This window comes from Sphingomonas natans, assembly GCF_030546695.1.
GTDB lineage: Bacteria > Pseudomonadota > Alphaproteobacteria > Sphingomonadales > Sphingomonadaceae > Sphingomonas_I > Sphingomonas_I natans.
This window is the reverse complement of record NZ_JAUOTP010000012.1, coordinates 1-56237: the sequence shown is the minus strand read 5'-3', so window position 1 is coordinate 56237 and position 56237 is coordinate 1. Positions and strand designations below refer to the sequence as shown.

General features: G+C 67.5%; 55 protein-coding genes and 1 tRNA gene (1 of these 56 running past the window's edge). 30 read left to right on the top strand and 26 right to left on the bottom strand.

Going from position 1 to position 56237, the window contains the following annotated elements; all coding sequences use genetic code 11:
* Positions 1-992, bottom strand: partial view of a DEAD/DEAH box helicase gene (locus tag Q4F19_RS20445; protein ID WP_303546566.1) — the 5' portion only. It extends 334 nt beyond the left edge of the window; only the first 992 of its 1326 coding nucleotides appear in the window; it begins with the start codon at positions 990-992; its stop codon lies off the left edge, out of view.
* 327 nt (positions 993-1319) lie between these two features.
* Between Q4F19_RS20445 and Q4F19_RS20440 the strand changes: the two genes are divergently transcribed.
* The 7 genes from Q4F19_RS20440 to Q4F19_RS20410 all read left to right on the top strand — a co-directional run bounded on the left by Q4F19_RS20440 (position 1320) and on the right by Q4F19_RS20410 (position 5660).
* Positions 1320-2048, top strand: a complete 729-nt coding sequence (locus Q4F19_RS20440) for an aspartyl/asparaginyl beta-hydroxylase domain-containing protein (RefSeq protein ID WP_303546565.1) — start codon at positions 1320-1322, stop codon at positions 2046-2048.
* 109 nt (positions 2049-2157) lie between these two features.
* Complete coding sequence (locus Q4F19_RS20435; RefSeq protein WP_303546563.1) at positions 2158-2727, top strand: NifU family protein; 570 nt, start codon at positions 2158-2160, stop codon at positions 2725-2727.
* A 39-nt stretch (positions 2728-2766) separates the two neighbouring features.
* On the top strand, positions 2767-3357 hold the full coding sequence (locus tag Q4F19_RS20430) for a malonic semialdehyde reductase (RefSeq protein WP_303546562.1): 591 nt from the start codon (positions 2767-2769) through the stop codon (positions 3355-3357).
* A gap of 3 nt (positions 3358-3360) precedes the next feature.
* The gene (tsaB, locus tag Q4F19_RS20425; protein WP_303546561.1) at positions 3361-3969 is read left to right on the top strand and encodes a tRNA (adenosine(37)-N6)-threonylcarbamoyltransferase complex dimerization subunit type 1 TsaB; all 609 of its coding nucleotides are present in this window, start codon (positions 3361-3363) and stop codon (positions 3967-3969) included.
* Complete coding sequence (locus Q4F19_RS20420) at positions 3966-4457, top strand: GNAT family N-acetyltransferase (RefSeq protein ID WP_303546559.1); 492 nt, start codon at positions 3966-3968, stop codon at positions 4455-4457. The genes tsaB and Q4F19_RS20420 overlap by 4 nt, the downstream gene beginning before the upstream one ends.
* Positions 4458-4520: 63 nt before the next feature.
* The gene (locus Q4F19_RS20415; protein WP_303546557.1) at positions 4521-4943 is read left to right on the top strand and encodes a Fur family transcriptional regulator; all 423 of its coding nucleotides are present in this window, start codon (positions 4521-4523) and stop codon (positions 4941-4943) included.
* A 9-nt stretch (positions 4944-4952) separates the two neighbouring features.
* Positions 4953-5660: a lysophospholipid acyltransferase family protein gene (locus Q4F19_RS20410; RefSeq protein ID WP_303546555.1), complete on the top strand. Its 708-nt coding sequence runs from the start codon at positions 4953-4955 to the stop codon at positions 5658-5660.
* Between the two features lie 4 nt (positions 5661-5664).
* On the opposite strand, the gene Q4F19_RS20405 is transcribed toward Q4F19_RS20410, so the two are convergent.
* Together Q4F19_RS20405 and Q4F19_RS20400 are read right to left on the bottom strand one after the other, a co-directional pair.
* Positions 5665-6417 (bottom strand): molybdopterin-dependent oxidoreductase, encoded by a 753-nt coding sequence (locus Q4F19_RS20405; RefSeq protein ID WP_303546552.1) that lies wholly within the window; start codon positions 6415-6417, stop codon positions 5665-5667.
* A complete protein-coding gene (locus Q4F19_RS20400; RefSeq protein WP_303546782.1) occupies positions 6414-7226 on the bottom strand; it encodes a cytochrome b/b6 domain-containing protein in 813 nt (270 codons plus the stop codon). The genes Q4F19_RS20405 and Q4F19_RS20400 overlap by 4 nt, the downstream gene beginning before the upstream one ends.
* A 270-nt stretch (positions 7227-7496) precedes the next feature.
* Here Q4F19_RS20400 and Q4F19_RS20395 point away from each other — a divergent pair, with 270 nt between their 5' ends.
* Positions 7497-7871 (top strand): MerC domain-containing protein, encoded by a 375-nt coding sequence (locus Q4F19_RS20395; protein WP_303546550.1) that lies wholly within the window; start codon positions 7497-7499, stop codon positions 7869-7871.
* Between the two features lie 70 nt (positions 7872-7941).
* On the opposite strand, the gene Q4F19_RS20390 is transcribed toward Q4F19_RS20395, so the two are convergent.
* From Q4F19_RS20390 to Q4F19_RS20335, 12 genes are all read right to left on the bottom strand, one after another.
* Positions 7942-8229, bottom strand: a complete 288-nt coding sequence (locus tag Q4F19_RS20390; RefSeq protein WP_303546548.1) for a hypothetical protein — start codon at positions 8227-8229, stop codon at positions 7942-7944.
* Between the two features lie 492 nt (positions 8230-8721).
* Positions 8722-9003, bottom strand: a complete 282-nt coding sequence (locus Q4F19_RS20385) for a DUF427 domain-containing protein (RefSeq protein ID WP_303546546.1) — start codon at positions 9001-9003, stop codon at positions 8722-8724.
* A 47-nt stretch (positions 9004-9050) separates the two neighbouring features.
* Positions 9051-9710, bottom strand: a complete 660-nt coding sequence (locus Q4F19_RS20380) for a glutathione S-transferase family protein (RefSeq protein ID WP_303546544.1) — start codon at positions 9708-9710, stop codon at positions 9051-9053.
* A gap of 28 nt (positions 9711-9738) precedes the next feature.
* The gene (purH, locus tag Q4F19_RS20375; RefSeq protein WP_303546542.1) at positions 9739-11310 is read right to left on the bottom strand and encodes a bifunctional phosphoribosylaminoimidazolecarboxamide formyltransferase/IMP cyclohydrolase; all 1572 of its coding nucleotides are present in this window, start codon (positions 11308-11310) and stop codon (positions 9739-9741) included.
* A 170-nt stretch (positions 11311-11480) separates the two neighbouring features.
* Positions 11481-12164, bottom strand: coding sequence for a Fe2+-dependent dioxygenase (locus tag Q4F19_RS20370; protein ID WP_303546540.1), 684 nt, complete (start codon positions 12162-12164; stop codon positions 11481-11483).
* Positions 12165-12174: 10 nt separating this feature from the next.
* Positions 12175-12924: an energy transducer TonB gene (locus Q4F19_RS20365; protein WP_303546538.1), complete on the bottom strand. Its 750-nt coding sequence runs from the start codon at positions 12922-12924 to the stop codon at positions 12175-12177.
* A gap of 119 nt (positions 12925-13043) precedes the next feature.
* Positions 13044-15374 (bottom strand): TonB-dependent receptor, encoded by a 2331-nt coding sequence (locus Q4F19_RS20360; RefSeq protein ID WP_303546536.1) that lies wholly within the window; start codon positions 15372-15374, stop codon positions 13044-13046.
* Positions 15375-15539: 165 nt separating this feature from the next.
* Positions 15540-15800, bottom strand: coding sequence for a ribbon-helix-helix domain-containing protein (locus Q4F19_RS20355; protein ID WP_303546535.1), 261 nt, complete (start codon positions 15798-15800; stop codon positions 15540-15542).
* Positions 15800-16522 (bottom strand): acetoacetyl-CoA reductase, encoded by a 723-nt coding sequence (phbB, locus tag Q4F19_RS20350; protein ID WP_303546533.1) that lies wholly within the window; start codon positions 16520-16522, stop codon positions 15800-15802. The genes Q4F19_RS20355 and phbB overlap by 1 nt, the downstream gene beginning before the upstream one ends.
* Before the next feature lie 38 nt (positions 16523-16560).
* Positions 16561-17565 (bottom strand): ferrochelatase, encoded by a 1005-nt coding sequence (gene hemH, locus Q4F19_RS20345; RefSeq protein ID WP_303546531.1) that lies wholly within the window; start codon positions 17563-17565, stop codon positions 16561-16563.
* Complete coding sequence (locus Q4F19_RS20340) at positions 17562-19781, bottom strand: xanthine dehydrogenase family protein molybdopterin-binding subunit (RefSeq protein ID WP_303546529.1); 2220 nt, start codon at positions 19779-19781, stop codon at positions 17562-17564. The genes hemH and Q4F19_RS20340 overlap by 4 nt, the downstream gene beginning before the upstream one ends.
* A gap of 49 nt (positions 19782-19830) precedes the next feature.
* Positions 19831-20850 (bottom strand): SDR family oxidoreductase, encoded by a 1020-nt coding sequence (locus tag Q4F19_RS20335; protein ID WP_303546527.1) that lies wholly within the window; start codon positions 20848-20850, stop codon positions 19831-19833.
* A 112-nt stretch (positions 20851-20962) separates the two neighbouring features.
* Here Q4F19_RS20335 and lgt point away from each other — a divergent pair, with 112 nt between their 5' ends.
* Together lgt and Q4F19_RS20325 are read left to right on the top strand one after the other, a co-directional pair.
* Positions 20963-21844: a prolipoprotein diacylglyceryl transferase gene (gene lgt, locus Q4F19_RS20330; protein WP_303546526.1), complete on the top strand. Its 882-nt coding sequence runs from the start codon at positions 20963-20965 to the stop codon at positions 21842-21844.
* Positions 21828-22895: a class I SAM-dependent methyltransferase gene (locus Q4F19_RS20325; protein WP_303546524.1), complete on the top strand. Its 1068-nt coding sequence runs from the start codon at positions 21828-21830 to the stop codon at positions 22893-22895. The genes lgt and Q4F19_RS20325 overlap by 17 nt, the downstream gene beginning before the upstream one ends.
* A gap of 90 nt (positions 22896-22985) precedes the next feature.
* On the opposite strand, the gene Q4F19_RS20320 is transcribed toward Q4F19_RS20325, so the two are convergent.
* Both Q4F19_RS20320 and Q4F19_RS20315 read right to left on the bottom strand, forming a co-directional pair.
* Positions 22986-23324 (bottom strand): BRCT domain-containing protein, encoded by a 339-nt coding sequence (locus Q4F19_RS20320; protein WP_303546523.1) that lies wholly within the window; start codon positions 23322-23324, stop codon positions 22986-22988.
* A gap of 147 nt (positions 23325-23471) precedes the next feature.
* Positions 23472-24131 (bottom strand): cysteine hydrolase family protein, encoded by a 660-nt coding sequence (locus Q4F19_RS20315; protein WP_303546522.1) that lies wholly within the window; start codon positions 24129-24131, stop codon positions 23472-23474.
* Between the two features lie 317 nt (positions 24132-24448).
* On the opposite strand from Q4F19_RS20315, the gene pgeF reads away from it, so the two are divergent.
* Positions 24449-25219 (top strand): peptidoglycan editing factor PgeF, encoded by a 771-nt coding sequence (pgeF, locus tag Q4F19_RS20310; protein ID WP_303546521.1) that lies wholly within the window; start codon positions 24449-24451, stop codon positions 25217-25219.
* A gap of 37 nt (positions 25220-25256) precedes the next feature.
* Here the strand turns inward: pgeF and Q4F19_RS20305 are convergent, their stop codons facing one another.
* Positions 25257-25961 (bottom strand): DUF1134 domain-containing protein, encoded by a 705-nt coding sequence (locus Q4F19_RS20305; RefSeq protein ID WP_303546520.1) that lies wholly within the window; start codon positions 25959-25961, stop codon positions 25257-25259.
* 133 nt (positions 25962-26094) lie between these two features.
* On the opposite strand from Q4F19_RS20305, the gene Q4F19_RS20300 reads away from it, so the two are divergent.
* A tRNA-Ser gene (locus Q4F19_RS20300) sits at positions 26095-26184 on the top strand.
* 58 nt (positions 26185-26242) lie between these two features.
* Here Q4F19_RS20300 and Q4F19_RS20295 read toward each other — a convergent pair.
* The 5 genes from Q4F19_RS20295 to Q4F19_RS20275 all read right to left on the bottom strand — a co-directional run bounded on the left by Q4F19_RS20295 (position 26243) and on the right by Q4F19_RS20275 (position 32083).
* Positions 26243-27460, bottom strand: a complete 1218-nt coding sequence (locus tag Q4F19_RS20295; RefSeq protein ID WP_303546519.1) for a molybdopterin molybdotransferase MoeA — start codon at positions 27458-27460, stop codon at positions 26243-26245.
* A complete protein-coding gene (mobA, locus tag Q4F19_RS20290) occupies positions 27450-27974 on the bottom strand; it encodes a molybdenum cofactor guanylyltransferase (RefSeq protein WP_303546518.1) in 525 nt (174 codons plus the stop codon). Before mobA ends, Q4F19_RS20295 begins: the two co-directional genes overlap by 11 nt.
* Positions 27971-28747 (bottom strand): formate dehydrogenase accessory sulfurtransferase FdhD, encoded by a 777-nt coding sequence (gene fdhD / locus Q4F19_RS20285; protein WP_303546515.1) that lies wholly within the window; start codon positions 28745-28747, stop codon positions 27971-27973. The genes mobA and fdhD overlap by 4 nt, the downstream gene beginning before the upstream one ends.
* Before the next feature lie 10 nt (positions 28748-28757).
* Positions 28758-31046: an FdhF/YdeP family oxidoreductase gene (locus Q4F19_RS20280; protein ID WP_303546513.1), complete on the bottom strand. Its 2289-nt coding sequence runs from the start codon at positions 31044-31046 to the stop codon at positions 28758-28760.
* 119 nt (positions 31047-31165) lie between these two features.
* The gene (locus tag Q4F19_RS20275; protein ID WP_303546511.1) at positions 31166-32083 is read right to left on the bottom strand and encodes a M14 family metallopeptidase; all 918 of its coding nucleotides are present in this window, start codon (positions 32081-32083) and stop codon (positions 31166-31168) included.
* Positions 32084-32374: 291 nt separating this feature from the next.
* Between Q4F19_RS20275 and Q4F19_RS20270 the strand changes: the two genes are divergently transcribed.
* The 9 genes from Q4F19_RS20270 (at position 32375) to Q4F19_RS20230 (ending at position 42781) form a co-directional block, all read left to right on the top strand.
* A complete protein-coding gene (locus tag Q4F19_RS20270) occupies positions 32375-34225 on the top strand; it encodes a methyl-accepting chemotaxis protein (protein ID WP_341850209.1) in 1851 nt (616 codons plus the stop codon).
* A 32-nt stretch (positions 34226-34257) separates the two neighbouring features.
* Positions 34258-35607, top strand: coding sequence for a chemotaxis protein CheW (locus Q4F19_RS20265; RefSeq protein ID WP_303546508.1), 1350 nt, complete (start codon positions 34258-34260; stop codon positions 35605-35607).
* Positions 35604-36689 (top strand): chemotaxis-specific protein-glutamate methyltransferase CheB, encoded by a 1086-nt coding sequence (gene cheB / locus Q4F19_RS20260; RefSeq protein WP_303546506.1) that lies wholly within the window; start codon positions 35604-35606, stop codon positions 36687-36689. The genes Q4F19_RS20265 and cheB overlap by 4 nt, the downstream gene beginning before the upstream one ends.
* Entirely contained in the window at positions 36686-37540 is an 855-nt protein-coding gene (locus Q4F19_RS20255) for a CheR family methyltransferase (RefSeq protein ID WP_303546505.1), read from the top strand. The genes cheB and Q4F19_RS20255 overlap by 4 nt, the downstream gene beginning before the upstream one ends.
* On the top strand, positions 37540-39471 hold the full coding sequence (locus Q4F19_RS20250; RefSeq protein ID WP_303546504.1) for a chemotaxis protein CheA: 1932 nt from the start codon (positions 37540-37542) through the stop codon (positions 39469-39471). The genes Q4F19_RS20255 and Q4F19_RS20250 overlap by 1 nt, the downstream gene beginning before the upstream one ends.
* Positions 39468-39719, top strand: coding sequence for a hypothetical protein (locus Q4F19_RS20245; RefSeq protein WP_303546502.1), 252 nt, complete (start codon positions 39468-39470; stop codon positions 39717-39719). Before Q4F19_RS20250 ends, Q4F19_RS20245 begins: the two co-directional genes overlap by 4 nt.
* Positions 39720-39784: 65 nt before the next feature.
* The gene (locus Q4F19_RS20240) at positions 39785-40168 is read left to right on the top strand and encodes a response regulator transcription factor (protein WP_303546500.1); all 384 of its coding nucleotides are present in this window, start codon (positions 39785-39787) and stop codon (positions 40166-40168) included.
* Complete coding sequence (locus tag Q4F19_RS20235) at positions 40165-40803, top strand: chemotaxis protein CheX (protein ID WP_303546499.1); 639 nt, start codon at positions 40165-40167, stop codon at positions 40801-40803. The genes Q4F19_RS20240 and Q4F19_RS20235 overlap by 4 nt, the downstream gene beginning before the upstream one ends.
* The gene (locus Q4F19_RS20230) at positions 40796-42781 is read left to right on the top strand and encodes a hybrid sensor histidine kinase/response regulator (RefSeq protein ID WP_303546497.1); all 1986 of its coding nucleotides are present in this window, start codon (positions 40796-40798) and stop codon (positions 42779-42781) included. Before Q4F19_RS20235 ends, Q4F19_RS20230 begins: the two co-directional genes overlap by 8 nt.
* A gap of 39 nt (positions 42782-42820) precedes the next feature.
* On the opposite strand, the gene Q4F19_RS20225 is transcribed toward Q4F19_RS20230, so the two are convergent.
* Both Q4F19_RS20225 and Q4F19_RS20220 read right to left on the bottom strand, forming a co-directional pair.
* Positions 42821-44128 (bottom strand): MFS transporter, encoded by a 1308-nt coding sequence (locus tag Q4F19_RS20225; protein WP_303546495.1) that lies wholly within the window; start codon positions 44126-44128, stop codon positions 42821-42823.
* Between the two features lie 102 nt (positions 44129-44230).
* Positions 44231-46771: a TonB-dependent receptor gene (locus Q4F19_RS20220; protein ID WP_303546493.1), complete on the bottom strand. Its 2541-nt coding sequence runs from the start codon at positions 46769-46771 to the stop codon at positions 44231-44233.
* 190 nt (positions 46772-46961) lie between these two features.
* On the opposite strand from Q4F19_RS20220, the gene Q4F19_RS20215 reads away from it, so the two are divergent.
* From Q4F19_RS20215 to Q4F19_RS20180, 8 genes are all read left to right on the top strand, one after another.
* On the top strand, positions 46962-47912 hold the full coding sequence (locus Q4F19_RS20215) for an aldo/keto reductase (RefSeq protein WP_303546491.1): 951 nt from the start codon (positions 46962-46964) through the stop codon (positions 47910-47912).
* A 1-nt stretch (position 47913) separates the two neighbouring features.
* Complete coding sequence (locus Q4F19_RS20210; RefSeq protein WP_303546489.1) at positions 47914-49011, top strand: ABC transporter substrate-binding protein; 1098 nt, start codon at positions 47914-47916, stop codon at positions 49009-49011.
* Positions 49008-49847, top strand: a complete 840-nt coding sequence (locus Q4F19_RS20205; protein ID WP_303546487.1) for an ABC transporter permease — start codon at positions 49008-49010, stop codon at positions 49845-49847. Before Q4F19_RS20210 ends, Q4F19_RS20205 begins: the two co-directional genes overlap by 4 nt.
* Entirely contained in the window at positions 49844-50611 is a 768-nt protein-coding gene (locus Q4F19_RS20200) for an ABC transporter ATP-binding protein (RefSeq protein ID WP_303546485.1), read from the top strand. Before Q4F19_RS20205 ends, Q4F19_RS20200 begins: the two co-directional genes overlap by 4 nt.
* On the top strand, positions 50608-51471 hold the full coding sequence (locus Q4F19_RS20195; protein WP_303546484.1) for an NADPH-dependent oxidoreductase: 864 nt from the start codon (positions 50608-50610) through the stop codon (positions 51469-51471). Before Q4F19_RS20200 ends, Q4F19_RS20195 begins: the two co-directional genes overlap by 4 nt.
* A gap of 95 nt (positions 51472-51566) precedes the next feature.
* Positions 51567-52673: an LLM class flavin-dependent oxidoreductase gene (locus tag Q4F19_RS20190; protein ID WP_303546483.1), complete on the top strand. Its 1107-nt coding sequence runs from the start codon at positions 51567-51569 to the stop codon at positions 52671-52673.
* Between the two features lie 138 nt (positions 52674-52811).
* Positions 52812-53204, top strand: coding sequence for a hypothetical protein (locus tag Q4F19_RS20185; RefSeq protein ID WP_303546481.1), 393 nt, complete (start codon positions 52812-52814; stop codon positions 53202-53204).
* 53 nt (positions 53205-53257) lie between these two features.
* A complete protein-coding gene (locus Q4F19_RS20180; RefSeq protein WP_303546480.1) occupies positions 53258-54085 on the top strand; it encodes a hemerythrin domain-containing protein in 828 nt (275 codons plus the stop codon).
* Positions 54086-54122: 37 nt separating this feature from the next.
* Here Q4F19_RS20180 and Q4F19_RS20175 read toward each other — a convergent pair whose 3' ends face one another.
* Positions 54123-54953: an alpha/beta fold hydrolase gene (locus Q4F19_RS20175; RefSeq protein WP_303546477.1), complete on the bottom strand. Its 831-nt coding sequence runs from the start codon at positions 54951-54953 to the stop codon at positions 54123-54125.
* Between the two features lie 179 nt (positions 54954-55132).
* Between Q4F19_RS20175 and Q4F19_RS20170 the strand changes: the two genes are divergently transcribed.
* The coding region (locus Q4F19_RS20170; protein WP_303546475.1) for a BaiN/RdsA family NAD(P)/FAD-dependent oxidoreductase at positions 55133-56237 on the top strand (1105 nt) is incomplete at its 3' end.

Below are 56237 nucleotides of genomic sequence, written 5' to 3'. Positions count from 1 at the left end.
TGGACATATTGCTCGGGGACGTTGGGCAGCTCGAAATTATAGACGTGGCTGACGCCGCCGACGTCGATGCCGCGCGCGGCGATGTCAGTTGCCACCAGGATCGGCGACTGGCCCGAGCGGAACTCGGCCAAAGCCCGCTCGCGCTGTGGCTGGCTCTTGTTGCCGTGGATCGCATTGGCCGAAATTCCGGCGGCGGCGAGATGCTTCACGACACGGTCCGCGCCATGCTTGGTGCGGGTGAAGACGAGCGCACGATCGATCGGATCGCTCTTCAGGCGCATCGTCAGCAGCGCCTGCTTCTCGGACTGGTTGACGAAGATCGCGCGCTGCTCGACGCGCTCGGCGGTCGTCGATGGCGGCGCGACCGAGACCTTGACGGCGTTGTTCAGGAAGCTGTCGCCGAGATCGGCGATCGTCTTCGGCATGGTCGCCGAGAAGAACAGGGTCTGGCGCTTCTGCGGCAGCAGGCGGTGGATCCGCTTGAGCGCATGGATGAAGCCGAGATCGAGCATCTGATCGGCCTCGTCGAGCACGAGGATCTCGACGTCGCGCAGGCTCAGCGCATGCTGATCGATCAGGTCGAGCAGGCGGCCCGGCGTCGCGACCACGATGTCGACGCCCGTCGCCAGCATCTTGATCTGGCGCGGGATCGGCACGCCACCGAAAATCACCTCGGCGGAAAGATTGAGGTTCTTGCCATAGACGTTGAAGCTCTCGGCGATCTGGCTGGCCAGTTCGCGCGTCGGCGACAATACGAGCATCCGGCAGCTCTTCGGGCGACGCGCCTTTGGGGCTGCCGACAGGCGATGCAGTGCCGGCAGGGCGAACGCTGCGGTCTTGCCGGTGCCGGTCTGGGCGATGCCGCACAGGTCGCGACCGTCGAGCACGACGGGGATCGCCTTCTCCTGGATCGGGGTCGGCTTGGTATAGCCCTTGGACGCCAGCGCATCGAGAATCGGCGCGGCAAGGCCGAGGGAGGTAAAATCGGTCATGGAAAACTTTCGCGTATTCGCGTGGGGCCGCGTCTCGGACGCGGTCCACCAAGCGGGTTCGTAAGAGACGACCCGCGTGAAAGGGGGAGCCTGTGGCTTGCGCCCGGTGGCCGGACACGCCCGCGGCTGTTTGCCTTTGCGGAGTTCACGCTGTCCGGACGAACGTCCTCCCCAACATCAGCGGGGGGACATCGGCGCTGAAGCCGCATATCGTTCATCTGTGCCAAACTATCAAGCGATGATATCGGGCGATTGAATATGATCGCCTCACCCGATTCCCCGAACGCGCCGAAAACCCTGAATCCGGCCGCGCGCCGACCGCTTTCCGTGCGCCTCGGACGCCGGCTCCGCATCGCGCTGGACGCGCTGATCGCGCGATCCTCGCTGATCCCGAACGATCCGTTACTGGATCCGGACCTGTTCGACTGGACGGCGATGCTGCGCGCGAACTGGCAGGCGATCCGCGACGAGGCGCTGGCGGTGGTCCGGCAGCCCGATCTCGTGCCGCTGCTCGACGAGATCTCGCCCGATCATCAGGATATCGCCCCGCCCGGCAAGTGGCGGTCCTTCTTCCTGCACGGCTATGGCTTTTCGGTTCCCGAGAACCTCGCCCGCTGCCCGCGCACGGCCGATCTGGTCGCGCGCATCCCGGGCCTCAACAGCGCCTTCTTCTCGATCCTCGCCCCCGGCGCGCACATCCCCGCGCATCGCGGGGTCACCAAGGCGCTGCTCACCTGCCACCTCGGGCTGATCGTACCCGAAGGCCGGCTGGAAATGGCGGTCGGACCGGAAACGGTGCGCTGGGCACCCGGCGAGACGATCCTGTTCGACGACAGCTGGACGCATGAGGTCTGGAACGAGACGGCGGAGACGCGCGTCATCCTGCTCCTCCAGGTCAAGCGTCCGCTGCGCGCGCCGGGCAAGTGGCTGGCCGATGCATTCCTGTGGCTGATCCGCAAATCGCCCTTCGTCCGCGAGGCGAAGGCCAATGTCGAACTCTGGAACGCCAGCCTCGCCAAGATCGAGCGCAGCCACGGACTCGACGCCACGGCCTGACCCCGCTCCGGCTGCCGGCAGCCTCCATGAGCCCCCCGCAAAGCAGCGCTTTGCTGCCTGAAACAGGCGCGGCCTTGATCGGCGCTCCGCTTCGGCCCACATCGCACGCATGTTGATCGAGACCGAACCCACGCCGAACCCGGCCACCGTCAAGTTCATCCCCGGCCGCACGGTGATGGAAACCGGCACGCGCGAATTCGCCGATCCCGAGGAAGGCGAGGAATCGCCCTTGGCCGAGGCCTTGTTCGATCTCGGCGACGTCTCCAGCGTCTTCTTCGGACGCGATTTCGTCTCGGTTACCGCGGGCGAAGGCGTCGAGTGGGGCGGGCTCAAGCCGCGCGTGCTCGGCGTTCTGCTCGATCATTTCTCGGGCCAGCACCCGCTCTTCCGCCCCGGCAGCGCCGGCGAGAATGCGATCGACGCCGATATCCTGACCGACGATCCGGCCGATGCCGACATCATCGTCCAGATCAAGGATCTGATCGAAACGCGCGTGCGTCCGGCGGTGGCGCGCGACGGCGGCGACATCGTCTATCGTGGCTTCGATCGCGGCACCGTTTATCTGGCGATGCACGGCGCCTGCTCGGGCTGCCCCTCCTCGACGGCGACGCTGAAGCAGGGCATCGAGCAGTTGCTGAAGCATTATGTGCCGGAAGTGACCGAGGTCCGCGCGGCCTGATCGCTTCGGCCCGAGGCCATTTCCGGGGGAGAACATTGCATGATCGATCCGCTCGACGACGCCGCGCTGGACCGCGTCTTCCGCACCGCGCGCACCTATAACGGCTATACCGACGAGCCGGTCACCGAAGCCGAGCTGCGCCAGATCTACGATCTGATGAAATGGGGTCCGACCTCGGCCAACCAGTCGCCGCTGCGGATCGTCTGGTGCACGAGCGACGAAGCAAAGCAGAAGCTCGCTGCCGCCTGCTCGGCCCAGAATGCGCCCAAGGTGCTGAAGGCGCCGGTCACCGCGATCCTCGGCATGGACATGGAATTTTACGAGAAGCTCCCCAGGCTCTTCCCGCATGCCGACGCGCGCGCCTGGTTCGTTGGCAATGACGGGCTGATCAAGGAATCGGCTTTCCGCAACTCGACGCTGCAGGGCGCCTATTTGATCATCGCCGCGCGCCTGCTGGGCTTGGACACCGGCGCGATGTCCGGCTTCGACGCGGCCAAGGTGGACGAGAGTTTCTTCGCGGGCACGACCGTGAAGACCAATTTCATCGCCACTTTAGGCCATGGCGATCCGGCGTCGATCTTCGATCGCCTGCCGCGCCTCGATTTCGAGGAAGCGACGAGCGTCGCCTGAGATGTGAGAACGCTCGTCATCGAAACCGCCACCGCCGCCTGTTCCGCCGCTCTCGTGGCGGACAGCGTCGTCCTGGCCGCCGCGCATGAGGTGGTCGGGCGCGGCCATGCCGAGCGGCTCGTGCCGATGATCCAGGAACTGATCGGCGCAGGCGGGTTGCCCGATGCGGTGCTGGTTGATTGCGGGCCGGGCAGCTTCACCGGTATCCGCGTCGGGCTCGCCGCGGCGCGCGCCTTCGGGCTCGGCTGGTCGGTGCCCGTCACCGGCTATTCGTCGCTTGCCTTGCTCGCGGCGATGGCCGGAGCATCCGAGTCGATCGCCGTCGCGATCCCCGGCGGGCATGGCGAACTGTTCGTGCAATCCTTCGCATCGTCGCCGCTGCGCGCCGTGTCTGCGCTGCGCTCGCTGAAGCCCGAGGACGCCGCTGCCGCAATTCCAGAGGCCGTCGTCGTCGGCCCCGGCGCGCGCGCGCTCGTCGAGGCGCGCGGCTGGGGCGAGGTGCGGGACATCCTGCCGGACGCGCGCGCCGCCGTGGCGCTGCCTGCCGAACTGGTCGGCTTGCCGCCGGTGCCGATCTACGGGCGCGCACCCGATGCGAAGCTGCCGGCGTGACTCGGGTGATCGTCAGCACCGGCACCGCCGCCAATATCGAAGCGGTGATGCGGATCATGGATTCGGCGTTCGATCCGAATTTCGGCGAGGCGTGGAATCGCGGGCAGGTTCTGGGGATGATGTCGCTGAGCGATGTCTGGCTGATCCTCGCGACGCCCGACGACGACGAGATGCCCGAAGGCTTCGCGCTCGCCCGGCTGACGATCGACGAGGCCGAACTGCTGTTGCTCGCGGTGCGGCCGGAGGCGCGGGGCCGCGGGATCGGGCGGATCCTCGTTGAGGCGGTGGCCGAAAAGGCGCGGGCGCGCGGCGCGTTGCGGCTGATGCTGGAGATGCGGGAGGGCAATGGCGCGCTCGCGCTCTATGCCGCGGCCGGCTTCGCGCAGATCGGCCGTCGCCGGGATTATTACCGGGGGCGGGACATGAGCCGACACGATGCGATCACGCTCGCGCGGCCGCTCGGCATCGATCCGGGCCTCGTCGCCTGAGCCCTTCCGTCCTGCAACAAAGATCACTAGATTGCCGAGCATGCCTTTCATTGGATTATCGGAATGAACCGCAAGATCGATGTCGAAGCGCTCTGCGCGGAGAAGGGTCTTCGGATCACGGACCAGCGCCGCACGATCGCGCGCGTGCTGTCCGAATCGGAAGATCATCCGGACGTGGAAGCCCTGCACGCCCGCGCCTCCGCGATCGACGCGGGCATCTCGATCGCGACCGTCTACCGCACGGTCCGCCTGTTCGAGGAAGCGGGCATCCTCGAACGGCATGAATTCGGCGACGGCCGCGCGCGCTACGAGGCGGCCGCCGAAGGGCATCACGATCATCTGATCGATGTCGAGACGGGCCGCGTGATCGAGTTCATCGATGCCGACATCGAGATGCTCCAGCGTCAGATCGCCGAGAAGCTCGGCTTCCGCTTGGTCGATCACCGGATGGAGCTGTACGGTATCCCGCTCGATCGTGAGGCCTGACCGGCGGCAATGACGCTGCGCGCTTATGCCCGGCTCGCGGCGGCAGCATTTTGGCTCGCCGGCTGCTTCGTCTGTTATTCGATCGCTCGTCCGATCGGCCGTGAATCGCGCTGGGTGCGTCGCTTCATGCGGGGGATCGGCGGCCTGCTGGGCCTGCGCGTGACGATCGAGGGGCGGCCCAAGCCGGGCCATGTCCTCTACGTCGCCAACCATATCTCGTGGCTCGACATTCTCGCGCTGGGCGGGGCGAGCGAGGCGCGCTTCATCGCCAAGGACGAGATTGCGCGCTGGCCGCTGGTCGGCAGCCTCGCGCGGCTGGGCGGCACCGTGTTCGTCAGCCGCGAGCGGCGCGGCGCGACGCGCGTGCAGGCCGATGCGGTCGCCGCCGCGCTCGGCGAAGGGCGGCCAGTTGCCTTGTTCGCCGAGGGCGGCACCGGCGATCCGAGCTTCGTCCGCCCGTTCCGCCCGGCCCTCTTCGCGTCCGCGGTCGAGGCGGGAACGCCCGTCCAGCCGGTCGCGATCGATTATGGGCCGGATCGGGCGCGCTATGCCTGGCCCGACGGCATGAGCTTCGCGGACGAGGCGAAGCGGATGCTCAACCGCGCCGAACCCGTGCCCGTGACGTTGCGCTTCCTGCCGCCGCTCGATCCCGCGACGCTCGATCGCAAGGCGCTCGCCGCCCAATCGCACGCCGGCATCTCGTCGGCGCTCGTCTGAGCCGTCAGATCCCCGCATACCAGGCATAATCGCCGACATCCTCCCACGTGCCGCCCCCGCCCCGGCCGATCGAATCGAGGCTCGCGACGGCCTCCACCCCGCGCAGGAACTTGGCATGCTTGTAGCCGAGCTGGCGCTCGACGCGCAGGCGGAGCGGCGCGCCGTTGGGCACGGGCAGACGGTGTCCGTTGAGCCCGAAGGCGAGGATCGTCTGCGGATGGAGCGCATCGATCATGTCGACGCTCTCATAATAAGGCGCGCCGGCGAACGAATCGAAACAGTGGAAGACGATGTAGCGCGCCGAAGGGCGCACCCCCGCGCGCGCCAGCACGAGCCGCAGCGGCACCCCCGTCCAGCGGCCGATCGCGCTCCAGCCCTCGACGCAATCGTGGCGCGTCGTCTGCGTGCGGCGCGGCATCGCCTCGATCTCGGCGAGCGACAGCAGCTGCGGGCGATCGACGAGGCCGCTCACCTCCAGCCGCCAGTCGCGGAAATCGCCCGCCAGCAACCGGGCATAATCCGGCGTTCCGGGCGTGGCATTGCCGTTCGAGCGGAAGACCGGCGAGATGTCACCCGCGCCGAATTCGGGCGCGAGCGCCGCGCGATCGGTGACGAGGCGTTGCGCGCCCATGGTCAGTTTCTCGGCCGCCTTGAAGGTCGATTTCGCGGCGCTGCTCGCACCGATCTTGTCGCAGCCGGCCAGCAGCGCGCCTCCGCCGAGCGCGATCAGGCCGCGGCGGGTGAGCGGGCCGCTCATCGCGCGCGCAGCCGGAACCAGCCGGTCACCATCGATCGGACCTCGTTGAACGGCCCGGCGAGCACGACCATCACGAGATGCACGATCGTGAAGGCGAGCAGGCCGCCGGCGCACAGGAAGTGGATCGAGCGCGCCGATTGCCGACCGCCGAACAGATCGAGCAGCCACGGCAAGGTCGCGTCGAAGCCCGGCCCCATCGTCAGCCCGGTCAGGATCATCAGCGGGATCAGCACGAAGATGACGAGGATGTAGCTCGCTTTCTGGAGGATATTGTAGCGCGCCGCCGCCTCGCCCGCGGGGAAACGCAGACGCGCATGATCCTTGATGTCCTGCCAGATGTGACGCGGCGCCAGTTCGTCGCGGCGCGGCTTGAGATCGCGCACGAAGTGGCGGTTGATCAGGCTGGCGACGACGAACGCGCCGCCGCCGCCGATGAACAGCCACGCGAAGGTCAGGTGCCAGCGGCGCGCGCCGGCGAGGCTGTAGCGCGACGGGATCGTCGCCCAATAGGGGAAGGCGCGACGCTGGATATGGCCCTGCTGGTCCTTCCAATAGCCGAGCACGCCTGTCGTGGGGATCGCGACCGGGCCGACGATCATCCGGCCGCCCGCCTGCGTGCCGCCGATCGTGAGCCAGGCATGATCCCGGTTCGCGCCATATGCCCCCCAATAGAGGCGCGGATGCGCGTTGAAGATCATCAGCCCGCTCATCAGCAGGATGAAGATGCAGAGCGCATTGACCCAGTGCCACAGCCGCGTCGGCCATCGGTGCCGATAGACGAGCCGCCCCCGCGGCCGATCAGCCTCCATCACGGGCCCGTCCGGCGGGGGTTCGCGATCCGAGTCGCGGCGGCGGAAGTTGACAAAGTTGACACTACGTCAGGGGTGGCACGCCCTCTCCACCGGCGTGTGCGCGAACGGAGGAGACGAACCGGGCCGTGAACAAGAACATTGGGCCAGCCTTGCAGATCGCGAGCGTGTAGGAAAGCGGTGATGTATGCGGCGAACCGAGCCTGTCCGGGACGAAATGATACATTATATCATTGCATGTTCGCCTCACCGCTGCCATCTGGCCTCACGATGGCAAAACGATCCGATCTCGTCGAAAGCATGGCGATCGCCGCCGCGGCCGCCTGTCTCGCGCATTGCGTCGCGCTGCCGGTGCTGGTCGCGGCGCTGCCGGCTTTGGCGACCGTGATTCCGATCCCGACCTCGTTCCACATCGCCGCACTCGTCTTCGCGGTGCCGACGACGTTGTTCGCGCTGGGCATCGGCTATCGCCACCACCGCCGGACCTTCCCGCTGCTGGCAGGGCTGGCCGGGCTTGTGCTGCTGCTGGTGGCGGTGCTCGTCTACGAGCGCACGCCCGGCGAAGCGCCGGTGACGATGGCGGGCAGCCTGCTGATCGTGGCCGCGCATCTTTCCAACTGGAGGCTGCGCCGCCAGCCGGCATGAGCGCGGACCGGCTCCGGTGGCGAGCTTGCGCCCTCGCCTCGGAGGGCGAGCAATCCTGTCTTCGAGCTCGCTAATGGGCAACGGCATCCGACGGCGACGTCACGCCGAGCCATTTCTCCGCCGCCACGATCGTTTCGAAGAACTCCACGTCGGGCCGGTCGGTCAGGCGGCGGGCTTGCAGCCGCGCGAGCGACTTCGTCGTGACGAAGGCGAGCTTGCGGGAGCCGACCTCCTCGGTGCCCACGAGGCGGGTGAAATGCCCGACGGCCTCCTGGCTCTGGATCGCCATGTCGCGAATGTCGCAGATCGTGAGATGCTGATTGGGCAAGCAGCCCAACCCGGCGATCGCCTCGGCCATCCCGATGCTGAGCATCTGGATGTCGGCGGGGCTGAAAAACCCGCCCATCGTGAGACGGATGAGGTTGTGGCCAGGAACGGCAATGATGTCGTATAAGCTGGACATGTCCGCCGCATCCGCTTGAAACGTGAGCGATCGGTGAAGCGTGCAAATGGATTAGACGAAAGTCTAATGTCATGGTGCCGATTGCGGCCAACCCTGCGGCGGCTTTCGCCCCAGTAGCCGCCGTTACCTCCCCTCCCTGAAAGGGAGGGGATTGAGGGGTGGGTTGCTGTCGGCCGGGCGCCATCGGTGGATGGCGACCCACCCCCAGCCCCTCCCTTGCAGGGAGGAGAGCGGAGGAGCGGAGCGGAAGCTTTCCACCAATTGCGGACATTTTCGCCACGCGCACTTTTGAAGCTCAGGAACAAGCGGGACCAAAGTCCCGCTCTATCGCCCGAAGCAGCGAAGCGGGATCCCGATCAAGCCGGCATGACGAAGGCAGCCTGATCGTCAGCCGATCGTCACGCCCTTCCAGAAGGCGATCCGGCCACGGATCTTCTCGGCTTCCGGCTTGGGGTCGGGATAATACCAAGCGGCGTCCTTGTTGTCGGCGCCGTCGACGCTCAGGCTGTGATAGTGCGCGGTCCCCTTCCACGGGCAGATGCTCGTCGTGCTGCTCGGCCGCAGCACGGCGGCGTCAACCGAGTCCGCGGGGAAATAGTGATTGCCCTCGACGACGACCGTATCGTCGCTGCGCGCGATCAGCGCGCCGTTCCACCGTGCTTCGACCATCGTCTCTCTCCCGTGACGCGAACAGGTCGGGTGCCGGGCGAGACGCGTCAAGCCTGTGCGACATTGCCCGCAGCGGTGAACACCGCCCGTTGCGCCGCGAACGCGCGCTGGAAGGCGGGGCGCGCCTCGCCGCGGGCGACATAAGCGCGCAGGTTCGGAACTTCGTCGAGCAGGCCGGAGCTGGCCAGCCGGCGCAGCACCGTCACCATCTGCAGATCGCCCGCGCTGAAATCGCCCTCCAGCCAGTCGGCCTCGCCGAGCCGGGCGGAGAGATCGCGCAGCCGATCGCGGATGCGGTCCTCCAGGAACGGCAGACGCTCCGCATACCAGGGCTTGTCGCGCTCGACGAGCACGGCGACCTCGCGGTTCAGGATCGGCGGCTCCAGCGTATTGAGCGCGGCGAACATCCAGCCGATCGCGCGGGCGCGGGCCTTGGGCTCCCCGGGCAGCAGACCCGCATGACGCTCCGCAAGGTGTAAGACGATCGCGCCGGATTCGAAGAGGACAAGCCCGTCCTCCTCATAGGTCGGGATCTGGCCGAACGGGTGGAGCGCGCAATGCGCGGGCTGCTTCATCTCGGCGAAGGAAACGAGGCGGACATCATAAGCCCGGCCCACTTCCTCGAGCGCCCAGCGGACCGGCATGTCGCGCGCGAGCCCGCGGCCGCGATCGGGCGAGGATGCAAAGGCGGTGATCGTGGGGGTCATGCCTGCTCCCGTGATCGAAGTGTGAGGCTCAGTGCCGGAAGTGGCGCATGCCCGTGAAGACCATCGCGAGGCCCGCCTCGTCGGCGGCGGCGATCACGTCGGCGTCGCGGATCGAGCCGCCCGGCTGGATGACCGCCGTCGCGCCCGCCTCGACCGCGGTCAGCAGGCCGTCCGCGAAGGGGAAGAAGGCGTCGGAGGCGACCGCCGAGCCGATCGTGCGCGGCTCGCTCCAGCCGGCCTTGGCGGCGGCGTCCTTGGCCTTCCACGCGGCGATGCGCGCGCTTTCCATGCGGTTCATCTGGCCCGCGCCGATGCCCGCGGTCGATCCGTCCCTGGCATAGACGATCGCGTTAGACTTCACATGCTTGGCCACCGTCCAGGCGAACAGGCAGTCGGCCAGCTCGGCGTCGGTCGGCGCGCGCTTCGTGACGACTTTCAGGTCGGCCTCGGTGACGATGCCGAAGTCGCGCGACTGGACGAGGAAGCCGCCCGCAATCGATTTCATCGCCTTCGCCTTGCGCGCGGGATCGGGCAGCGCGCCGGTCAGCAGCAGGCGGAGGTTCTTCTTCCTCGCGAACACCGCCTTCGCGGCATCGTCCGCATCGGGCGCGGCAACGACTTCGGTGAAGATGCCCGAAATCGCCTCGGCGGTGGGGCCGTCGAGCGGGCGATTGACGGCGATGATCCCGCCGAAGGCCGAGACGCTGTCGCAGGCCAAGGCCGCCTCGTACGCCTCGACGAGCGTCGCGCCGGTCGCGACGCCGCACGGATTGGCGTGCTTGACGATGACGACGGTGGGCGGCCCGTCCCGGAATTCGGAGACGAGCTCGAGCGCGGCATCGGCATCGTTATAATTGTTGTAGCTGAGCTCCTTGCCCTGGAGCTGGACCGCGGCGGCGATGCCCATGCCGGGGCTGCCGGCGGGCACATAGAGCGCACCCATCTGGTGCGGATTCTCGCCGTAGCGGACGTCCGCTTTCTTGGTCATCGCGATCGCGACGTTGGTTGGGAAGCGCTCGCCCTGATCGACATGCGCGAACCAGCCGGCGATCGCGGAATCATAGGCTGCGGTCGATGCGAACGCCTTGGCGGCAAGGCGCTTGCGATCGTCCAGATCGGTGCTGCCCGTCGCGACCAGCGCATAATCCGCCGGATCGGTGACGATCGCGACAAAAGCGTGATTCTTCGCGGCCGAGCGGACCATCGACGGGCCGCCGATATCGATATTCTCGATGACCTCGTCGCGGCCCGCGCCCTTCGCGACGGTCGCCTGGAACGGATAGAGATTGACGACGACGAGATCGATCGCGCCGATCCCGTGATCGGCCATTGCCTGTGCATGCGCGGGATCGTCGCGCACCGCGAGCAGCCCGCCATGTACCATCGGGTGGAGCGTCTTGACGCGGCCGTCCATCATCTCGGGAAAGCCGGTGAGATCGGAGACGTCGCGGACGTCGAGGCCGGCTTCGCGCAGCGCCTTGGCGGTGCCGCCGGTCGAGACGAGCTCGACGCCTTGCGCGGCCAGCGCCTTGCCCAGATCGGCGAGGCCGGTCTTGTCGGAGACGGAGAGCAGGGCGCGGCGGATCTTGATGTCGGTCATGGCGCGAGCGTTTGGCCGATGTGAGGGGGATTCGCTAGCCCTGGCGGATCGCCCTCTTTTTACCGTTCGTGCTGAGCGAAGTCGAAGCACGTGCCGCCAGCGCAACGCCCGCAGCACGTCCTTCGACTAGGCTCAGGACGAACGGAGCTGGGCACTTCAGCCGAGCCTGGCTACACCTCCGCCCAGCGCCTCAGCAGATTGTGATACACGCCCGTCAGGCGGATCACCGCCTCGTCGGCATGGCCGCGATCGGCCGCGACCGTCTGGATCGCGCCGTCGAGATCGAACAGGGTCGTGCGCGCGGCATCGTCGCGGACCATCGACTGGATCCAGAAGAAGGAGGCGCGCCGCTCGCCGCGCGTGATCGGGGTCACGTGGTGGAGGCTCGAGGCCGGATAGAGGATCATGTCGCCCGCGGGCAGCTTCACGCTGTGCGCGCCATAGGTATCTTCGACGACGAGCTCGCCGCCCTCATACTCGTCCGGCTCCGACAGGAAGAGCGTCGCCGAGAGATCGCTGCGCACGCGGAAATCGTCGCCGCGGCGGATGCGCACCGCATTATCGACATGCATCGCGAACGTGTCCCCCACGCCGTAGGCGTTGACCAAGGGCGGGAAGACGCGCGCGGGCAAGGCGGCGGCGATGAAGAGCGGGGTACGGCCGAGCGCATCGAGGATGAGATTGCCGATCTCGACCGCCGCGGGCGATCCTTCGGGCAGCTGGCGATTGCGCTTGGCCAGCGCCGATTGATGGCCCGAGGTCGCGTTGCCGTCGATCCAGTCGGCCGCGTCCAGCAGCGCCCGGATATGCGCGAGCGCCGCGCCGCCGAAGACGCCGGGGACGGCAATCATCATGCGCCGGCGCTCAGGTCAGGCGGAAGGGGATGTTGAGGAAGCCGACCGCCTCGACCGCGACGCCGGCCTGCTTGCCGGGCACGAACTTCCACTTGGCGACCGTCTTCAGCGCGGCCTCGTCGAGGCTGTCGAAGCCGCTGGAGCGCGCGACGCCGATGTCCTTGACCATCCCCTCGGGCGTGATGACGACGCGCAGGCGGACCGTGCCTTCCCAGCGGTTGCGGCGCGCATCCATCGGATAGCGGGGCGAGGGATTGCCGAGGCTCTTGGCCGATCCGTCGGGCGCGCTGATCGGCGCGGCGGTCTCGGACACGACCGCAGACGGCGGCGCGGCGGAGACGATGGGCGGCGTCGGCGGAGACGGGATCGGCGTCGTGGCGACCGGCGATGGCATCGCGATCGCCGTCTGGATGACGGGCGGCGGGGCGACGATCGGCTGTTCGGCCGGCGGCGGCGGGACCTTGGCGGCAGCCGGTGGCGGCGTGTCGGGCACGACCGGCTCGGGCTGGATCTCGACCACGGTCAGCCGCGCCTTGGCCTTGGGGGTCAATTGGATGACGTCGAAATAGGCGAGCAGGAACAGGGCTGCGACATGGACCGCGAGGATCGCCGCCATCGCTTCCCAGCGCGGGCGCCGCTGCTGGTTGCAATAGCCGCCGCCGATGCGCGCGAGCACTTCGGGCTCGGGCGACGGCGACGCGGGCGCCAGCGTCCGCGCCGGGCGGCGCTCCGTCGTGCGTACATAGCCGGCCTGGATCATTCCCACCCGTCCAAAAAACTCGGGAAAAGTGATTCCCCTCGCGATGCTGGTAGCGCCGCGCCTACTGATAATCAATCGCATTAGCGCCGGACCTCGCGAGAGGCCCGGCGCCGTTGGGATCAGAAGCTGTAGAACAGGCTGAGGATCGCCTGACGGCCCTCGCCAGGGCTCGCCCAGCCATTGTTGCGGATGCTGGTATAATATTTCTTGTTGGTGAAGTTCTGCACGTTGACCTGCGCGGTCAGCCCGCCGGCAATCGGGTAGGACAGCATCGCGCGATGGATCAGATAGTCCTTCGAGCGGTAGACCACGCCTGTATTGTTGAGGGCATAGTCGCCCTGATACGTGGCGCCGTATCCGAGCTGCAGCCCGAATGGCAGCGTGTAGGTGGTGAACAGGCTGCCCGAATTCTTCGGCGTCTGGTTGATGACCGCGCCCGCCTGGGCATCGCCAGTGCAGCCGGTGGTCGTGGGCCGCTCCTTGCAGACATCCGAGATGCTCTGCAAGATCTTCGTGTCGAGATAGCTGTAATTGGCGAAGATCGTCCAGTTCGGCGTGATCTTGCCCGACGCGCCCAGCGTGATGCCGTTGACGCGGCTCTTGCCGTCATTGACCTGCAGCGTGGGGAACAGCGGATCGAAACTCGTTACGGGGAAGTTGGTGCGCTCGTTGCGGAAGACCGAAGCGGTCAGCTGCAGCTTGGCGTCCATCAGATCGATCTTGCCACCGACCTCGTAATTGACCGCGGTCTGCGGCTTGGCATCGCATGGATCGACGTTGGGCGCGCCCGCGGCGATCGTGCCGCAGCCGGAGCGGACGGTCGAGGAGACAGGCGTCTTCGAATTGCCGTAGGCAACGTACAGGCTTGCGTTCGTGACCGGCTTGAAGACGAGGCCGACGCGGTAGGAGAAGAGATTGTCGTTCGCCGTCTGGTCCGCGCCGCGCGTGACCCGGCCGAAGGTTGCACCCGGCGTGCCGATAATCGTGTCGGAGCGGAACTTGGTCTTGAAGCCCTCGTAGCGCAGGCCGCCATTGATCTCGAACATCTCGCTCAGCTTGATCGCATCGAACAGATAGACGGCCTTCGTGATCAGCCGGCCCTCCGACGCCGCGGTCGGGATATAGTTGATCGGCCCGCCATAGATCGGATTCGGATTGGCGATGTTGATGGCCGGCAGCGTCGGATTGGGGGTGGCGCCCGCAATGTTGCGCAGCACGTTGCCGTTGCTGATATCATAGGTTTCGCGACCGATCGACGCGCCGAGATTGATCGTATGCTCGATGCCGACCGTGTCGAACACGCCGCGCAGATCGAACTGCGTGAACAAATTCCTGGTGTTGGTGAGGCGCGCCGTGCCGCGCGGGCCTGACGGGTAGAAAAGACCGGCCTGCTGGCCCGCCGCGCAGGCGACACCCGTGGTCGTCTGGCCGGTCGACAGGCAATAGGTCCCCTGCGGCGGATCGGCATACGTGTCCTGCTCCACCCGCTCCCAGCGGGTCAGGTTGCGCAGCGAGATCTTGTCCGTGAAATCATGTTCGAGGATCGCAGTCCCAATGTCGACCGACTGCGTCTGCTTGTCGATATCCTCGTAGCCATAATAGCCGCTGTAGCTCGCACCCGGAAGCAGCCCGCCCAACGAGGCGTAATACGGCACGCCATAGACCGGGATATTGTGATCCTCCTGGTGCGAATACATCAGGGTGAAGCGCGTCGGCGTGCCGAGGCCGACCGTGATCGACGGCGCGACGCCCCAGCGATGCGCATATTCGAAATCACGGCGCGGCAGATCGTTCTGATGCGCCATCGCGTTCAGGCGAAAGGCGACCGTGTCGGATAGCTTGATGTTGCTATCGACCGTACCACGAAAATAATCGTCGGTGCCGACCGCGCCCTGGACGACAGTAAGGTCCGCTTCCTTGGGGCGCTTGGTCACGAGGTTGATCGTGCCGCTGATCGACCCGCCGCCGCCATAGACCGAGTTCGCGCCGTTCACGACCTCGATCTGCTCCAAGTTGAATGTGTCCGAGCGGCTATATTGGGCGCTGTCACGCACGCCGTCGATCTGGATGTCATTATTCGCGCTCTGGCCGCGCAGGTTGATGCTGTCGCCATAGCCACCGCCGCCTTCGCCCGCGCCGAACGTAATGCCCGGGATCGTCGCCAGCGCATCGCGCAGCGAAAGCAGGTTCTGCTGGCGGATCGTCGTATTGCCGATGACCGTCACCGTCTGCGGAAGATCAAGCAGCGGGCGGGTATATTTGGGGCTCTCCAGCTTCCCGACCTTTACTTCGTCGGCCACCGCCGTGTCGGTGACGGTGACGCCCTCGAGCTCGGTTCCCTTTTCATCCTGGGGGCTGCTCTGCGCCTGGGCGGCGACGGGTGCTGCGATCAGGCCGACGCAGGAGAGAGCGAGAAAGGCCGAGGCCGGCCGGATTGTGTTCGAGCGCAAGGAAGACCCCCTTTGTTGCGACTGATTCTCATTTGCCGGCGCGGCTAATGCGAATCATTCGCATGGGAGTCAACTATGTTTCGACGCTGCAACGTTTCGAAACATGCGAGGATCAGGAGAATTCCGGGTTTTTCGCAGGGTTAGCGCGCCGTGGCGGCGAGGGAATCAGGCGACCGTGTCAGCTCTGAGACGCTGGAACAGCCAGACGCGGATCGCGCTGGCGAGATTGACGGCGGCACCCTGCCCCGCCCGCTCGGCATCGATGCGCGCGACGAGCGCGCTTAGTGGCAGGCGATCGGCGTCCGCGGCTTCGCGCAGCGCATCCCAGAAGATCGGCTCGAGCGTGACCGAGGTGGCATGGCCGGCGATCATCACCGATCGCTTGATCGGGCCCCGCTTCGCGTCGTCGGGGCCCGTCCGGTCCATCAATACATGTGCTGGCCGCCGTTGATCGACAATGTCGATCCGGTGACGAAGCCGCCATCTTCGGAGCAGAGAAAGGTCACGCCGCGCGCGATTTCGTGCGCGTTGCCGAGCCGGCCGACCGGGATCTTGGCAACGATCTTGGCGAGCACGTCGGCGGGGACCGCAGCGACCATGTCGGTATCGATATAGCCGGGCGCGATCGCGTTGACCGTGACGCCGAAGCGCGCGCCTTCCTGCGCGAGCGCCTTGGTGAAGCCGTGGATGCCCGATTTGGCGGCGGCATAATTGACCTGGCCATATTGGCCGGCCTGGCCGTTGATCGAGCCGATATTGACGAAGCGCCCCCAGCCGCGCTCCTTCATGCCCTTGAACGTGGCCTTCGCCATGTTGAAGCAGCCGCCGAGATTGGTGTCGATGACCGCCTTCCACTCCTCGTAGGTCTGCTTGAGCATCGTCCCGTCGCGGGTGATGCCGGCATTGTTGACGACGATGTCGATCGGGCCGAGCGCAGCCTCGACCGCGGCGACGCCCGCGTCCACGGCGGCCGGATCGGCGACGTCCCATTTGAAGACCGCGATGCCGGTGCGCTCGCTGAATTCCTTCGCGCGCTCGTCATTGCCGGCATAATTGGCGGCGACGATCGCGCCTTCGGCCTTCAGCGCGATGCTGATCGCCTCGCCGATCCCACGCGTCCCACCGGTAACGATTGCCACGCGCGCCATCCACATTCTCCCAACAACGCCTGCTTGTTAACCGCAGCCTATGAAACCGGGAGCCAGCCCGCAAGCTCTTGTCGGACAAGCGCCTCGATCATGTCCATTCCGCGCACGCCGGCATTGAGGCAGGGCAGATAGGCAAAATCCTCTCCGCCCGCGGCCAGGAAGTCCTCGCGGCCGCGGATCGAAATCTCCTCCAGCGTCTCCAGACAATCCGCCGAGAAGCCGGGCGTCACGATCGCCACGCGCCTTCCGGCACGCCCAAGATCGGCAAGCGTCAGATCCGTCGCCGGCCCGAGCCATTTGGCTTTGCCGAAGCGCGACTGGAAGGAGACGATCACCTCGCGGCCCAGCTTTTCGGCCAGGAGCCGCGCCGTCTTCTGGCAATGGCAGTGATAGGGATCGCCCAGCTCCAGCGTCCGCTGCGGCATGCCATGGAAGCTGGCGAGGATCGCATCGGGGACGAAGTCCAGCGCGGCGAGACCCTCCTCGATGCTCGCCGCGAGCGCGTCGATATAGCGCGGATCGTCATGATAAGGCGGCAGCGTCCGGATCGCCGGCTGCCAGCGCATCGCCGCCAGCGCTGCGAAGACCGCGTCGTTGGCGGTGGCCGTCGTCGCCCCCGAATATTGCGGATAGAGCGGCGCGAGCAGGATGCGCTCGCAGCCCGCCGCCTTCATCGCCGCGATCCTGTCGGCGATCGCCGGCCGGCCGTAGCGCATCGCATGATCGACGAGCACGCCGTCGCCCGCCAGCCGCTCGGCCAGCGCCTTGCCCTGCGCGCGCGTGATCGCGGCGAGCGGCGAGCCGTCCTCGCTCCACACCTGCTGATAGGCATGCGCCGACTTCTTCGGCCGCGTCGTCAGCACCACACCGCGCAGGATCGGCTGCCACAGCCAGGGCGGCAGCTCGACGACGCGGCGATCGGACAGGAATTCCTTCAGGTAACGCCGCACCGCCTTGGTCTCGGCCGCGTCGGGCGTGCCGAGATTGATGAGCAGCACGCCGAGCTTCGGCGCGGGGATCGGAGGATGGCCGGCGGGCTTCATGCGAGCGTCAGCGGCAATTGGCGCAGCCGCTTGCCGGTCACCGAGGCGAGCGCATTGGCGAGCGCGGGCGCGACGACGGGCACGGCGAGTTCGGCGACGCCGCCCGGCGCCTCGCGGCTTTCGATGAGTTCGATGACGATCTCCGGTGTGTCGGCCAGAAGCGGCAGGTGCAAAGCGGCGATCGAGCGCTGATCGACGATCCCGGCGGTGTAGGTGATTGCGTCGCCGAGCGCGGCGGCAAGCCCCCAGATCAGCCCGCCTTCGATCTGCTGGCGGACGATGTCGGGGTTGATGATCCGCCCGCAATCGACCGCGACGACGAGCCGCGAGACGCGGATCGCATCCTCCTCGACGCTCGCCTCCGCGAGCAACGCGATGTGGCTGCCGAACGCCGAATGGATCGCGAGCCCCTGCCCCGATTGCGCCTCGCCCGACCAGCCCCCCGCCGCCGTCGCGCGCGTGAGGCAGCGCGCGAGCCGCGGCGCGCCGCCGAGCTGCGCCATCCGGAACGAGAGCGGATCGCTGCCCGCCGCCGCCGCCAACTCGTCCATGAAGCTCTCGCCGAAGAAGGCGGTGTAGCTGTGCGCGACCGAGCGCCACATGCCGGTCTCGATGCCGATATCGGCAGGCGCGTGCGCGATCGCGACCGCCGGAATCGCATAAGGCGGCCGCGCGCCATCGATCGCGCCGAGCTCCGCGCCGCCTCCGCCGCCATAACCAGTCAGGCGCTTGCCCATCTCGCCCATCGCCGAGGGTGTCGCCACCGTCGCGCTCCACGCGGCGATCCGCCCGCCGGCGAGCTTCGCCTTCAGCCGCGCCTTCGCGGGCGGGCGATGCCGCGCGCGCTGCAATTCCTCGCCGCGGCTCCACAGCAGCTGGATCGGGCGCCTGGCCTCGATCGAGAGCAGGGCAGCCTCGACCGCCGCATCATTCTCCACCTTGCGCCCGAAGCCGCCGCCGACCGGCATCGGATAGACCGTCACCGCATCCTCGGACAGGCCCGTCGCCTGCGCGACCGCGCGCCGTGTCAGGCCCTGCGCCTGCGTCGGCACCCAGATTTCGATCCGCCTACTCGTCGCACGCGCCGTCGCGACCAGCGGCTCGATCGGAGCATGCGCGGCGAGCGGTACCGCATAATCGGCGGCGAGCGAGGGCACGGCGCCCAGCGCCGCATCCGCGTCGCCGATCGCGACGAGCCTTTTGCCGCCGTCCGCCAGCGCGCGATCCAGCGCGCCTGCGACATGCACCGCGCCGGGCAAGGTGCCGCGCGTCGCGAACTTCGCGCCGAGGGCATCGACCGCGCGATCCGCCGCCCACCAATTGTCCGCCAGCACCGCGACCCAACCGGGCCTGCGGACGATGCCGACGACGCCGGGAACCGCGCGCGCGGCCTTCTCGTCGATCGCGCCGAGCGTGGTGTCGCCGAGCGGGCCGTGGCGGATCGAGGCGAAGGCCATGTTGGGCAGGCGCACGTCGCCCGCGAAGCGCATCGTCCCGTCCACCTTCGCGGGCAGATCGAGCCGCGGCACCGACTGGCCCGAAAGCTTGCCCTCGCCGGGCTTGCGCAGCGGCAGCGGGCTCGGCGGCGCGAACCCCACCGCCTCGGCCGCCAGTTCGCCAAAGCGGAAGCGATCCTCGCCGCGCACGACAAAGCCGGCTTCGGTATCGCAGGCGCGCCAGTCCGCGCCGAGCCGCTTGCCCGCGGCCATGCACAACAGGATCCGCGCCGCGGCCCCCGCCTCGCGGAAGCGCTGCTCGAAGCCGCGGATCGAGCTGGAGCCCGCGGTCATCATCAGCGCCTCGCGCGTCGCGAACTCGCGCGCCGCCCAGCGGCCTGCGCCGGCGAGGAAGGCGGGCGCCTGCTCGGTCACCGCCTCTTCCAGCAGAAGCGTGTTGGCATAGACCGGATTGATCGGCGCGGGCTCGACGCCGATCTGCCGCCAGTCGGCGCCCAGTTCATCGGCCAGGATCTGCGGCAGCGCGGTCCATACGCCCTGCCCCATCTCGGCCTGTGGCACGATCACGGTGACGCGCCCGTCGCTGCCGATCTTCAGGAACGCATCGACGATCGTCTCGCCCGGCCCGGCGACGAGATTGGGCGCATAGGTCCGCGGCCACACGCCCCAAGCGAGCGCGAGCCCGACCCCGGCCCCGCCGCCGATCAGCAGGGTCCGGCGATCGAGGCCTTTGCGCGAAGGTCGGACGGGCGGCGCCATGCGGGCCTGATAGGGTCCGCGGCCCGGCCCGTCCACGATCTCGCCAGGCTTATGGATTGCCCTTGCCGCCATTCGCGCCGAACGCCTGGCCGGTCGTGTAGCTGAGTTCGTCCGAGGCGAGCGCGACATAGAGCGGCGCGAGCTCGGCGGGCTGGCCCGCGCGGCCGAGCGGCTGCTCCTGCCCGAACTTGGCCATCTCGCCCGGCAGCTGCCCGCCCGCGACCTGCAGCGGCGTCCAGATCGGCCCCGGCGCGACCATGTTCACGCGGATGCCGCGCTCCGCCATCTGCTTGGCGAGGCCCTTGGTGAAGATCAGGATCGCGCCCTTGGTGCTCGCATAATCGAGCAGCTCCGGCTCGGGATCGTAGGAATTGACCGAGCCGGTATTGATGATCACCGAACCCGGCTTCATGTGCGGGATCGCCGCGCGGCTCAGGCGGAAGAGCGGGAAGACATTGGTCTCGTAAGTGCGGACCATCTGCTCGTCCGATATCTCGAAGATGTCCTTCTTGGACTGCTGGTAGGCGGCATTGTTGACGAGGATGTCGAGCCCGCCCAGCGCCTTGACCGCATCGTCGATGAGCTTCTCGCAGGCCTTGAGGCTGCGGATATCGACCGGCAGCGCGACCGCCTTGCGGCCCGCGGCGCGGATCAGATCGACGACCTCCTTCGCATCGGGCTCCTCGGTCGGGTAGTAGTTGATCGCGACGTCGGCGCCCTCGCGCGCGAAGGCGATCGCCGCCGCGCGACCGATGCCGCTGTCGCCGCCGGTGATCAGCGCCTTGCGCCCCGCGAGCCGGCCCGAGCCCTTGTAGCTCGCCTCGCCGCAATCGGGCTTCGGATCCATCTTCGATTGCAGCGCGGGCCAGGGCTGGCGCTGCTCGGCATAAGGCTCGCTGCGATATTTGTGACGCGGATCGACAGGCGCGACCGTGCCCGATCCGTTGGCCGGGCCGCCCGAGCCGCCCGCCTGCGCCAGCGCCGGCCCGGCCGCGATCGCCGCGCCGGCCATGCCGACGGCCGCACCCTGGAGGACATTGCGTCGCGTCGTCTGCCGGTCTTCGTCCATATGCCACCTATGTCGTTGAAACTGTGGGCACAGAACAAGCGAGCGACGATCCGGTTCGGTTTGCGCGCCATTTATCTTCCGACACGCCTCAGGCTCGGCTAAGTCGCGGTTTATGAGCCTTCTCGCCCTCGCCGCTGCGACCGCCGCCGTCGCCGAGCCGATCCGCTACACGGATCTGCATCTGTCGCCGATCGCGCTGAACCTCGGCTTCTTCCAGATCCGCTGGTATTCGCTCGGCTATATCGCCGGGATCATGCTCGGCTGGTGGTGGCTGACCAAGCTGATCGCCCAGCCCGGCGCGCCGATGGCGCGGCGTCATGCCGACGATTTCGTCTTCTATGCCACGCTCGGCATCATCCTCGGCGGGCGGATCGGCTATGTGATCTTCTACGATCCGTGGATGCTGCGCGACGATCCGCTGCAGGTGTTCCGGCTGTGGGACGGGGGCATGTCCTTCCATGGCGGCGCGTTCGGCACCGTCGTCGCGGTCTGGTGGCTCGCCTGGCGCGAGAAGCTCTCGGCGCTGCGCATGATCGATTATGTCGCCTGCTGCGGCGGCTTCGGCCTGTTCCTCGTCCGCCTCGCCAATTTCGCCAATGGCGAATTGTGGGGCCGGATCACCGACGTCTCCTGGGCGGTGGTCTTCCCGGGTGCCGACGCGGGCCCCTATCCCCGCCATCCCAGCCAGCTCTACGAGGCGGCGCTGGAAGGCGTGGTCCTGTGGCTGATCCTCAACGCCTTCTTCTGGAAGACGCGCGCGCGCTACTGGCCGGGCTTCCTGCTCGGCGTGTTCCTGACCGGCTACGGCATTATCCGCTTCGCGCTCGAATTCGTCCGCGAGCCCGATGTCCAGCTCGGCATCCTGCCCTGGGGGCTGAGCATGGGGCAGACCCTGTCCGCGCCGATGATCATCGTCGGCATCTATTTCATCGCGACCGCCAAAAGCCGGCGGGTGCGCGTCGAGCCGATCGCGGGCCATGACAGCATCGCCTGACGCCCCGCCGCCCGCCGATCTGGCGGACGAGATCGCGGCCCTGATCGCCGCCGAAGGCCCGATCCCGCTCGGGCGCTTCATGGGCCTCGCCAACGCGCATTATTATGCGACGCGCGACCCGTTCGGCGCGGGCGGCGATTTCGTCACCGCGCCCGAGATCAGCCAGATGTTCGGCGAGATCGTCGGCCTGTGCCTCGCCGATCTGTGGCAACGTGCGGGCACGCCGAAGGCGGCCTATGTCGAGCTCGGGCCGGGCCGCGGCACGCTCGCGGTGGATGCGCTGCGCGCGATGGCGAAGGCGGAGTTCGCGCCGCCCGTCCATTTCGTCGAGACGAGCCCGATCCTGCGCGATGCGCAGCGCGAGCGCGTCGAGCAGGCGATCTGGCACGACACGATCGAAACGCTGCCCAAGGACGTGCCGCTGCTGATCGTCGCCAACGAATTCTTCGACGCGCTGCCCGTCCACCAATTGATCGCGACCGTCTCGGGCTGGCGCGAGCAGATGGTGGAGGGCGTCGCCGGCGATTTCAGCTTCGTGCCAGGCACCAAGCTGATGGACAGTCTGATCCCGCAGCATCTGTGGGATGCCGATCCGGGCCGGATCGTCGAGCAGAATCCCGCCGCGATCGCGATCGTCACCGCGCTCGCGCACCGGCTGGCGAAGCAGGGCGGGGCCTTGCTGATCGTGGATTACGGCCATGACGGCAGCCGCCACGGCGACACGCTCCAGGCGGTCCACGCGCACGCTTATGCCGATCCGCTCGTGAAGCCGGGCCAGAGCGACCTGACCGCGCATGTCGATTTCCTCGCGCTGGAGGCGGCCGCGACCGCCGCCGGCGCGCGCGTCTTCGGACCCGTCGAGCAGGGCCAGTGGCTGATCGCGCTCGGCATTTCGGACCGCGCCGGCGCGCTGACGCGCCAGGCGCGCGACCGCGGCAACGAGATCGCCGCCGCCTACCGCCGGCTCACGCATCCCGACGAGATGGGGAGCCTTTTCAAGGCGCTGGCGGTGGTCTCCCCGAAATGGCCGGAGCCCGCCGGCTTCGCGTGATCGGGGCTCCGGGGCCTATCCCCCGTCCGCTGCCGCGATCGACACCGCCAAGAGCGCAGCATCCGGCCCGAAGCCGGCGTCGGATCGCGATCAGCGCAGCTTCTTGGCGAGGGTCGCGGTGAAATCGGGATCCTTGTTCGCCACCCAATCGACGAATTTCCGGACGGCGGGGTCGGCCAGCAGGCCTTCCACATCCATGCCGTGGCGCTGCAGTTCGGAATTGGTGAAATTGACGATCAGCGTCTGCTGGCAGATCGGGTGCATCGGCACGACATCGCGCCCGCCCCGGCTCTTGGGCACGGGATGGTGCCAGACGATGGTCTTGCCCGTCGGCCGGCCGCACAGCCAGCAGGGCGGCGCCGCCGCCGGAGCCTCCTCGTCGCGCTGCGGATCGTCATAGGGACCGTGTCTGGGGTGCTTGCGGGCCATGTCCTGCCTGTCTCGCCTGATTGCCCCGCCCGCATAGGGCGGCCGTGCTGCGGTGCCCACTCCGAAGATGATCGAATGGAGGTCGCGGGACCAGACGCTGAAAGCGGACGGTCCGTTATCGCCCAGTAGCGGACCTTCTACACTCTTTCAGCTTGCGCGGATCAGGCCGATGATGTCGGTCGTGGATCGGACATCACCGAACGACCTATAGATTGTGAAAAGCGTGGAGTTATGCACTTCGTCGGATACAGTCGCATTGGCCTCTGCTGCCATAATAACCCTGTAGCCGCACGCTCTGGCGTCCCTGGCAGTGCCTTCGCAGCAGACATTTGATACCATTCCTGCAATAATTACAGTCTTGATTTCGCGACTCCCTAACTGGCTGTGCAAATTGCAGTGCAACGGGAAAAATGCGCTCGCGGTACGCTTTTCTAGGAACAGGTCTGACGGGTACCGCTCGAGACTAGGGCATAGGCGACTCTCGAGAGGCCCCTGTCCTCCCGAAACACGGAACGCCTCAGCAGCCTCCCTGCCGTAGAACTCGTTCGATAGATCAGGATAAGGATCGTCTGATGATGGGATCACCCACGCAATAGTCCCACCTGCGTCGCGCAACGGAGCGGCGATCCTATTGATGTTTTCGATAACATCGGCGCTGTGCTTATTACCGGCGAAGAATGGTACCATGTCGACTACCACCAAAGCGGTCGATCTTGGCGCAAGATGCGAGAAGGCATGGCGTCGCCCACGCCGTTGCTCCTGTCGGGCATACTCGCGCTCCGGAATGCTCCAATTATGCGTCATCATGACTCCGCAAACGAATAATCGGAAATGAGTCTCGTCGCAGCCATGCCATAAGACGACGTCCGCTAACCACCATTGCCGCCGTTACCTCCCCTCCCTGAAAGGGAGGGGATTGAGGGGTGGGTTGCTGTCCAGCCGAGCGCATCGGTGGATGGCGACCCACCCCCAGCCCAGCATCAGGTCGGTCATGCCCCCAGCATGACCTGAACAGCGCGGGGGCGCTGTTCACCTGATGCTCTTCCAGGGAGGGGAGCCAAACGTCCGCTCACCACCACAAGCCGCCATTCGACCCCGCGCCCGCGCCGTTCTAGAGCAGCGCGATGCCCGACCAGCCCCGCCCGATCCGCGCCCGCGCCCTGACCTCGCTGCCCCACGGCTTCCTCGGCCGCGAGGGCGGCGTCTCGACAGGCATCCATGCCGGTCTCAATGTCGGCCTCGGCTCGGACGACGACCGCGCCGCCATTGTCGAGAATCGGCGCCGCGCGACCGAAGCGATCCTCCCCGGCGCCTTGCTCGTCACTTTGCACCAGATCCATTCAGCCGATGCCGTGATCGTCGAGGCCGCCTTCGCCGATGCCGATCGCCCGAGGGCCGACGCGCTCGTCACCGATCGGCCCGGTCTGCTGCTCGGCATCCTCACCGCCGATTGCGCGCCGGTCCTGTTCGCGGACGTGGACGCGGGCGTCGTCGGCGCGGCGCATGCCGGGTGGAAGGGCGCGATCGGCGGCGTGACCGACGCGACGATCGCCGCGATGGAACAGCTCGGCGCCGACCGCAGCCGCATCGTCGCCGCGATCGGCCCGTGCATCGCGCGCGCCTCCTACGAAGTCGACGAAGGCTTCCTGATCCGCTTCTGCGAGGCCGATCCCGAGAATGAGCGCTTCTTCGCCGACGGGCGAGCAGGCCACCACCAGTTCGATCTCGAAGGCTATGTCGCCGCGCGGCTCGCCGCCTGTGGCATCGGCCGGATCGAGGCGCTCGGGCTCGACACCTATGCCGACGAGGCGCGCTTCTTCAGCTACCGCCGCGCCACGCATCGCGGCGAGCCGGGTTACGGGCGCGAGATCAGCCTGATCGGGCTAGCAGGCTGAGCGGTCGATCGTGACGTGAGCGCAATCGCGCCGCCGCTCAGAAGGGCGACCAGCGCGATTTCTCGCTGAAGCGCATATAGCCGACGTTCGCGCCGAGCCGCCAGCCGACGCCGAGCCGGATCGGCACCAGCACGACATCCTTGCGCTTTAGATAGCTCGCCTGGAAGCCGCCGATCACGATCAGATTGCCCTCGGCGGCGGGGTACCGGTTGAACAGCTCCTGGCTGTCGTACAGATTATAGACGAGCACGAAGGTCTTGCCGCCGTTCGCGCCGAGATCGAAGCCGAGCGACGGCCCCGTCCAATAGACCGGGCGCTGACCCTCCACCTTGTGGAAGAGCGTGCCCGATCCGTAGCGCACGCCGACCGCGATCGCGGCCCCCGCCTCGCGCCCGGCGATATAGGCGTCGGGGCGACCATATTGCTTGAAGGTCCGCTCGATGACCTTGGCGAGGCCTTCGGCACCCTTGCCGAACACGCCCTCGGCGGCCGCGAGCACGTCATTCTCCTGATAGGCGCCGTCGGCCGACGCCTGCGCCGCGGCATGTTCGGTCGCGGGCGCCGCGGGCGGCGGCGGGCTCGCCCGCTCGGGCGGCGCGACCCGCTCGGGCTCGGGCCGGGCAGGTGAATCGGACGGCCGCGCGGCGCGCGAGGCGGCGTTGTTGGGATCGATCGTCTGGACCTGCGCCACGGCGGGACCGCCCGCGAGCCCGATCGCCGCTGCCGTCGCCAGCCATTTCATGCCTCTGTCCATCGCTCGTCCCACCTCCGTTTAAGGGGGGAGATAGCGGATCGCGCGATTGCCTCACGATGAACGGCGACCCGCATTGATCGCCGCCCGACTGCTCGCTATAGCCGCCCCGTGCCGCCGGTCCGGAGACGTGGGTGAGTGGCTGAAACCAACGCTTTGCTAAAGCGTCGTACGGGAGACCGTACCGAGAGTTCGAATCTCTCCGTCTCCGCCAACCGATCGAAAGCCGCCGCCCCCGCGCGGCGGAAGGTCACCAAGCGGCGATCCCGAATCTAACGTCCGAAATGAAGCGTCTTGGGGAAGGCCAGGCGCCTTGTCTCTCCGCCCGAACGGTCGACGCGCAGCCAATGGTCGGCCGCCATCAGCGACGACAATATGTGCGATCGCTGATCGAAAGGCGTCTCGAAGCGTGCGGAGGGTCCTCGTCCGAACGTGCCGCGCAGGAAGAGGGTCGTGTCGTCCCGGCCTTGCTCGTCGCTGATCACTGCAAGACCGCGCTCGTCGGGCAGGCCGAGCATCGCGCGCAACGCCTGGCCGACGAAGAAGCGCATGCCGATGCAGGCCGAGACGGGGTTGCCGGGGAGGCCGAAGAAGGGGCGTCCGTCCGCCAGCAGCGCGAATAGGATCGGCTTGCCGGGCCGCATCGACAGGCCATGGAAGAGGATGCGCGCGCCGCGGCGCTCGAGCGCTTGGCGGACGAAATCATAGTCGCCCCGCGAGGCCCCGCCGGTCGTCACGACAAGATCGGCATCGGTCGCGCAGACGCGATCAAGCGCCGCCCCCAGCATAGCGAGATCGTCGCCGACGCGCTCCGATGCGGACAGGATCGCGCCCACGGACGAAAGGGTGGCGGCGATCATCGGCCCGTTGGCGTCGATGATCGCCGACGGATCGATCGCCGCTCCGTCGCGGGCCAGTTCGCTGCCCGTGACGACCAAAGCCACTCGAGGCGACCACATCACCGCGACCTGCCCGATCCCATAGGCGGCCATGCCGGCGACGATATCGGGCGTTATCACGTGGCCGGCGTCCAGCACCTTTTGCCCCGCGATCGCGTCCTCGCCGATTTCGCGGATGTTGAGGCCCGGCCGCGCCGGGGTGGAGATCGTGACATAAGCAGCGCCAGTCTCGACCGCCGAATGTTCGATCATGACGATGGCGTCCGCGCCATCGGGGACGGGCGCGCCGGTGGCGATGCCGGCGGCACTGCCGTCGCGCAGCGGCACCGGCCAGGTTCCGGCCGCGATCCGGGCTGCGATCGGCAAGCGGACGGGCGCCTCCGGCGTGGCGGCGGCAACATTTTGGCTGCGCAGGCAGAAGCCGTCCATCGCGGCAGCGCGAAATCCGGGGACGGTGCGGGCAGCGACGAGCGGTACGGCGGTGATGCGCCCCAAGGCGCGATCGATGGGGACGCTCTCGCCCGGCAGCGGCCGGACGTTCCCGCGGATGAGGGCGAGGCCCTCATCGACGCTCGGGCGGTCACCGCCCATCCAGCATCTCCAGATCGGCGGGCCGATTGATGTTGAAGGGCGCCGCATATGCGAGCGGACGGGCGTCGATGAGCCTGGCCCAGCGGCGCATCGATCGATCGCCACCGCCCTGCAGGTGAGCATCGAGCGCGGCCGCGTGTTCGCTGCGCCAGATGCCGATCACCGGCATGTCCGCGAGCCAGGCGTCACCCGCCGAAGACAGGATCAGGTCGAGCAATCCCTCGTCGAGCAAGGGCGTGTCGCACGGCGCGGTGACGACGCGATCGAAGCCATGCGCGCGGGCATGGTGAAGCGCGGCGTTGAGCCCCCCCAGCGGCCCGAGATCGGGCATCGGGCGGTCGGGGATCGCAGCCGCGCTGCCATGCGCGCGTCCACAGATGACGATCGTCTGCGACACGGATTGGAGGGCCGCGACGACGTGCTCGATCAGGGGGCGGCCACGCCAGAGCGCCAGCGCCTTGTCCGTACCGAAGCGGGAGGAGCGACCGCCCGCCAGCACCGCGCCGAGGATCATGGCAGGCTGATCAGCAGCGCATCGCGGCGCGCGAGCACCCGCAGGGCGAGCCCCGCGTCTGCGGCGCGGCGAACCGCGAGGTCGGTCGGCGCCGAGATCGTGGCGAGCATCGGGCAACCGGACAGAACCGCTTTCTCGACCAGCTCGTACGAGCAGCGCGAGGTGAGCAGCGCGAAGCCGCCTTCCCAGCCTTGCCCCGCGCGAACCATCGCGCCGATGAGCTTGTCGAATGCATTGTGGCGGCCGACATCCTCGCGGACGTCGACGATGCGGCCGTCCGCCGCGCAACGCGCCGCGGCATGGACCGCACCGGTCGCGCGGTTGAGCGGCTGATGCGCGTCGAGTGCGGACAGGGCCGCGAAGACCGCGCGATCCTCGCCGGCCCACGGCCGCGGCACGGCCGGCAGCGGACGCAGGGCCTGTTCGAGATTCTCGATGCCGCACAGACCGCAGGACGCATCCGCCGTGCGATGCCGCACGCGGTGCGCGAGCCGCGCGACGCTCGTCTCGGCGACCGCCACGCGGACGACCATCCCGGCCTCCGCCTCATGGATATCGACATCGGCTATGTCTTGCGCACCGTCGATCAGACGCTCGGTCAGCAGGAAGCCGTGGACGAGATCGTCGAGGTCGGACGGGCTGGCCATGAGGACCGCGTAGCCAAGGCCATTGACCTCGATCGCGACGGGCATCTCGACCGCGAGTTCCCGCTCGATGCGCTGCGCCGCTCCCTCCGGCGGTGCCCTCAGGAAATCGTGCGGCGCCGTGTTCATCGGCGACGCATCACGCCGCGATACGCACGGGGACCGATTTGGCGGCGGGCACGTGACTTTCCTCGGCATGATGCTCGACCGGGATCAGCACGTTGCACTCGGGATAATAAGCGCCGAGGCAGCCGCGCGGAATATCATAGGGCGTGACGATCAACCCTTCCTGGCGGCGCGCCTTGCCATCGCCGGCATCGCTTTCCAGCGCGACGATCTGGCCCGCGCTCAGCCCCGCCTCCGCCATGTCGGCCGCGTTGATGAACAGCACGTCGCGCGTGCCCTTCACCCCGCGAAAGCGGTCATGATAGCCGTAGATGGTCGTGTTGAACTGGTCGTTCGACCGCAGCGTCATCAGCCGATACCGGCCCGGCGCATCCGCGAAACCCGCGGCGGAAAGATGCTCGGGCACCAAGAATTCGGCCTTCTTGCTGGCGGTGAGCCAGATGCGTTCGGACGCCTTGTTGCCCTTCCAGAAACCGCCCGGCGTGAACAGACGCGTCTCGTAATCCTTGAAGACCTCCGGATAGGTTTCGGCGATGGCGACGCGGATCCGGCGATAGTCGGCGACCCACGCATCCCAATCGACATGCGGGTTCGGCGGCAGGATGCGCTTGGCGATCGCGCCGACGATCGCGGGTTCGGAGAGAAGGTGCGGGCTGGCCGGCTTCGCCTTTCCGCGCGAACCGTGAATACAACTGGTGCTGTCCTCGACCGACACCGCCTGCGGGCCGCTGGCCTGCACATCCTCCTCGATCCGGCCGAGGCACGGCAGAAGATAGGCCACCTTGCCCGGGAAGAGGTGGTTGCGGTTCAGCTTGGTCGCGATCTGGACGGAGAGCTGCAGCCTCGTCCACGCCTCCTCCATCGGGCCGGTCTCGGGCACCGCCCGCAGGAAATTGCCGCCGAGCGCGATGAACGCCTTGACCGATCCGTCGATCACGCCGCGGCAGCTCTCGACCGTGTCGAGGCCCTTCTCCCGCGGCGCGGTGAAGCCATATTGCGCCTCGAGCCTGTCGACGGGGACGAGTTCGGTCTTCTCGGTGATCCCGACGGTGCGCTGCCCCTGCACGTTGGAATGGCCACGCACGGGCGTCGGGCCTGCGCCCGGCTTGCCGATATTGCCGCGCATCAGCAGCAGGTTGACGACCATCCGGACGTTCTCGACGCCCTTCACATGCTGCGTCAGGCCCATGCCGTAAATGGCGAGGACCGCCTTGGCCTTGGCGTAGATACGCGCGGAGTCCTCGAGCTCGGCCTGGGGCAGGCCGGATTCGTGCTCGATCGCGGCCCAGTCGGCGGCGCGGACGGCATTCAGGAAATCGGGGAAGCCCGACGTATGCTGCTCGATGAAGTCATGATCGAGCACGGCCGGTTCGCCCGCCGCGAGCGCGGCATCGTCCCATTCGACGAGGAATTTGGCGATTCCCATCATCGCCGCAATGTCGCCGCCTGCCTTGACCTGATGATATTGGGTCGAGATCGCCGTCTCGCCGAGCGTCGCCATCTCGATCGGGTTCTGGGGATCGGTGAACCGTTCGAGGCCGCGCTCCTTGAGCGGATTGAAGGTCACGATCTCCACGCCGCGCTTCCGGCAGTCGCGCAGATCGTGGAGCATGCGCGGCGCGTTCGATCCGACATTCTGGCCGAAGAACAGGATCGCGTCGCAATGCTTGAAATCCTCAAGCTGCGTCGTACCGACCGGAACGCCGATCGCCGCCTTCAGCCCGACCGACGTGGATTCGTGGCACATGTTCGAACTGTCCGGCAGATTCTGGTTGCCGAACATGCGCGCCATCAGCCCGTACATGTACGAAGCCTCCAGGCTCGTACGGCCCGAGGAATAGAAGACGACCGATTTGGGATCGAGCGGCCCCAGTTCCGCGGCGATTCCGTCGAACGCCTCCTCCCAGCTGCAGGCGACATATTTGTCGGTGGCGGCATCGTAGCGCAGCGGATGGGTCAGGCGCCCATGCTGCTCCAGATCATAATCCTTCCACCCGCGCAGCTCGGCCAGGCTATGCTCGGCGAAGAATTCGGGTGTGGTCCGGAAGGTCGTGAGTTCCCACGCGGTCGCTTTCGCGCCCTCCTCGCAGAATTCGAACGGATGATGGTCGGCGGGCTTCGGCCAGGCGCAGCTGACGCACATGAAACCGTCCGGCTTGTTCTGGCGCGCGAGCTCGCGCAGCGCCTCGGGCTTCACATGCTCGCGCGGCATGATCTCGGCGAGCGAGCGGACGGAACCCCAGCCGCCCGCGGGTCCGGCGAAGGGCTTGATCTGCGGCTTGTCGGACTTCTGCTCGGCCATCCCGCTTCACCCTAACCTGTAAAAATATCTCGACATTTTGCCTTCGGGCAGAAGCCTAAGGCGGGAACGGGGCGGCAGGCAAATGGTTCATGACGCGATCGATCGGGGCGGTTTGCGCGTCACGGATGCGCCAGCGCGTAATCCAGCGCCGCGCGGACGGCCGCGACCTGCGCGTCTATGCATTCGGCGGGGGTAGTGCGCGGGCTGTCGGGATAAACCTCGGTGATCGTGGTGTAGCGCGCGCCGGTGATCGAGGTGGCCAGCCCCAGCTCCGCCAGCGAATATGCGATCACGCCAGGCGCGACGACAGGCGATCCGATGATCTCGCCACGCGGGTCCGGAGGCGCGATGTGGGTCACTTGCTCCACGGCGGAAATGATCGCTTGCTGGAAAGCGGGCTGCGGATTGGCGCTATCGTCGACCAGATAGAAGCCGTCGGGGATCTCGCCCGGCTCGTAGGGCTCGCCGTCGCGTGCGGCGAGCGCAGGACGAAACTCGCTTTCGTCGCTGTCGGTCGTTTCGTGCAGATCGATGTGAAGCAGGAAACCGGCTTCGACCGAGCGGATAAGTGCGATCAGGGCGACCGCCTCCTGCGCGGGACCGTCCGCGCGGAAATTGCGGTTGGGATCGACGGCGTCGTAATTCCAGCGGTTGATGCGCTCATAGGCCCAGGGGCTTACGCACGGCACCGCCAGCAGGTTGATCTTGCCCGAATAAAACGCGGCATGCCGCTCCAGGAATTCGAGCACCCCCATCACGCCGCTCGTCTCGTAGCCATGCACGCCGCCGGTCACGAGCGCGGTCGGCAGCGCGGGATCGAAGGCGCGATCGCGCAAGGCGAGCAGCGTATAGGTCTCGCCCGCATAATCGAGCCGCCCGTAGGCGAGCTTTTCGTACCGGGCGGCCAGCGCATCGATCCGCGGCACGACATCCTCGCCGTACCGGCGCTGGCGAGACTGGCGCGAGCGCCACTCACCGATCTGCTCCGCGCCCCATGGCTGGCCGGGGATGCCGATGGGATAGCTGCTGTCTGTCATGTCGGTCTCATCATGGGACGATAGCGCCGTCTGCACCGTCGGCTTCAGGTAGCGTCGCACCGGGCATCGGCGCCAGCCAATAGGCGGAGTCATTGCAGATTTTGCGAGAACGTCGCGCATCGGCGACGTGCCAACGGGGGGCCCTGGGAAGGCTGGAGATCGGTGGCGAAATGATCTGCGCTGCCCTATGCCGCGCCTCTCCTGCTGGTTGAGAGCGATTCTATGGCTTTGGTCAAGAAATCTACCCTTCGGTCACCTTCCCGAACCGTGGGTGCTTCGCCGGACGAGCAGATGGCGGCGCCGAGGCCGGTCGTGCGCCGGGCGCCGTCCAAGGCGAGCGCCGCCACTGTCATCGAACGGATCGATCAGGCGACGCAGGAACTGGCCAGCGGCCTCGCGGAGGCATCGGCCGCATCGGTCGAACTTCAGCAATCGATGGATCGGATTTCGAGCGGCGCCGAGGAGGCGGCGGGCGCGGCGCAGGAATCGCTGGGCGCGATCGCCGCGCTGGGCGCCGCATTTCAGAAAGCCCGCGACCGTGCGGCGCAGGCCTCCCGCCAGTCGGCGATCGTCGAGGCGGCCTTCCAGGCGGCGGGCGTCCAGATCGATACGTCGGTCGCCGCGATCGAACTCAACGCGCGCCGCCAGGCCGGTGCGGTCGAGATCATCGGCTCGCTGGAGAACGCGGCGGCGCGGATCGGCGAAATCGGCCAGACGGTGGCCGACCTGTCCGAACAGACGAGCCTGCTCGCGCTGAACGCCGCGATCGAGGCCGCGCGCGCGGGCGATAGCGGCGCGGCCTTCGCGGTCGTGGCGGACGAAGTGCGCGCCCTCGCCGAAAGCTCGGAGAGCAATGCCGGCGAGATCCAGACGCTGGCGGGCGGCATCGCCACCGACGTCCGGATCGTCGCTGGCCGGATCCGATCCGCATCGGAGATCGCGACGGCCGAGGCCGATGCGGGGCGCCAGGTGATCGATCAGCTCGACAAGGGGCGCGCCGAGCTGACGGCGCTGACGACGGACATGGAGGGGATCCTCCTCTCGGCGGTCGAGGCCGATACGGCGGCGCGCGAAGCGGAACGCGGCGCGGAGCAGGTCGCGAGCGCCGCCGAGGAGCAATCCGCCGCCGCGGCCGAGGCGCAGCAGGCGATCGAACAGCAAAGCGTGTCGCTCGACCAGAGCCAGCAGACCGCCGAGGAACTGGGCAAGGTCACCGCCATGCTTCAGGACGGCGGCGCGCGGAGGGCCAGCGCCGAGGAGGTCGCGGCGGCCGCCGAGGAATTGTCCGCGACGGTGCAGGAGCTGTCCGGCGCCTCCAGCCAGATCCAGGTCGCGATCGAGCAGATCGGGCGCGGCGCGGAGATCCAGGCGGCGGCCACGCTGCAGGCCAACAGCGCGATGACGCAGATCGAGCGATCGGCCGCAGCCGCGCAGGAGCGCGCCAGCCGGACGTCCGATCGCATTGGCGCGGTCGTCGCCGACGTCGCGATCAGCCGCGAGACGATCGGGAGGCTGGCCAATGGCGTGGAGACCTCGCTCGTCGAGACCCGATCGGTCTTGGGATTGCTGACGACGCTGGGCGATACGGGACGGCGGATCGAGAAGATCACCGACGGGCTCGCGCTGATCGCCGTCCAGACCAACATGCTGGCGGTGAGCGGATCGGTGGAATCGACGCGCGCGGCGGAAGCCGGGCTCGGCTTCGCCAACGTCGCAGGCGACATCCGCAAGCTCTCCCGCGAATCCGCGCTCAATGCCGAACGCGCCAAGGATACGGTGCGCGCGATCCAGGACCAGATCGCCTCCGTGCGGCGCGACCTCGACCAGATCGTGGGCGCCGCGGAAGGCGAACTTGCGCACAACCGCGCGATGGTCGAGCGGCTGAAGATCATCACCGCCGATCTGGAATCGGCGCAGACCGCCAGCCTGGGCATATCCGATGACGCCGCTGCGATCCTGCGCTCGGTGCGCGAGGTGCGCAGCGGCACCGAACAGATCGCGACCGCCGCCGAGATCGGCTCGGGCGCGGCGCGCGAGGCGGCCAGCGCCGCCCGCCAGCAATCGCAGGGTGCCGAGATGCTGGCCGCAGCGATCGAGGAGATCGCCTCGCTGGCGACGGCGCTGATCGAGACCGCCGCCTGAGCGTGGCGAGCGCGGCGGGCCCGGATGAGCCGATGCTCAGCTTCCGCGTCGGCGGAGACCGGTTGAGCGTTCCGGCGGCGATCGTGCGCGAGGTCTCCAGGCTGCCGCGCATCACGCGCGTGCCGCATGCGCCCGCCAGCCTGCTCGGGCTCGGCAACTTCCGCGGATCGGTTCTGCCGGTCGTCTCCTTCGCGCGCCTGACCGGCCGCGAGACGCAGGGCGAGCGGCGCGTGATCCTGCTCGACACCGCCGATCCGCTGGCGCTCGCCGTGGATGACGTGGCGGCGCTGGGACAGGATGACGATGCGCGGCGCATCGATATCGAACAGCTCATCGCCCGGGATTTCCAGCGGGCCGACCGCAAGGCGCGTGCGGTCGCCCGGTCGAGCCAAGCACCGGCGAGCGACGCGGATGCCGGCATCACCCTCGTCGCCTTCACCGTCGCCGGACAGGATTATGCGCTGCCGATCGCCGCGGTGCAGGAGGTGCTGAGGCTTCCCGCCGACATCACCCTCCTGCCCCATGCCGATGACATGGTGGTGGGTTCGATCGTGGTGCGCGACGCGCTCCTGCCGTTGCTGTCGCTCCAGAGCCTGCTGGCGCTTCCCGGGGACGGGGATGCGGAGCGCGCGCGCGTCCTGGTCGTCAAGATCGGCACGCACAGGGTCGGGCTGGTGGTGGACCGGATGGATGCGATCCTGCGCGTTCCCGAAGCGCAGATCGATACCGTCCCGGCCGTCCTCGCGCGCGGTTCGGCCGAAGCGCGAATCCAGGCGATCTGCCGGCTGGACGGCGGGCAGCGGCTGGTCTCCGTGCTCGCCGTGGAGCATCTCATCCGCGAGGATCTCACCGCGCGCCTGCTGCAGGGAGCTGACGAACTGATGGCGGAGCGCACGGCAGAAGAAGCATTGGCGCAATTCCTGCTGTTCCGGATCGGCAAGGAGGAATTCGGCCTGCCAATCGAGGCGGTCGTCGAGGTGGCCCGCCCGCCCGCAAAGCTGACGCGGCTGCCCCGTGCGCCCGCCTTCGTACAGGGCGTGATGAACCTGCGCGGCCAGGTGATCCCCGTAATCGATCAGGCGCGGCGATTCGGCAGCACGGTGCCGCCAAGCGCGCGCCGCCGGGTGATCGTCGTCCGGCTCTGCGAGCTTCAGGCGGGCTTCGTCGTGGAAGCGGTCTCCGATGTCATGCGGGTGCCCGTCGGCGCGATCCGCGCCGCGCCCGATCTGGGCGGCGAGCAGACGCGCGTCTTCGATCGCGTCGTCAATCTCGGGGACGAAGGGCGGATCGTGCTGATCGTCAGCCCGCAGGAACTGCTCGATCGGGCCGAGCGCGAGATGCTGGGCAAACTCGGCGGAAAGTTGCCGGCCGCCGCATCGTGACGCGACTGCTGATCGTCGACGATTCGCCGCTGATGCGGCGGCTGCTCAGCGAGATCTTCGCAGCCGAAGCCGATTTCGAGGTCGCCGTCGCGCGCAGCGGGGCCGAAGCGCTGGCGCAGCTCGCCACCTTCAAGCCCGATGTCATCACGCTCGACATCCACATGCCCGGAATGGACGGGCTCGCCTGCCTGGACCGGATCATGGTGGAGCGGCCCTGCCCGGTCGTGATGATCTCGTCGCTGACCGCAGAGGGCGCCGACGAGACGCTGGAGGCGATCGCGCTCGGCGCAATCGATTTCGTCGCCAAGCCGCGCGGCCCGGTCTCGATCGAGATCGAGACGATCGCGCCCGCCTTGGTGGAGAAGGTGCGGGCCGCATCACGCGCGCGCATGTCCCGCGCAACACGCCTGGCGGATCGCGTGCGGCTGCGGACCAGCGCGCCTGCGCTTGGCCGAACGCGTACACCCGCATCCCGCGGCGCGGCCAAGCCGGTGGCGGCCGGCGGCAGCGAAGGTCTGGTCCTGGTCGGCACCTCGACCGGCGGCCCCGCCGCGCTGGACAAGCTGCTCGGCCAGCTTCCGGCCGACTTTCCATGGCCGATCGTCATCGCCCAGCATATGCCCGCGAGCTTCACCGGCGCGCTCGCCCGGCGGCTCGACAAGATCTGCGCGCTCTCGATCGTCGAGGTGGCGCGGCAGACGCCGCTCGTCGCCGGCACCGCCTATATCGGGCGTGGCGACGCCGACGTCCTGATCTCGCGGCGGGCCGGGGCGCTCGTCGCATTGGCGGCCCCGAGCGCCCCCGAACTGCACTGGCATCCCAGCGTCGACCGGCTTGTTGCTAGCGCGATGCAATATCTCGCACCCGAACGGCTGATCGGAGTGTTGATGACGGGCATGGGCGCGGACGGCGCGCAGGCCATGGCGAAACTCGCCGAAAAGGGAGGACAGACCATCGCCGAGGCCGAGGAGAGCGCGATCGTGTGGGGCATGCCGGGTGCGCTGGTCGCGCTGGGCGGCGCGGATCATGTCGTGCCGCTGGATGCGATCGCCGCGCGCCTGACCGGCCTGATCGGCCGGTGAGCGAGGAGCCCGGCGGCCAGGAGCCCGCCGCTTCGGTCCCGTCCGAGGAAGAGCTGCGCCGGATTACGGCCTATATCTATCGCTGGACGGGCATGATCTTCGGCGAGAGCAAGCGTTATTATATCGAACGGCGCCTCGCCCATCGCATCGCCAAGACGAACATGCCCGACGTCCGCGCCTATCTGGCGCTGCTCGCGGGCAGCGCGGTCGAGCGCGAGCAGCTCGTCAACGCGTTCACCGTCAACGAAACCTATTTCTACCGCGAAGAGCATCAGTTCGCGGCTCTGTCGGCGCAGATCCTGCCGCAGGTCATCGCGAACAAGCGCCCCGGCGATCTGGTCCGCATCTGGTCGATGCCCTGCTCGACGGGCGACGAGGCCTATTCGATCGCGATCTGGCTGCTCGAAAACTGGCCGCTCGTGGACGCCTACAATGTCGAGATCGTCGGCTCGGACGTCGATACGGCCGCGATCGAACAGGCCAAGGCCGGCCGTTACGCGCCGCGTGCGCTGGCGCGGCTCCCTGCGACCGTGATCGCGTCCTATTTCGAGGCGGAGCGGAACCATCGCCGCAAGATCATCGACGATCTGCGGGAATCGGTCCGCTTCGTGCCCGCCAATCTGTTCGATCGATCGACGCTGCCGTCGCTCGGCAAGTTCGACATCATCCTGTGCCGCAACATGCTCATCTATTTCGACGATGAGTCACGCCGCATCGCCGCCGACAATCTGTTCGACTGCCTTCACCCCGGCGGTTTCCTGCTGCTCGGGCACAGCGAATCCATGGCGCGGATCACCGATCGCTTCACGATGGTTCGCCTCGACGATGCGATCGTCTATCGTCGCCCGTGATGGACGAACTGCTCGAGCAATTCCTGATCGAAGGGCGCGAGCTCGTCCTGCAGGGACAGGCCGATCTGATCATCCTGCTCGGCGATCCCGGCAATGCCGGTGCGATCGATAGCGCGTTCCGCGCGATCCACACGCTCAAAGGATCGGTCGGGATCTTCGACATGGCGCCGGCCGAGCGCGTCCTGCACGCGGCGGAGACTTTGCTGGAAAGCGCGCGCAAGGCGCCCGCGGGGATATCGCCGGGCGATGTACCGCGCCTTGTCGCAAGCCTCGATCAGGTCGATCGCTGGATCGATGCGATGGAGGCGTCCGGTTCGCTCGGATCGGGGGCGGACGCGATCGCCGCACGCCTGCTCGATCAGCAAGCGGAGACATCGCCCCGAGCGGAGGCGCTGGACCCAGACCCGTGCAGTCCGGACTGGGCGATCACGCTTGCCGATCGGGAGGCAGCGGCGCTCGCGAACGCCACAGGTGCGCTCGTCGCCTTTCGCTATGCGCCCGACAGCGACGCCTTCTTCCGTGGGGACGATCCGCTGGCGCTGATCGCGACCGTCCCCGGGCTGATTGCGCTCGCCGTCCTGCCCGCGCACGGCGCCTGGCCCGATCTCGCGACGATCGATCCCTTCTCGTGCGGGATGGTGATCGAGGGCGTAGCCGCCGCGCCCCTCGCCGCCCTGCAGCCGATCTTCCGGCTCGTGCCCGATCAGGTCGCGTTCCACGCGCTGGAAGCACGCGGCGCGCCGGTCCGCGAACACTCCGCCCCTTCGTCCGGGGCGACGTTCCTGCGCGTCGATGCGGCGCGGCTCGATGCGCTCGCGGATGGCGTCGGCGAGCTCGCGGTCGCCGCCAACGCCTTTTCGGACATCGCCCATCGCGCCGAACGCATCGATCCCGCTCTGGCGCTCGTCATTCGCGCAGCGCAGGGCGATCTCGATCGCGCGGTCGGGGTCGTGCACCGCGCCGTGTCCGCGGTGCGTCTCGTGCCACTCGGGCCCGCGCTCGCACGACTGCCGCGGCTGGTCCGCGAGATCGCCGTCAATCTCGGCAAGCAGGTCGCCTTCACGCTGAGCGGCGATCAGATCGAGGTCGACAAGCAGATTGCGGACGGGCTGTTCGAGCCTCTGCTCCATCTCGTTCGCAACGCGCTGGATCATGGCATCGAAGCGCCGGAGACGCGCGCCGCGAGCGGAAAGTCCAGCGAGGGCGCGCTGTCGCTCCGGATATCGCGAGAGGGCGACGATGTCCTGGTCACGCTCGCCGACGACGGCGCGGGGATCGACCCGACCCGCATCAAGGCGCTCGCGGTGACGCGCGGACTCATCGATGCCGAAGCCGCCGCGCAACTGGCCGACGGCGCCGCGCTCCGGCTGATCTTCGCACCCGGTTTCTCGACCGCGGCGCAGATCAGCGACGTTTCGGGCCGCGGCGTCGGCATGGATGCGGTGCAATCGGCGGTCGATCGCCTGCGCGGCCGGATCGACATCGAAAGCCAGGTCGGGCTCGGCACCAGCTTCCGACTGCGCCTGCCCGCCAACGCGCTGACGACGCGGCTCCTCGTGATCGATGTCGGCCGCGACCGCTACGCCGTGCCGTTCGACCAGATCGCGGAGACCGCGCGCGTCGAGGCGGAGCGCCTCGTCCCGCTCGGGACGGGTATCGCCTGCGTGCTACGCGACCGGACCGTCCCGGTGCTGAGCCTCGCAGAGCTGCTGGGCGGCGAGGAGAGCGGACTGGACCCGGCGCGCCTCCTCGTCACGCGCGCGAGCGGCGAACCGGTTGCGCTGCGCGTCGATCATTTCAGTCACCGGATCGACGCGATGGTGCGCGCGCCGACCGGCTTGCTCGCCGGCGTTCCCAGTATTGCGGGCACGGCGCTGCTCGGCGACGGCGGCATCCTGCTGGTCCTCAACCTGCCGGAGCTGGTGGCATGAGCATCGAGGTCAGCGGGACCGTCATCAGTATCGTCGGCCATGCGGCGGTCGAGGATGCCGAGCCTTTGCTGGCTGCGCTCCACGAGGATTCATCGAGGACCGTTGATCTGCATCAAGCCGTTCGTCTGCACACTGCGCTGGTCCGGCTTCTACTTGCGCTTCGACCGCGCATCGTGGGCGTACCCACGGATCCATTCTTTGCGACTTACCTGCTTCCGCTGCTTGATCGCGACCGAGGAAGCGCATAGCCGATTGGTCTGTCTATGTTTTGCAGATGGCGACCCTGTCGTCCCGTATAGTTTCGGAGTGCCGAATGTCCGTTACCGTCCTGATCGTGGATGACAGCAAGCTCGCGCGGATCGTCGCGGGCAAGGCGCTCGCCGAGTTGCAGCCCGCTTGGCAGAAGCTGGAAGCCGCGAGCGCGCAGCTCGCGCTGGAGATCGTCGGCGAACAGGCGATCGATATCGCGCTCATCGATTTCAACATGCCGGAAAGGGATGGCCTCCAGCTCGCCGAGGAACTGCGCGCGCTGCATCCCGATCTGCCGATCGCCATCATAACCGCCAACATCCAGGATGAGATCATCGCGCGCGCCCGTGCGGTCGGCGCGACCTTCGTGCCGAAGCCCGTCACGGCGGACGGCCTGCGCGGCTTCCTGTCCGGCGCCGCTTTGCGGTTGCGAGCGGCAAAGGGATGATCACCGAACCCATCTCACTCGCCGAGCTCGAGCGGGATGCACTGACGGAGATCGTGAATATCGGCGTCAGCCGCGCCGCATCAAATTTGCGCAAGATGATCGGCGGCGAAGTCCTACTCTCCGTGCCCTCGATCGACGTCGTCAGCCAGCGCCGCGCCGCGCGCCTGATCAGCGAGCGCGAAGTAAGCGATCTGATCGCGGTCCGCCAGAATTTCCAGGGCCCGTTTTCGGGCTGCGCGCTGCTGATCTTTCCTGAGACGAACAGCCTGGAGCTGGTGCGCGCCGTTACCGGCGGTGAGCTCAGCACCGCCGAACTCGTCGAGATGGAACATGAGGCGCTGGCCGAAACGGGCAACGTCATTCTCAATTCCTGCCTCGCGACGATGGCAAACATGCTCAAGCGATCGCTGCAGATGACGATCCCCGAGGTCATCCGCGGATCCGGCGCGACATTGTTCGAGGTGGACGAGACGAACGCGTCCGAGGGGCTCGTCCTGTTCCTGTACATCAACTTCTCGGTCCGAAAGCATGACATACGCGGCTATATCGCGATGATCATGGATCTGCCCTCGCTCGCGACGCTGAAGGAATTGCTCGACGAATTCATCCAGCGCGTGATGAGCGACGATGCCTGAAACCGGCCCGTCCGCGGGCAGCGATCATGTCCGCAAGCTTCTCGCGGCGGCCGGCGCGAGCGGCACCTGGGACTGGAATATCTCCCAAAACCGCCTTCGGATCGATGCGCCCTTCGCGGAGCTCTACGGTCTGGACGAGACTCAAGCGGACACGCCGCTTCCGACCGCGACGTTTTTCAAGGCGGTCCATCCGGACGATCGCGCGCGCATCCGCATCGCGGTCGCCGGGATGGTCGCGGGCGCGGAGCATTTCTCGAAGGAGTTCCGCGTCGTCACCGCGGACGGCACGGTCCTGTGGGTCCATGGCCGCGGCGAGACGCATTTCGATCAGGACGACCAGCCGGAATCCTTCACCGGGCTGTTGATCGACGTCACCGAACGCAAGCGCACCGAGGAGCGGCTGCGCGTCGCGCAAAGCGCGGGTGGCGTCGGCACGTTCGAATATTCGGACGGTTTCGCGACCGTCGCGGTCTCGTCGGAATTCTGCCGGCTGCTGGGGCTCCACCCGGCCAACATCCTTCCCGTCCGTACGATCAACGCGGTGCTGACCTCCGCCGATGCCGGCATGCTGATCCCCGAGGCGCCGCATGGCGCGCAGATGGAGACATTGGACGGCACGTTCTGCGTCATCCGCAACGATGATGGCGAGCGGCGCTGGATCACGCGGCGGGGCGAGATCCTGCACGACGGCGATGGCGGCTATCGCCTGATCGGCGTCATCTACGACGTGACCGCCGCGAAGGCGCAGGAGGCCGCTCTGCGCGATCTCAACGAGACGCTGGAGACGCGGATCGAAACCGCGCTCGCCGAGCGGCAGCTCATCGAGGACGCGCTCCGCCAGGCCCAGAAGATGGAGGCGGTCGGCAACCTCACCGGCGGCATCGCGCATGATTTCAACAATCTGCTGACGATCATCATCGGCAATATCGATACGGTGCTCCGCCGCTCCGGCACGGACCGGGATCCGCGCGAGCAGCGCTCGCTCGGCAATGCGCTGAAGGGGGCCGAGCGCGCCGCGGCGCTGACCCAGCGGCTGCTCGCTTTCTCGCGCCGCCAACCACTCGCGCCCAAGACGATCGATATCGCGCGCCTGCTGACCGGCATGTCGGATCTGCTCACGCGATCGATCGCGGAGACGATCGCGATCCGCGTCGTCGCCGCGCCCGATCTGTGGGCGGTCGAGGCGGATCCGAACCAGCTCGAAAACGTGATCCTCAATCTTGCGGTCAATGCCCGCGATGCGATGCCGGACGGCGGACCGCTGACGATCGAGGCAAAGAACGAGGTGATCGGGGCCGACGCGTTCGCCGGCGTGCCGGACGGCGCCTATGTCGTGGTCTCGGTCAGCGACGATGGCATGGGCATGGCGCCGGAGACGGTCGCGCAGGTGTTCGATCCCTTCTTCACCACCAAGGAGGTGGGCAAGGGGACGGGCCTGGGCCTGTCGATGGTCTATGGTTTCGCCAAGCAATCGGGCGGCCATGTCCATATCCGCTCCGCGCTCGGCGCCGGCACGACGGTTTCGCTCTTCCTGCCGCGCCAGCAGGGCGCCGCCGAAAGTCCGGACGAGCCGGACGCGGTCGCCGCCGAGCGCGGCCGCCCGAGCGAAACCGTGCTGGTGGTCGAGGATGACGAGGATGTCCGCGCCTATACGGTCGGCGTCCTGCGGGAACTGGGCTATCACGTCATGGAGGCCGTCGATGGGATCACGGCGCTTCAGGTTCTGGGGCGGGACGATCAGCCGATCAGCCTGTTGCTGACCGACGTCGTCATGCCGAGCATGTCGGGGACCGAACTCGCCGATGCCGCCCGATCGCTTCGGCCCGAACTGAAGGTGCTTTTCATGTCGGGCTATCCGCGCGATACGATCAGCCCGGACGGCCGGATCCAGGCGGGTGTCGATCTGCTGTCGAAACCCTTCACCTTCGCCAGCCTCTCGCAGAAGCTCCGCCAGGTCATGGATCACGCCGAAGGCTAGATCGCGCGTCGCAGCGCATCGAACGGGAGGTTTGAGCAATCACATCTTCGGGCGCGATCGCTCTGTGCCGACCCGCGCCGCGAGCATCAGGATGGCGCCGAGCAGGGTCAAGGCCGCGAGCAGCAAGAGACCCGCCGCTTTCTCCCCCGTCAGCGTTTCCGCCATTACCCGCGCGTTGGGCGCGAGGAACGAGCCGATCGCGCCGAGGCTGTTGATGAGCGCGATGCCGGCCGCTGCCGTCACCCCGCTCAACCCCGCCGAGGCATGTCCCCAGAAGATGGGCTGTGCGGCGATGAACCCGCTCGCGGCGAAGCACAGGCCCAGCAGGCCCAGCCACGCCGATCCGGCCGCGACCGAGACCGCGATACCGACCCCGGCAACCGCCAGCGCGCCCGCGGCGATCTCCCGGCGGCGTCCGGTCCGATCGGCCAGGCGCGGGAGATAGAAGGTCGCGAACAGAGCGCAGCCCCACGGTATCGCCGAGACGACGCCGACCTGGAACCCCACGCTCCGGCCGATCAGCGCGCCGACCTGCGACGGCAGGAAGAACACGACCCCGTACACGCTCATCTGGATGAGCAGATAGATGAGGCCGAGATGGAGAAAGCGCGGGCTGGACAGCTGCGCCAGAACCGCGCGCGGCCGCGCATCATGTCCGTCGCCCGGTGCGGACGCCAAGGCGCGCGCCAAAGCGGCCTTCTCGCCCGCCGACAGCCACGCGGCATCCTCGGGCCGATCGTCGAGATAGAAGAAGGCCGCGATGCCGACCGCCGTCGCGGCCAGGCCGGTCGCGACGAACAGCCATTGCCAGCCGTGCAGCCCGGCCACTGCCTCCATGTCGAGAAGCAGCCCGGAGAGCGGGCCGCCGAGGATGAAGGTGATCGGCGCGCCGAAATAGAACAGGCCGATGGCGCGGCTTCGCGCTGCGGGCGGGTACCAGCGCGTGATGAAGTAGATCACGCCCGGAAAGAAGCCCGCCTCGCAGATGCCGAGCAGCAGGCGCAGCGCATAGAACAGCCCCTCGCTGCGGATGAACATCATCGCCGCCGTCACCAGCCCCCAGGTGATCATGATCCGGGCCATCCACAGCCGCGCGCCGACGCGGTGGAGAATGATGTTCGACGGTATCTCGAACGCAGCATAGCCGAGGAAGAAGATCGACGCGCCGAACGCATAGGCCGCGTCGCCGATCGCGGTATCGTGCTGGAAGGCATCGCGCGCGAAGCCGACATTCGTCCGGTCGAGGAAGGCCAGCACGTACATGAGCAGCAGGAACGGCATCAGGCGGCGCTGAAGCTTGCCGATCGGGAGATCCGCCGCTTCGTGCGGATCCTCGGTTGCGTTCATGCTCTTCCTCTCGCCGGCGGCTGTCGGACTCTCCCTATCTTCCCCGCCCCGCCACACCAACCGGCGTCGAGGTCGGCGACGCGACCGACCTCGACCGCCGCATCAATATTTCGCGCGCAGCGTCACGCCATATCGTGCCGGCTGATTGTAGGTCACCGTCCGGCCGAGATAGGCCGTGACGCCGGCACCCGACGGGGCCGCCAGCAGGGCCTGCGACACGATGTTCTTCTCGTTGGTCGCGTTGTTCGCATAGAGCGAAATATCGTATTGGCCGTCCTTCAGCCGCACGCCCGCGCGCAGGTTGAGCGTGAACTGGTTGGGCACCTGCGTGTAGATCGACTGGGTCACGCCCGTCCCGTAGCGGGTCGTGTAGGAATATTGGGCGTAGCTGTAGAATTCGGCGCCCGGCGCGATCGGGACATCCCAGGACGGCGTGACCGACAGCGCCCATTTCGGCGAATAAGGCGCGCGCTGGCCCTTCGCGTCGATGCTCGCGATGCCGTTGTAGCTCAGCTCCGCCGGTGCCGGCAGCGAGGGCGCGCGCGTGTAGATGCCGTCATTGTAATTGCCGTCGAACGTCAGCCGGATGCCCGAGCCGAGATTGCCAGCCAGGCTCCATTCGAAGCCGCGCGCGCGGATATCGCCGACATTGGTGGCGCCGCGCTGGATCGTGCCGTTGGGCAAGGTGAACGAGATGGAGGTCTGGAAACCCTCGAGCTTCTCCCGATAGGCCGCGAGCGCGAAGGTCAGGCGGCGATCGAACACCGCGCCCTTGATGCCGGCCTCGATATTCTTGGTCTTCGTCGGCTTCACATTGGGTGCCGAGGGATCGAGCGCGCGATTGTTGAGATCCAGCCCGCCCGCCTGATAGCCCGTCGCATAGGTGACGTAGGTCGTGACGTCGGGCGTGATCCTGTAGGAGAGGCTGGCGGTGCCCGAGACATTGTCGCTCGATGTCCTGCGGCCGAGCGCATAGCCGGTGGCCGCGACCCCGGCCGGATAGCCGGGCACGGTATAGGCCACGCCCGCATTGCGCTGCACGGCATCGATCGCATTGTAGAAAGCGAGCAATTGCGCGTTCGTGATCCCCGCCGGCAACGCGGTCGGCAGCTGGCTGGTATCGACCGGGCTGCTGCCATTCTTGCGATCATAGGTGTAGCGCAGGCCGCCGGTGAGATCCAAGGCGCTGTCGATATGCCAGGTCGCCTGGCCATAGGCCGCCGCGTTCCGGTTTTCGACTGTCGTGTCCTCGATGATCTGCACGCCCGTCAAAGCGGAGCGGAAGGAAAGCGGGATCGGCGCGAAAGCGGTGCCCGCCAGCGTGTTGTAGGCATTGTACCAGGGGATCACGTCGGCGCCGAACTGGTGGACGACGTAATGATCCTTCAGCTTCGAATAATAGAGGAACGCGCCGAGCTGCCATTCGATCGGACCATGCTTGTCCGATGCCAGGCGGAATTCCTGGCTGAACTGGTCGTTGTGGCTGATCGCGACATTCTGGTAGATGTCGAGCGGCGAGGTATCGCTGTCCTGCGGCGGATTGAACGTCCACAGCCGCCATGCGCTGATCGAGGTCAGGGTGATGCCGCCGAAATCATAGTCGGTGGTCACCGAGACGCCCGCATTCTTCGTCTTCATGTGATTGTAATTGTTGATGATGCTGGAGCGGGGATCGACCGTCTGGATCCAGTTCTGGACCCCGCCGAAATTGGTCAGCTGGGCGAGCGCGTTGCGCGCCGCGGTCACGCGCGCCTGCTGCGCCGCGGTCGTGTTGATGCCCCAGTTGCCAGGCCCGAATATCTCGCTGATCCCGCCACCCGAGCTGTAGCCGGCCGAGCTGTCGCTCTCGACGTTCAGATCGCCCGCGATATTGAGCTTCAGATCGCCGGCATCGATCAGAAATTGCTGGCGGACGCCCCAGCGCCCGACGCCGGCGGTCTTGGAATCGTCGGTCGCGGTCGGGGCGAAGATGCCCTTCTGGAGCGCCGCGTTGCGGAAAGCGGGGCGGAACGGCGTATCGACCCAGGGATCGGAGCGGGTCCCGTATGCGACCGTGCGATAGGCGATGCTGTCGGTGATCGGCCCGGTCAGGATCGCCTTGCCCTGCGCGAAATTATAGCGGCCGTAGGACGCCTCGAACGTGTAGCTCGGCGTGAAGCTCGGCTTGTTGAAGGTGATGTTGAGCGCGCCCGCCGCAGCGTTGCGCCCGAACAAGGTCCCCTGCGGTCCGCGCAGCACCTCGAAGCTCTGGACGTCGACCAGATCCTGCAGCACCTGCCCCGGCCGGGCCTGATAGACGCCGTCGAAATAGACGCCGATCGCGTTGTCGAGGCCGTCGGCCGCGGTCGGCGCATAGCCGATGCCGCGGATCGTTACCGAGAAATTGCGCGGATTGCCGCCCGTCGAGTTGAGGCCCGGCGTCTGTTCGACCAAGCTCTGCAGATCGATCGTGCCCTTGCGCTGCAGCGTCTCGCCGCTGATCGCCTGCACCGAGATCGGAACGTCCTGGATATTCTCGGCGCGCCGGCGCGCGGTGACCAGGACCTCCGGCGAATCGGACGATGCATCCACTGCCGCAGGCGCCGCATCGGGCTCTGCCGCGAGTGCGGCGCCCCCCGACGTGCTCGCCAAGGCCGCGGCCAAGAACGCCCGAATCCGCCGATGAGTCATGATTTTTGCCCCTTATGAAACCGATCTCAGGGCTGAGCCGAGTAGAAAATACAACTCCTATCGGGTAACTAGAGAATCTGCGCGGCCGGTTAGTTTTTCTGCATCGCGGCCAAAAGCGATCCGGTGCCAAAAGCTGCCGGGCCGGGTGGCGGGAGAGACGGGCATGGCGAAGATCGGATCGTTCGAGGTAAGCGCGCAGGGCTTCGGCGCGATGGGCCTGTCCTCGGTCTACGGGCAGGCGGACGATGCGGAATCGATCCGCACGATCCACCGCGCGATCGATCTCGGCGTCACCTTCTTCGATACGGCAACCGGCTATGGCGCCGGCCACAATGAGGATCTACTCGGCAAGGCGATCGCCGGCCGGCGCGATCGCCTCGTCATCGCCAGCAAGTTCACGCATCGCCAGGGAAGTGACGGCCGCCACGTCTCGGCGCGCGAGGCGGTGGAGGCGAGCCTGCGCCGGCTCAGCCTCGACCAGATCGATCTCTATTATCTCCACCGCGTCGATGCCGACGTGCCGATCGAGGAGTCGGTCGGCCAGCTCGCGCGGCTGGAGGAAGAGGGCAAGATCGGCGGCATCGGCGTGTCCGAGGCGAGCGCCGCGCAGCTCCGCGCCGCGCATGCCGTGGCGCCGCTGACCGCGCTGCAGAGCGAATATTCGCTATGGACCCGCGACGTCGAGGTCGAGATTTTGCCCACGGTGCGCGAACTCGGCATCGGCTTCGTCGCCTATAGCCCACTCGGTCGCGGCTTCCTCGCAGGCGCCACGTCGAGCGGCGAGGGCGACCGGCGCAGCATCCACCCGCGCTTCACGCCCGAGGCGGTGGCCGCCAATGCGGTCCGCCGGCGAACGATCGAGGACGTCGCCGAGCGGCTGCACGTCACGCCCGCGCAGGTCAGCCTCGCCTGGGCGCTGTCCAAGCAGGTCGTCCCGATCCCCGGCACGCGCCATGTCCGCCATCTCGAAGACAATTGGGCCGCGGGCGCGATCCGGCTCGACGACGGCACGATCGACGAACTGGAAGCCGCCTTCCCGCGCGGCTCTACGGTCGGCGATCGCTATCCGGCGGAGCAACTGAAGCAGGTCCCCGCCGAGCCCGCGCTCGCCTGACATGGCTATCGCCCGTTCCTCCTGGCCGCGGGGGTCCGCATCGCTTGCGATCTTCGTGATCGTCTCGATCGCCTTGCTCTTCGCCTTCGCACCGGCGCGGCGCGCGGCCGCCACCAGCACGGGCTTCACGCTGACCACGCCAATCCCGGACAAGGTGCCGCCCGGCGTCGTCCTGCGGATCGGCGATCCCGTCACCCAGTGGGTGTTCGAGCATAATGGCTGGGAGAAGCAGCTCCCGTTCCGCATCGAATGGGCGCAGATCACCGGCGGGCCGGACGTGACCGAAGCCTTCCACGCCGGCGTGCTGGACGTCGGCTTCGGCGCCAGCGTCCCGCCGATCCACGCCGTGTGGACGGGCATCCCGGTGCGGATCATCGCCTATCGCCAATATGTCGATCGCTCGCAGCGCCAGGCCTATGTCCTCGGCATCGCCCCCAAGGCGAACATCGCGAGCATCGCCGATCTGCGCGGCAAGCGCATCGCCTTCAGCCCCAGCCAGGTGCAGGCACAGGTCGTGCTGCAGACGCTGCGCGCCGCGGGCATCCGGCGCGACGAGGTCACCTTGGTCGAGCTGCCCTCGAGCATCGGCGGCGATGTCTACAGCAACGCGCTCGCCTCGAACGTCGTCGATGCCGCCCCGCTTCGCGCGGATCTCGTCTCCGAGCGCTACATCCGCAAATATGCCTCGGACGGCGCGCACCTGATCCGCCATCCGGCCTTCCGCGACGACGGCGGCGGCCTCTACGTGCCCGAGACCGTGCTGGTGAATCCGGCCAAGGCCGCGGCCCTGCGCATCTATGTCCACTATTGGGGCCGGGCCCTGGCCTGGATCAACGCGCACCCCGAGGAACTGGCGCGCGGCTATTATGGCACGCATCAGGGCCTGCCGATCGCCGACGCGCGCGTGATGGCGGCCTATGTCGGCCAAGTCGCGGCGCCGCGCAGCTGGGCCGGGGCGATCGCCTACGAGCAGACCGCGATCGACACGCTCGCGCCCGAGACCAAGCATCCGCGCTTCGATGCGAAGGCTTTGTTCGATCACCGCTTCGAGACGATCGCCGCCGACGGCGCCGCCTCCGCTCCGGGGAAACGGTCATGAACGCTTATTCCGACCTCCGGGTGGAGCCGATCACGGTACAAAAACCGCGGTCGGTGCCCAAGCAGCGGCTGAGCCCCGGCAAGCCGGCCCGCTACGGCATCCTCCTCGGCCCCGCCTTGCTGCTTCTCTATTGGACGGTGCTGTCGGTCACCGGCTGGCTCGATCCCCGCATCCTGCCCGCGCCGTGGACCGCAATCACCACCGCGATCGAGCTGATCCGCGAGGGTCGCCTTCAGGAAAACCTCGCCATCTCGACATGGCGGGCGATGACCGGGCTCGGCTTCGGCGTGATCGTCGGGGTGACGCTTGCCTTGCTCTCCGGACTGTCGCTGCTCGGCGGCTACGTGATCGACGGGCTGGTCCAGATCAAGCGCGGCATCCCGATCCTCGCTTTGATCCCCTTCATGATCCTGTGGCTCGGCATCGGCGAGACGATGAAGATCACGCTGATCGCCACCGCCGTCTTCTTCCCCGTCTATATCAACACGCACAATGCGCTGCGCGCGATCGACCTGCGCCATGTCGAGCTGGCCGAAACGGTGCGGCTGACGCGCTGGCAGTTCCTGCGCTCCGTCGTCGTGCCGGGCTCGCTGCCGGGCTTCCTCACCGGCCTGCGCTTCGGCGTCACCGCCTCGTGGCTGGCGCTCGTCGTCGTCGAGCAGCTCAACGCCACCAGCGGCATCGGCTACATGGTCACGCTCGCGCGCAACTATGCGCAGACCGACGTGATGCTCGTCGGGCTGGTCCTCTATGCTTTGCTCGGCTTCGGCTCGGACGCGATCGTCAAGCAGCTCGAGCGCGGCCTCCTCTCCTGGCGAAAGACGCTCGGCCGATGACCATATCCGCCGTCCAGGTCCGCGGCCTCGTCCGCACCTTCACGCTCAAGGGCGTCCTCAACGGGATCGATCTCGATATCGCGCCCGGCGAGTTCGTCGCGCTGCTCGGCCGCAGCGGATCGGGCAAGAGCACGCTGCTGCGCGCGCTCGCCGAGATCGATCACGAGGCCGAGGGCAGCGGCGAGATCCGCCTGCCCGAGCGCCTCTCGGTCATCTTCCAGGATGCGCGGCTGCTGCCGTGGATGCGCGTGCTCGACAATGTCCTGCTCGGCGTCCCCGGCCGGGAGGCGCGCGTACGGGGCCGTTCGGCGCTCGCCGAAGTCGGGCTTGCGGGGCGCGAGCGCGCCTGGCCGCACGAGCTTTCGGGCGGCGAGCAGCAGCGCGTCGCGCTCGCCCGCGCGCTGGTCCGCGAGCCCAAGCTGCTGCTCGCCGACGAGCCGTTCGGCGCGCTCGATGCGCTGACGCGCATCCAGATGCACGCTCTGCTCCGGCGCCTGTCCGACGTGCACGATCCCGCGGTCCTGCTCGTCACGCACGACATCGACGAGGCGATCCTGCTCGCCGACCGGATCGTCATGCTCGACGATGGCCGGCTCGCCGCCGACCTGCCCGTCGACCTGCCCGCAAGCGGGATCGCGCGTCGCGAGCGCATCGCCGAATTGCGCGCGCTCCTTCACCGCCTGCTCGGCGTTGAGGAGGCCCCCGCCGATTATCACGAAGACACGACGCCGCCGGAGCCGGCCGCGCTGGGGAGAGCGATATGAGCAGTGCAGCGGACCTGGCTTTCGCATCGACGCCGGACACGGACGAACGGCTGAATGCGCGCCTCTTCGATCGCTACCGAAACACGCTCGACGTGCCCGTCGCGTGGAACGAGACGCTCGATACGCTGATCGCGCACCGCTCGGTCCGGGCCTACCTCCCCCAAGCACTTCCGGTCGGCACGGTGGAACTGCTCGTCGCGGCCGCACAGTCCGCCGCCAGCTCCTCCAATCTCCAGCCGTGGAGCGTGGTCGCGGTCGAGGATCCGGCGCGTAAGGCGCGGCTCGCATCGCTCGCGGGTGACCAGAAGCAGATCCACCAGGCGCCGCTCTTCCTGTTGTGGCTGGTCGATCTGAATAGGCTGGACCGGATCGGCGAGGCGCTCGCGACCCCCGCGGACGGGCTGCGCTATCTGGAGAGCTTCCTGCTCGGCGCGGTCGACACCTCGCTCGCCGCGCAGAGCGCCGTCGTCGCGCTGGAATCGATCGGGCTCGGCAGCTGCTATATCGGCGCGATCCGCAACAAGCCGGCCGAAGTCGCCGCCGAGCTGAACCTGCCCCCCAACGTATTCGCCCTGTTCGGGCTGACGGTCGGCTATCCGGATCCGGGTCGCCCCGCCTCGGTCAAGCCGCGCCTGCCGCAGGAGGCGGTCCTGTTCCGCGAAACCTACGGCGCCGACGACAATGCCCACCACGTCGCCGCGTACGATCGCCGCCTGAGAAGCTTCCAGCGCGAGCAGGCGATGGTGGAGCGCGACTGGAGCGAGCAGGCGTCCCAGCGCGTCCGCGGCGCCCATCTCGCGCTCAGCGGCCGGCATGAGCTGCGCGACATACTCCACGGCCTCGGCTTTGGCCTCGAATAGCGCCCCTCTTTTCCCCCGTCAGCTCTTCTCCACGGAGTTCCCATGCCGATACGCGCCAATCGCATCGCCCGTCCCGTCGTTCTGGAGGCCCGCGCATGAGCTCCGAATTCCTCTGGTACATCCCCAACCAGGTCGAGGCCGGGCACCGCGGCGACGTCTCGTCGGATGCCTGGAGCCTCGATACGCTGACCAGCCACGCGACCGCGCTGGAGCAGCATGGCTGGCGCGGCGCGCTGATCGGCACCGGCTGGGGCCGGCCCGACACCTTCACCGTCGCCGCGGCGCTGACCGCGCGGACGACGACGTTCGAGCCGCTCATCGCGATCCGCCCGGGCTATTGGCGCCCGGCCAATTTCGCCTCCGCCGCGGCGACGCTCGATGAGCTGTCGGGCGGACGCGTCCGCATCAATATCGTCTCGGGCCAGGACAATCTCGCCGCTTATGGCGACAGCGAGGGCGAACAGGCGCATCGCTACGACCGGACGAAGGACTTCATGCGGCTCGTCCGCCGCCTCTGGACCGAGGAGGACGTCAGCTTCGAGAGCGAGCATTTCCGCGTCGCCAAATCGACCGTGAGCCCGCGCATCACCCCGCGCGGCGAGCGGCGGCACCCGCGGCTCTATTTCGGCGGGGCGTCTGCGGCCGCCGAGCGCGTCGCCGCCACCGATGCCGACGTCCAGCTCTTCTGGGGCGAGCCGCTCGACGGCGTCGGCGAGCGGATCAAGCGACTGAAGGCCCTGAGCCGGGATCTCGACCGCAACCTGCCCCCGCTGGAATTCGGGCTGCGGATCACGACGATGATCCGCGACACGACCGAGCAGGCCTGGGCCGATGCCGAGGCCAAGGTCGCGGCGATGGCGCAGAAGCAAGGCGTCGTCGACGAGCATCGCCGCGCCCCCGCCGTCGGCCAGCAACGGCTGCTGGATCTCCACGCGCGCGGCGACGTGCTCGACGACAATCTCTACACGGCGCCCGGCAGATATGGCGGCGGCGGCGCGGGCACGACCTGGCTGGTCGGCTCGGCCGCGGATGTCGCGCGTTCGCTGCGCAAATATCGGGCGCTCGGCATCACGCACTTCGTGCTTTCGGACACACCCTATCTGCCGGAAATACGCAGGCAGGGCGATCAGTTGCTGCCGCTGCTGCGCGACGATCTCCAGCCGGCGGTGGAGCGCGCGCTCGCCGATGCGCAGGTGGCCTAGCCCACCCGACAGCGGCCGGAGCTGAGAAAAAGGACGCCGCCCGTTTCGACATAGGTCGAACCGGGCCGGCGTGCCCTGTTCTTTTCATATCCGATTTACTTCGATGGTGCCGATAGCGCGGATAACCGCGAGGCATTCATGCAGAATTACGTCAAGGTCGATCGCAAGCTCCGCCGCGTCATCATCCGCGGCCAGGGGCAATGGACACCGCACCAGGCGGATCAATGGTATTCCGATATCGCCGCCATCCACGCCTGGACGCGTGAATCGACCGCGCCGATCACGATCTTCTCCAATCTGACCGGTCTCGTCCTGCACACGCAGGAGATTTCCCGGCGGGTCGAGGAGTCGGTGGTGTTGATGCGCGACCTCCCGATCGCGCGCTACGCGCTCATCGTGCCGAGTTTCCTGATGCGCATGCAGTGTCGGCGTCTGCTCATGGATATTCCCCATACCAATTTCGACGATGTCGAAGTCGCCCGGCAATGGCTTGGCTGGGAGCCGACCTATGCGATGCTCCTGGCCGCCTGAGCGCACGCCACGACGAAGGATCTGAGCGAAACAGCCGTACGACGGATGATACGATGACATTCGAGAAGCTGATCGGTGAACATGATCATCTCGAGGAGCTGACGCTGCGGCTGGAAGCGATCTGCGAGCGTGACGTCGCCGATGTGTATGGCGTCGCCGCCGCGCGGTTCGATCTCAAGACGGCGCTGGATGAACATCTCGCGCACGAACAGGAATCGATTTACGCACATTATATGGAAAGCGCCGGCGCGCCGAACGCGGTGATCGCGCAGTTTCACGCCCGTTTCGAGAAGCTGTGCGCCGACTGGAACGACTATCTGCTCGACTGGAATGCGCAATGCCTGGAGGCCGACTGGCCGGGCTTCAAGGCCGAGACGGCCGATCTGATGCGGCGCGTCCGCCAGCGCACATCCGAAGAGACCCAGCTCATCTACGCGATGGCCCTCCAGCACGGCGTGCTGACGTTGCGGCACGACAATCCGGCCTCGCCTGCCGACGATCCGATGCTGGACAGGCCGGGCTACACCGTGCGCGAAGACCTGCCGCGCGGCGTGATCCGCATGATGGTGGATGGGTTTTTCGACCTCGAGACCCTGTCCGATCATTTCACCGACAACGAGATCGTCGTGAAGCGCTGGCGCTCCGCCGATCGCCCGATCCGCGTGTTCATCGATGCGGTGGGGCTGAAGCCGCACACCCCGGAGGGGCAGGCCTGCGTCCAGGAGGCGACTGCCCGCATCTACGAAAAGGGCGACAAGGTCGCGGTGCGCGTGTCGTCCAGCCTCGTCAAAATGCAGATGCGGCGCGCCTTGGCGGAAGACGACATCATCGCCTTCTTCGTGTCGGAGGCCGCCGCGCTGACCTGGCTGGAAGCCGCCTGAGCCACCACCAGGCCATGCGCGCCGGCTCGCCGGTAGTTTAGCTCTGAATGAATGCCAGCAGATCGGGATTGATGATCTCGGGATGCGTCGTGCACATGCCGTGCGGCAGGCCCTCATAGCTCTTGAGCGTGCCGTTCTTGACCAGCTTGACCGAGAGCGGCGCCGCATCGGCATAAGGGACGATCTGATCGTCGGTGCCGTGCATCACGAGCACGGGCACGTCGATCGCCTTCAGATCCTCGGTGAAGTCGGTTTCCGAAAAAGCTTTGATGCAATCATAATGGGCCTTGATCCCACCCATCATTCCCTGGCGCCACCAATTGTAGATCACGCCCTGGCTCACCGTCGCGCCTTCGCGGTTGAAGCCGTAGAAGGGCCCCGTCGGGATATCGAGATAGGCCTGCGCGCGCGTTTCGGCGGTGATCTTGCGGAAACCGTCGAACACCTCGAGCGGGAGGCCGCCGGGATTGGCCTCGGTCTTCAGCATGAGCGGCGGGACGGCGCCGATCAGCACTGCTTTGGCGACGCGGCCTGGCTCGGCGCGGGCCACATAGCGGGCGACCTCGCCGCCACCGGTCGAGTGGCCGATATGGACCGCGCCCTTCAGATCGAGCGCCGCCGCCAGTTCGATCATGTCGGCGGCGTAGGTGTCCATTTCGTTGCCCGTATCGGTCTGGCTGGACCGACCGTGGCCGCGGCGATCATGCGCGATGACGCGATAGCCCTTCTCGAGGAAGAACATCATCTGATTGTCCCAGTCGTCCGCAGACAGCGGCCAGCCGTGGTGGAACACGATCGGCTGGGCGTCCTTGGGACCCCAATCCTTGTAGAAGATTTCCGTGCCGTCCTGCGTCGTGATGGTCGCCATGCTTCGGTCCTCGTCTGCGATTCGAGTTGCCTGAGCCAAAGCTATACCCGCGCGGCGACGGTTTCGTGATGGGTACGAAACAAAAAATATGACAAATCGGCGCGCGATACGGTCGGTTGGTCGTCGCGGCCGTCACCGACGGGGCATGACGCGCGCCGGTCCACGCTCTAGGAGGCGGCATGGCTGCTGCTTATGACGCGATCGTGCTGGGAGCGGGCGCTGCGGGCCTGATGTGCGCGGCGACGGCGGGGCAGCTGGGCAAGCGCGTCCTGCTGATCGATCATGCCGATGCGCCGGGCAAGAAGATCCTGATCTCGGGCGGTGGCCGCTGCAACTTCACCAATCTCGGCACCGTCCCCGAGCGCTTCCTCTCGGCCAATCCGCATTTCGCGCGCTCGGCGCTCGCACGCTACACGCCGGCCGATTTCGTCGCCTTGGTCGGGCGGCACGGCATCGCCTGGCACGAGAAGACTCTCGGCCAGCTCTTCTGCGACGAATCGGCGAAGCAGATCGTCGAGATGCTGCTGGGCGAATGCGAATTGGGCGGCGTCGAGATCGCGCTCGGTGCACCGGTCACGGACATCGAGCATGCCGATGCGCGTTATCGTCTCCGCTTGGGCGCAAGGACGGTCGAGGCGCCCGCGCTCGTCATCGCGACCGGCGGACCCTCCATCCCGAAGCTTGGCGCGACCGGCTTCGCCTACGATCTCGCGCGGCGGTTCGGGCTGAAGGTGGTCGAGCCCCGCCCCGCGCTCGTGCCGCTGACGCTGGGCGGTGACGAGGTCCTGTTCCGCGAGCTTTCCGGCGTCTCGGCGGAGGTCGTCGCCAAGGCCGGCAAGACCGGCTTCCGCGAGGCGGCGCTGTTCACGCATCGCGGGCTTTCGGGGCCGGCCATCCTGCAAATCTCGTCCTACTGGCGGCACGGCGAGCCGGTGAGGATCGATTTCCTGCCCGATCGGCCGGCGGGCTGGCTCCGCGACGCCAAGCGCGCGAGCCCGAAGGCAGGGCTTCATCGCCAACTGGCCGCCGTCTTGCCCGATCGGCTGGCGGAGACGCTGGCGGACCGGCTGGGCCTGAAAGGCGAGCTTGGCGCGCAAACCGACGGCAAGCTCCAGGCCGCCGAGCAGGCGCTCGCCGCCTGGCCCTTCCACCCGAACGGCACCGAGGGCTTTGCCAAGGCCGAGGTCACCGTCGGCGGGATCGCCACCGCGCGCCTTTCCTCGCAGACGATGGAGGCGCGCGACGTCCCCGGCCTGTACGCGATCGGCGAGGCAGTGGACGTGA

Bases quoted from the DNA above. Each gene is read 5' to 3' on its own strand.
- Q4F19_RS20435 (WP_303546563.1), top strand. From the start codon at position 2,158: ATGTTGATCGAGACCGAACCCACGCCGAACCCGGCCACCGTCAAGTTC.
- Q4F19_RS20430 (WP_303546562.1), top strand. From the start codon at position 2,767: ATGATCGATCCGCTCGACGACGCCGCGCTGGACCGCGTCTTCCGCACC.
- Q4F19_RS20415 (WP_303546557.1), top strand. From the start codon at position 4,521: ATGAACCGCAAGATCGATGTCGAAGCGCTCTGCGCGGAGAAGGGTCTT.
- Q4F19_RS20410 (WP_303546555.1), top strand. From the start codon at position 4,953: ATGACGCTGCGCGCTTATGCCCGGCTCGCGGCGGCAGCATTTTGGCTC.
- Q4F19_RS20405 (WP_303546552.1), bottom strand. From the start codon at position 6,417: ATGAGCGGCCCGCTCACCCGCCGCGGCCTGATCGCGCTCGGCGGAGGC.
- Q4F19_RS20400 (WP_303546782.1), bottom strand. From the start codon at position 7,226: ATGGAGGCTGATCGGCCGCGGGGGCGGCTCGTCTATCGGCACCGATGG.
- Q4F19_RS20395 (WP_303546550.1), top strand. From the start codon at position 7,497: ATGGCAAAACGATCCGATCTCGTCGAAAGCATGGCGATCGCCGCCGCG.
- Q4F19_RS20390 (WP_303546548.1), bottom strand. From the start codon at position 8,229: ATGGCCGAGGCGATCGCCGGGTTGGGCTGCTTGCCCAATCAGCATCTC.
- Q4F19_RS20385 (WP_303546546.1), bottom strand. From the start codon at position 9,003: ATGGTCGAAGCACGGTGGAACGGCGCGCTGATCGCGCGCAGCGACGAT.
- Q4F19_RS20380 (WP_303546544.1), bottom strand. From the start codon at position 9,710: ATGACCCCCACGATCACCGCCTTTGCATCCTCGCCCGATCGCGGCCGC.
- purH (WP_303546542.1), bottom strand. From the start codon at position 11,310: ATGACCGACATCAAGATCCGCCGCGCCCTGCTCTCCGTCTCCGACAAG.
- Q4F19_RS20370 (WP_303546540.1), bottom strand. From the start codon at position 12,164: ATGATGATTGCCGTCCCCGGCGTCTTCGGCGGCGCGGCGCTCGCGCAT.
- Q4F19_RS20365 (WP_303546538.1), bottom strand. From the start codon at position 12,924: ATGATCCAGGCCGGCTATGTACGCACGACGGAGCGCCGCCCGGCGCGG.
- Q4F19_RS20355 (WP_303546535.1), bottom strand. From the start codon at position 15,800: ATGGACCGGACGGGCCCCGACGACGCGAAGCGGGGCCCGATCAAGCGA.
- phbB (WP_303546533.1), bottom strand. From the start codon at position 16,522: ATGGCGCGCGTGGCAATCGTTACCGGTGGGACGCGTGGGATCGGCGAG.
- hemH (WP_303546531.1), bottom strand. From the start codon at position 17,565: ATGAAGCCCGCCGGCCATCCTCCGATCCCCGCGCCGAAGCTCGGCGTG.
- Q4F19_RS20340 (WP_303546529.1), bottom strand. From the start codon at position 19,781: ATGGCGCCGCCCGTCCGACCTTCGCGCAAAGGCCTCGATCGCCGGACC.
- Q4F19_RS20335 (WP_303546527.1), bottom strand. From the start codon at position 20,850: ATGGACGAAGACCGGCAGACGACGCGACGCAATGTCCTCCAGGGTGCG.
- lgt (WP_303546526.1), top strand. From the start codon at position 20,963: ATGAGCCTTCTCGCCCTCGCCGCTGCGACCGCCGCCGTCGCCGAGCCG.
- Q4F19_RS20325 (WP_303546524.1), top strand. From the start codon at position 21,828: ATGACAGCATCGCCTGACGCCCCGCCGCCCGCCGATCTGGCGGACGAG.
- Q4F19_RS20320 (WP_303546523.1), bottom strand. From the start codon at position 23,324: ATGGCCCGCAAGCACCCCAGACACGGTCCCTATGACGATCCGCAGCGC.
- Q4F19_RS20315 (WP_303546522.1), bottom strand. From the start codon at position 24,131: ATGATGACGCATAATTGGAGCATTCCGGAGCGCGAGTATGCCCGACAG.
- pgeF (WP_303546521.1), top strand. From the start codon at position 24,449: ATGCCCGACCAGCCCCGCCCGATCCGCGCCCGCGCCCTGACCTCGCTG.
- Q4F19_RS20305 (WP_303546520.1), bottom strand. From the start codon at position 25,961: ATGAAATGGCTGGCGACGGCAGCGGCGATCGGGCTCGCGGGCGGTCCC.
- Q4F19_RS20295 (WP_303546519.1), bottom strand. From the start codon at position 27,460: ATGGGCGGTGACCGCCCGAGCGTCGATGAGGGCCTCGCCCTCATCCGC.
- mobA (WP_303546518.1), bottom strand. From the start codon at position 27,974: ATGATCCTCGGCGCGGTGCTGGCGGGCGGTCGCTCCTCCCGCTTCGGT.
- fdhD (WP_303546515.1), bottom strand. From the start codon at position 28,747: ATGAACACGGCGCCGCACGATTTCCTGAGGGCACCGCCGGAGGGAGCG.
- Q4F19_RS20280 (WP_303546513.1), bottom strand. From the start codon at position 31,046: ATGGCCGAGCAGAAGTCCGACAAGCCGCAGATCAAGCCCTTCGCCGGA.
- Q4F19_RS20275 (WP_303546511.1), bottom strand. From the start codon at position 32,083: ATGACAGACAGCAGCTATCCCATCGGCATCCCCGGCCAGCCATGGGGC.
- Q4F19_RS20270 (WP_341850209.1), top strand. From the start codon at position 32,375: ATGGCGGCGCCGAGGCCGGTCGTGCGCCGGGCGCCGTCCAAGGCGAGC.
- Q4F19_RS20265 (WP_303546508.1), top strand. From the start codon at position 34,258: ATGCTCAGCTTCCGCGTCGGCGGAGACCGGTTGAGCGTTCCGGCGGCG.
- Q4F19_RS20250 (WP_303546504.1), top strand. From the start codon at position 37,540: ATGGACGAACTGCTCGAGCAATTCCTGATCGAAGGGCGCGAGCTCGTC.
- Q4F19_RS20245 (WP_303546502.1), top strand. From the start codon at position 39,468: ATGAGCATCGAGGTCAGCGGGACCGTCATCAGTATCGTCGGCCATGCG.
- Q4F19_RS20240 (WP_303546500.1), top strand. From the start codon at position 39,785: ATGTCCGTTACCGTCCTGATCGTGGATGACAGCAAGCTCGCGCGGATC.
- Q4F19_RS20235 (WP_303546499.1), top strand. From the start codon at position 40,165: ATGATCACCGAACCCATCTCACTCGCCGAGCTCGAGCGGGATGCACTG.
- Q4F19_RS20230 (WP_303546497.1), top strand. From the start codon at position 40,796: ATGCCTGAAACCGGCCCGTCCGCGGGCAGCGATCATGTCCGCAAGCTT.
- Q4F19_RS20225 (WP_303546495.1), bottom strand. From the start codon at position 44,128: ATGAACGCAACCGAGGATCCGCACGAAGCGGCGGATCTCCCGATCGGC.
- Q4F19_RS20215 (WP_303546491.1), top strand. From the start codon at position 46,962: ATGGCGAAGATCGGATCGTTCGAGGTAAGCGCGCAGGGCTTCGGCGCG.
- Q4F19_RS20210 (WP_303546489.1), top strand. From the start codon at position 47,914: ATGGCTATCGCCCGTTCCTCCTGGCCGCGGGGGTCCGCATCGCTTGCG.
- Q4F19_RS20205 (WP_303546487.1), top strand. From the start codon at position 49,008: ATGAACGCTTATTCCGACCTCCGGGTGGAGCCGATCACGGTACAAAAA.
- Q4F19_RS20200 (WP_303546485.1), top strand. From the start codon at position 49,844: ATGACCATATCCGCCGTCCAGGTCCGCGGCCTCGTCCGCACCTTCACG.
- Q4F19_RS20195 (WP_303546484.1), top strand. From the start codon at position 50,608: ATGAGCAGTGCAGCGGACCTGGCTTTCGCATCGACGCCGGACACGGAC.
- Q4F19_RS20190 (WP_303546483.1), top strand. From the start codon at position 51,567: ATGAGCTCCGAATTCCTCTGGTACATCCCCAACCAGGTCGAGGCCGGG.
- Q4F19_RS20185 (WP_303546481.1), top strand. From the start codon at position 52,812: ATGCAGAATTACGTCAAGGTCGATCGCAAGCTCCGCCGCGTCATCATC.
- Q4F19_RS20180 (WP_303546480.1), top strand. From the start codon at position 53,258: ATGACATTCGAGAAGCTGATCGGTGAACATGATCATCTCGAGGAGCTG.
- Q4F19_RS20175 (WP_303546477.1), bottom strand. From the start codon at position 54,953: ATGGCGACCATCACGACGCAGGACGGCACGGAAATCTTCTACAAGGAT.